General features: G+C 64.6%; 48 protein-coding genes (2 of these 48 cut by a window edge). 19 read left to right on the top strand and 29 right to left on the bottom strand.

Annotated elements, in window-relative coordinates; all coding sequences use genetic code 11:
• The 11 genes from HG800_RS08100 to HG800_RS08050 all read right to left on the bottom strand — a co-directional run.
• Positions 1–477: the 5' portion of an amidohydrolase family protein gene (locus tag HG800_RS08100; RefSeq protein ID WP_169975639.1), read on the bottom strand. 1,173 nt of this gene lie to the left of the window's left edge; the window shows 477 of its 1,650 coding nt (coding positions 1–477); the start codon lies at positions 475–477; the stop codon falls past the left edge of the window.
• Positions 464–1,729: an amidohydrolase family protein gene (locus tag HG800_RS28180; RefSeq protein WP_169975637.1), complete on the bottom strand. Its 1,266-nt coding sequence runs from the start codon at positions 1,727–1,729 to the stop codon at positions 464–466. The genes HG800_RS08100 and HG800_RS28180 overlap by 14 nt, the downstream gene beginning before the upstream one ends.
• Positions 1,730–1,783: 54 nt before the next feature.
• A complete protein-coding gene (locus tag HG800_RS08090) occupies positions 1,784–3,028 on the bottom strand; it encodes an amidohydrolase family protein (protein WP_169975635.1) in 1,245 nt (414 codons plus the stop codon).
• On the bottom strand, positions 3,028–5,784 hold the full coding sequence (locus HG800_RS08085) for an amidohydrolase family protein (RefSeq protein WP_169975633.1): 2,757 nt from the start codon (positions 5,782–5,784) through the stop codon (positions 3,028–3,030). The genes HG800_RS08090 and HG800_RS08085 overlap by 1 nt, the downstream gene beginning before the upstream one ends.
• Before the next feature lie 157 nt (positions 5,785–5,941).
• Complete coding sequence (locus HG800_RS08080) at positions 5,942–7,330, bottom strand: amidohydrolase family protein (protein ID WP_169975631.1); 1,389 nt, start codon at positions 7,328–7,330, stop codon at positions 5,942–5,944.
• Between the two features lie 7 nt (positions 7,331–7,337).
• Positions 7,338–8,579, bottom strand: a complete 1,242-nt coding sequence (locus HG800_RS08075) for an amidohydrolase family protein (RefSeq protein WP_169975629.1) — start codon at positions 8,577–8,579, stop codon at positions 7,338–7,340.
• A 110-nt stretch (positions 8,580–8,689) separates the two neighbouring features.
• On the bottom strand, positions 8,690–11,365 hold the full coding sequence (locus tag HG800_RS08070; protein ID WP_169975627.1) for an amidohydrolase family protein: 2,676 nt from the start codon (positions 11,363–11,365) through the stop codon (positions 8,690–8,692).
• A gap of 193 nt (positions 11,366–11,558) precedes the next feature.
• The gene (locus HG800_RS08065; RefSeq protein WP_169975625.1) at positions 11,559–16,322 is read right to left on the bottom strand and encodes a DUF3320 domain-containing protein; all 4,764 of its coding nucleotides are present in this window, start codon (positions 16,320–16,322) and stop codon (positions 11,559–11,561) included.
• A 133-nt stretch (positions 16,323–16,455) separates the two neighbouring features.
• Positions 16,456–16,860, bottom strand: a complete 405-nt coding sequence (locus HG800_RS08060) for a hypothetical protein (protein ID WP_169975623.1) — start codon at positions 16,858–16,860, stop codon at positions 16,456–16,458.
• Positions 16,857–17,297, bottom strand: a complete 441-nt coding sequence (locus tag HG800_RS08055) for a cytidine deaminase (RefSeq protein ID WP_169975621.1) — start codon at positions 17,295–17,297, stop codon at positions 16,857–16,859. The genes HG800_RS08060 and HG800_RS08055 overlap by 4 nt, the downstream gene beginning before the upstream one ends.
• A 144-nt stretch (positions 17,298–17,441) precedes the next feature.
• The gene (locus HG800_RS08050; RefSeq protein WP_315851994.1) at positions 17,442–19,217 is read right to left on the bottom strand and encodes an NADPH-dependent assimilatory sulfite reductase hemoprotein subunit; all 1,776 of its coding nucleotides are present in this window, start codon (positions 19,215–19,217) and stop codon (positions 17,442–17,444) included.
• Between the two features lie 287 nt (positions 19,218–19,504).
• On the opposite strand from HG800_RS08050, the gene HG800_RS08045 reads away from it, so the two are divergent.
• From HG800_RS08045 to HG800_RS08020, 6 genes are all read left to right on the top strand, one after another.
• Positions 19,505–19,996: a hypothetical protein gene (locus HG800_RS08045; RefSeq protein WP_169975617.1), complete on the top strand. Its 492-nt coding sequence runs from the start codon at positions 19,505–19,507 to the stop codon at positions 19,994–19,996.
• Positions 19,997–20,042: 46 nt separating this feature from the next.
• Positions 20,043–20,543, top strand: coding sequence for a DinB family protein (locus HG800_RS08040; RefSeq protein WP_315851993.1), 501 nt, complete (start codon positions 20,043–20,045; stop codon positions 20,541–20,543).
• A 256-nt stretch (positions 20,544–20,799) separates the two neighbouring features.
• Positions 20,800–21,159, top strand: a complete 360-nt coding sequence (locus tag HG800_RS08035; RefSeq protein WP_169975615.1) for a translation initiation factor — start codon at positions 20,800–20,802, stop codon at positions 21,157–21,159.
• Positions 21,160–21,168: 9 nt separating this feature from the next.
• Positions 21,169–21,528 carry a hypothetical protein gene (locus tag HG800_RS08030; RefSeq protein WP_169975613.1) on the top strand — a complete coding sequence of 120 codons (360 nt, stop codon included), beginning with the start codon at positions 21,169–21,171 and terminating at the stop codon, positions 21,526–21,528.
• 164 nt (positions 21,529–21,692) lie between these two features.
• On the top strand, positions 21,693–22,607 hold the full coding sequence (locus HG800_RS08025) for a hypothetical protein (RefSeq protein ID WP_169975611.1): 915 nt from the start codon (positions 21,693–21,695) through the stop codon (positions 22,605–22,607).
• A 281-nt stretch (positions 22,608–22,888) separates the two neighbouring features.
• Positions 22,889–23,851, top strand: a complete 963-nt coding sequence (locus HG800_RS08020) for a hypothetical protein (protein WP_169975609.1) — start codon at positions 22,889–22,891, stop codon at positions 23,849–23,851.
• A gap of 20 nt (positions 23,852–23,871) precedes the next feature.
• On the opposite strand, the gene HG800_RS08015 is transcribed toward HG800_RS08020, so the two are convergent.
• From HG800_RS08015 to HG800_RS07980, 8 genes are all read right to left on the bottom strand, one after another.
• Entirely contained in the window at positions 23,872–24,960 is a 1,089-nt protein-coding gene (locus tag HG800_RS08015; protein WP_169975607.1) for an alpha/beta hydrolase-fold protein, read from the bottom strand.
• A gap of 135 nt (positions 24,961–25,095) precedes the next feature.
• Positions 25,096–25,785 carry a flavoprotein gene (locus HG800_RS08010; RefSeq protein WP_169975605.1) on the bottom strand — a complete coding sequence of 230 codons (690 nt, stop codon included), beginning with the start codon at positions 25,783–25,785 and terminating at the stop codon, positions 25,096–25,098.
• Between the two features lie 82 nt (positions 25,786–25,867).
• Positions 25,868–26,110: a hypothetical protein gene (locus HG800_RS08005; protein WP_169975603.1), complete on the bottom strand. Its 243-nt coding sequence runs from the start codon at positions 26,108–26,110 to the stop codon at positions 25,868–25,870.
• A gap of 431 nt (positions 26,111–26,541) precedes the next feature.
• Positions 26,542–27,387: a restriction endonuclease gene (locus HG800_RS08000; protein WP_169975601.1), complete on the bottom strand. Its 846-nt coding sequence runs from the start codon at positions 27,385–27,387 to the stop codon at positions 26,542–26,544.
• Between the two features lie 234 nt (positions 27,388–27,621).
• Complete coding sequence (locus tag HG800_RS07995; RefSeq protein ID WP_169975599.1) at positions 27,622–29,916, bottom strand: DUF4340 domain-containing protein; 2,295 nt, start codon at positions 29,914–29,916, stop codon at positions 27,622–27,624.
• A gap of 87 nt (positions 29,917–30,003) precedes the next feature.
• The gene (locus HG800_RS07990) at positions 30,004–31,815 is read right to left on the bottom strand and encodes a GldG family protein (protein WP_169975596.1); all 1,812 of its coding nucleotides are present in this window, start codon (positions 31,813–31,815) and stop codon (positions 30,004–30,006) included.
• Between the two features lie 21 nt (positions 31,816–31,836).
• Positions 31,837–32,592, bottom strand: coding sequence for an ABC transporter permease (locus HG800_RS07985; protein ID WP_169975594.1), 756 nt, complete (start codon positions 32,590–32,592; stop codon positions 31,837–31,839).
• 296 nt (positions 32,593–32,888) lie between these two features.
• Entirely contained in the window at positions 32,889–33,866 is a 978-nt protein-coding gene (locus HG800_RS07980; protein ID WP_169975592.1) for an ABC transporter ATP-binding protein, read from the bottom strand.
• A 618-nt stretch (positions 33,867–34,484) separates the two neighbouring features.
• Between HG800_RS07980 and def the strand changes: the two genes are divergently transcribed.
• The 4 genes from def to HG800_RS07960 all read left to right on the top strand — a co-directional run bounded on the left by def (position 34,485) and on the right by HG800_RS07960 (position 38,680).
• The gene (def, locus tag HG800_RS27940) at positions 34,485–35,132 is read left to right on the top strand and encodes a peptide deformylase (RefSeq protein ID WP_169975590.1); all 648 of its coding nucleotides are present in this window, start codon (positions 34,485–34,487) and stop codon (positions 35,130–35,132) included.
• Between the two features lie 68 nt (positions 35,133–35,200).
• Positions 35,201–36,217 carry a methionyl-tRNA formyltransferase gene (gene fmt, locus HG800_RS07970; protein ID WP_169975588.1) on the top strand — a complete coding sequence of 339 codons (1,017 nt, stop codon included), beginning with the start codon at positions 35,201–35,203 and terminating at the stop codon, positions 36,215–36,217.
• A gap of 241 nt (positions 36,218–36,458) precedes the next feature.
• A complete protein-coding gene (gene miaB / locus HG800_RS07965; RefSeq protein WP_169975586.1) occupies positions 36,459–37,928 on the top strand; it encodes a tRNA (N6-isopentenyl adenosine(37)-C2)-methylthiotransferase MiaB in 1,470 nt (489 codons plus the stop codon).
• Positions 37,925–38,680, top strand: a complete 756-nt coding sequence (locus HG800_RS07960; RefSeq protein ID WP_169975584.1) for an SMI1/KNR4 family protein — start codon at positions 37,925–37,927, stop codon at positions 38,678–38,680. Before miaB ends, HG800_RS07960 begins: the two co-directional genes overlap by 4 nt.
• A 43-nt stretch (positions 38,681–38,723) precedes the next feature.
• On the opposite strand, the gene HG800_RS07955 is transcribed toward HG800_RS07960, so the two are convergent.
• A complete protein-coding gene (locus HG800_RS07955) occupies positions 38,724–40,229 on the bottom strand; it encodes an ArnT family glycosyltransferase (RefSeq protein ID WP_169975581.1) in 1,506 nt (501 codons plus the stop codon).
• Positions 40,230–40,453: 224 nt separating this feature from the next.
• Here HG800_RS07955 and HG800_RS07950 point away from each other — a divergent pair, with 224 nt between their 5' ends.
• The gene (locus HG800_RS07950; RefSeq protein WP_169975579.1) at positions 40,454–41,539 is read left to right on the top strand and encodes a lysylphosphatidylglycerol synthase transmembrane domain-containing protein; all 1,086 of its coding nucleotides are present in this window, start codon (positions 40,454–40,456) and stop codon (positions 41,537–41,539) included.
• Here the strand turns inward: HG800_RS07950 and HG800_RS07945 are convergent.
• Together HG800_RS07945 and HG800_RS07940 are read right to left on the bottom strand one after the other, a co-directional pair.
• Positions 41,502–42,560 (bottom strand): glycosyltransferase family 2 protein, encoded by a 1,059-nt coding sequence (locus HG800_RS07945; RefSeq protein WP_206352175.1) that lies wholly within the window; start codon positions 42,558–42,560, stop codon positions 41,502–41,504. The two genes, HG800_RS07950 and HG800_RS07945, sit on opposite strands and share 38 nt — an antisense overlap.
• A complete protein-coding gene (locus tag HG800_RS07940; protein WP_169975577.1) occupies positions 42,523–43,440 on the bottom strand; it encodes a sugar phosphate isomerase/epimerase family protein in 918 nt (305 codons plus the stop codon). Before HG800_RS07940 ends, HG800_RS07945 begins: the two co-directional genes overlap by 38 nt.
• A 164-nt stretch (positions 43,441–43,604) precedes the next feature.
• Between HG800_RS07940 and HG800_RS07935 the strand changes: the two genes are divergently transcribed.
• Both HG800_RS07935 and HG800_RS07930 read left to right on the top strand, forming a co-directional pair.
• The gene (locus HG800_RS07935) at positions 43,605–44,537 is read left to right on the top strand and encodes an ABC transporter ATP-binding protein (RefSeq protein ID WP_169975575.1); all 933 of its coding nucleotides are present in this window, start codon (positions 43,605–43,607) and stop codon (positions 44,535–44,537) included.
• On the top strand, positions 44,537–46,105 hold the full coding sequence (locus tag HG800_RS07930; protein WP_169975573.1) for a hypothetical protein: 1,569 nt from the start codon (positions 44,537–44,539) through the stop codon (positions 46,103–46,105). Before HG800_RS07935 ends, HG800_RS07930 begins: the two co-directional genes overlap by 1 nt.
• A gap of 27 nt (positions 46,106–46,132) precedes the next feature.
• Here HG800_RS07930 and HG800_RS07925 read toward each other — a convergent pair whose 3' ends face one another.
• Entirely contained in the window at positions 46,133–46,543 is a 411-nt protein-coding gene (locus HG800_RS07925; RefSeq protein WP_169975571.1) for a c-type cytochrome domain-containing protein, read from the bottom strand.
• Positions 46,544–46,687: 144 nt separating this feature from the next.
• Between HG800_RS07925 and HG800_RS07920 the strand changes: the two genes are divergently transcribed.
• Both HG800_RS07920 and HG800_RS07915 read left to right on the top strand, forming a co-directional pair.
• Entirely contained in the window at positions 46,688–47,350 is a 663-nt protein-coding gene (locus tag HG800_RS07920; RefSeq protein WP_169975569.1) for an RraA family protein, read from the top strand.
• A 346-nt stretch (positions 47,351–47,696) separates the two neighbouring features.
• Positions 47,697–48,314 (top strand): Uma2 family endonuclease, encoded by a 618-nt coding sequence (locus HG800_RS07915; protein WP_169975567.1) that lies wholly within the window; start codon positions 47,697–47,699, stop codon positions 48,312–48,314.
• Between the two features lie 18 nt (positions 48,315–48,332).
• On the opposite strand, the gene HG800_RS07910 is transcribed toward HG800_RS07915, so the two are convergent.
• The 5 genes from HG800_RS07910 to HG800_RS07890 form a co-directional block, all read right to left on the bottom strand.
• On the bottom strand, positions 48,333–49,136 hold the full coding sequence (locus HG800_RS07910; RefSeq protein WP_169975565.1) for a leucine-rich repeat domain-containing protein: 804 nt from the start codon (positions 49,134–49,136) through the stop codon (positions 48,333–48,335).
• A 49-nt stretch (positions 49,137–49,185) separates the two neighbouring features.
• A complete protein-coding gene (locus HG800_RS07905) occupies positions 49,186–49,584 on the bottom strand; it encodes a hypothetical protein (RefSeq protein ID WP_169975563.1) in 399 nt (132 codons plus the stop codon).
• Between the two features lie 91 nt (positions 49,585–49,675).
• Complete coding sequence (locus tag HG800_RS07900; protein WP_169975561.1) at positions 49,676–50,101, bottom strand: hypothetical protein; 426 nt, start codon at positions 50,099–50,101, stop codon at positions 49,676–49,678.
• A 48-nt stretch (positions 50,102–50,149) separates the two neighbouring features.
• The gene (locus HG800_RS07895; protein ID WP_169975559.1) at positions 50,150–50,647 is read right to left on the bottom strand and encodes a hypothetical protein; all 498 of its coding nucleotides are present in this window, start codon (positions 50,645–50,647) and stop codon (positions 50,150–50,152) included.
• A gap of 202 nt (positions 50,648–50,849) precedes the next feature.
• Positions 50,850–52,313: a M81 family metallopeptidase gene (locus HG800_RS07890; protein ID WP_169975557.1), complete on the bottom strand. Its 1,464-nt coding sequence runs from the start codon at positions 52,311–52,313 to the stop codon at positions 50,850–50,852.
• Between the two features lie 147 nt (positions 52,314–52,460).
• Between HG800_RS07890 and HG800_RS07885 the strand changes: the two genes are divergently transcribed.
• From HG800_RS07885 to HG800_RS07875, 3 genes are all read left to right on the top strand, one after another.
• Positions 52,461–52,769 carry a hypothetical protein gene (locus HG800_RS07885; protein WP_169975555.1) on the top strand — a complete coding sequence of 103 codons (309 nt, stop codon included), beginning with the start codon at positions 52,461–52,463 and terminating at the stop codon, positions 52,767–52,769.
• A 646-nt stretch (positions 52,770–53,415) separates the two neighbouring features.
• A complete protein-coding gene (locus tag HG800_RS07880; RefSeq protein ID WP_169975553.1) occupies positions 53,416–53,616 on the top strand; it encodes a hypothetical protein in 201 nt (66 codons plus the stop codon).
• A gap of 193 nt (positions 53,617–53,809) precedes the next feature.
• Positions 53,810–54,616 (top strand): alpha/beta fold hydrolase, encoded by an 807-nt coding sequence (locus tag HG800_RS07875; RefSeq protein ID WP_169975551.1) that lies wholly within the window; start codon positions 53,810–53,812, stop codon positions 54,614–54,616.
• Between the two features lie 24 nt (positions 54,617–54,640).
• Here HG800_RS07875 and HG800_RS07870 read toward each other — a convergent pair whose 3' ends face one another.
• On the bottom strand, positions 54,641–56,008 hold the full coding sequence (locus tag HG800_RS07870; protein WP_235963468.1) for a DUF1501 domain-containing protein: 1,368 nt from the start codon (positions 56,006–56,008) through the stop codon (positions 54,641–54,643).
• Between the two features lie 141 nt (positions 56,009–56,149).
• On the opposite strand from HG800_RS07870, the gene HG800_RS07865 reads away from it, so the two are divergent.
• On the top strand, positions 56,150–57,671 hold the 5' portion of the coding sequence (locus tag HG800_RS07865; protein WP_169975549.1) for a DUF1549 domain-containing protein. The gene runs 968 nt beyond the window's last position; only the first 1,522 of its 2,490 coding nucleotides appear in the window; the start codon lies at positions 56,150–56,152; its stop codon lies off the right edge, out of view.

The following is a 57,671-nucleotide window of genomic DNA, read 5'->3' as shown; positions in this document are numbered from 1 at the left end:
AAATCGGAATCCTGAGGTACTTCCCACCTGAACGGCCCCGGTCGTGATCCCGGCACCAAGACAAAACTTGATGTTTCGATCAAACGGATCGAGTGCGTCGGCCACCGTGTTGCTGCTGCCGATGGCCCGTGTCCGAACCGCCGGTCCCAGGCCCACCCCGCTCATGTCCAGCGTGACGAAGCCAGGAGTAATGACCTTGCCGGCCGCGTCGATCACCTCGGCACCCTCAGGCACCTCGACGCTCTGGCCAACCGCCAGGATTTTCCCATCCTGAACGAGGATGGTCCCCCGTCGGATCGTTCCCTGCGTGACCGTTTCGATGTCGCCTCCCACGATGGCCAGAACCGGTCCGGATGGTCCTTCCTTCTCCTCGTCATTCGGCTCGGTCGCCGACTCGGACTGAGCGAATCCAGGTCCCGCGACACACAAGACCAGGACCAGATGCGCCGTCTTGCAAAGCAATTCAATCGGTTTCATAGACGGTCTTCCCTTCGAGAATGACGGTGCGGAGGCGGCTGTACGGGTCGAATGGATCACCGTCGAAGATCAGGAGCGAGGCCGATTTTCCCGCCTCAATCCGACCGAGCGTGTCGCCCATGCCGATCACGTCGGCCGGGCGGCTCGTAAGTGCCTTCATCGCCTCGTCTCGGGGCAAGCCGGTGGCAATCAGGTAGCCGACATCGAACAACGGCGTATCCTGCCCCGACTGGAGTGCGGCCCGGCTGAAGCCTTGCGAGAAGGCGAAGTTGATCCCCCGTTCCTGAACGATCCGAGGGACGTTGATCCGATCGCGATTCTGAGGCATCGTGTCCACGGTCGGACGCAAAATCAGGGTAATCGAAGGATGATCGGCCAGTTGATCCAGGGTCAGCATCACATCGCTGCCCGAGGCGATCAACCCGATCTGGACCTTTTCATACTCCTTCGTCGCCTCAAGCAGATAAAGAATTGATGCGGCGTTGCCCGCATCGACGAGCAGCGGGGCTTTCCCCTCGACCACGGCCCGCCAGAGGTCTCGGGATGGGTCTGAGGACCCTGAAGACCCCGAACCTTGCGGCCGAGAGGCCCCTTGGTCGGAACCTGCGCTTCCTGAGCTTCCCCGGCCCGACGAGCCGGATCGGCTGGCTCCCTGAAGGCTCTTGCGAAGCAGTTCCAGGGTGGGCGTACTGTTCGACAGCGAAAGCATCAGGCGACCCTCGTGCTCTAGGATCGCGGCGTCGGGATCGTCTGGAACGATGCGGATCACGGCCGTCTGACCGTAGTCGGGCGGAAGCAGGTTGAGATACGTCAGGCCCGATCGGAGCAACGGATCGAAATTCGTGCGGTAGGGGTCGAAGAGGTCGGCAGCTCGCGAAAAAGAAGGGGTCCGGCTCGAACTGGAACGGCCGATGGTGACGACCTGGTTCCCGATGATCACCGTGCCCGAGCCGCCGCTCAGGGTCCCTCGCGCCGAGAGGGTCGGCTCGACGATACCGGGCATGATCGTGCGGCCCGAAGCGTCAATCACCTGAGCATCTTCAGGGATGTCGACCTCGTCCAGCGGCCCAACCTCCTCGATTTTCCCGTCGCGCAGAACGATCACACCTGAATCGATCCGTCCCGCCTCGCCGACCGTCTCAATGGTCGCTCCTTTCAGGGCCAGCGGACGGTCCTGGGCCTGGACTGGCAGGGGAAGAGCGACCAGCACAAGAGCCGCCCCAAAGAGCGGGGCAAGGCGGTTGGATGTCACGACTCGGGGCTCCGAAGGCGAGTGAATCGGGAAGATCGCAATCGTCGAGCGCGATCAATAGCGGCGGCGGTCCTTGGTGATGTCATAGATCACGCGACCCTCGATCATCACCTGGGTCACATAGTTGCGTGGGTCGAGGATTGAGCCGGTGCAGATCACGAGATCGGCATCTTTTCCTGGTTCGATCGAGCCGACACGATCGTCGATCATCAGGGCCTTGGCCGGTTCGATGGTGATCCCCCGAATGGCGTCTTCCTCATTCCAGCCGTAGCGAACGGCCATCGCGGCCTGGTACGCGAGGTCTTCCTGGGGAATCACCGGGGAATCGGTGTTCACACCGAGAAAACGAATACCCCGTTGGCTGTACTCGGCAACAATTCCGTGAATCTGGCCATCGTCGGGATCGAACCGAAACCCACGGGGGCCGGCCATCACGGGAATCTCCCGCTTCTGGATCTCCTCGGAGATCAAGTACCCCTCAAACGTCCCGTGACCGATCACGACCTTCAGCTCCATCGAGTCGTGCAGCATTTCCAGAGTCGCCTGGATTCCTTGATATCCCTGCGTATGAACAAGCACAGGAATCTCGCGACGAAACAGGGGCTTGAAGTTTTCGAGCCGCAAGTCGATCTCCGGGGGTTCCGCGCGCCGGCCGGCGTCATATTCGTCCCAGGCTTGAACGTACTGGCGACCTTCTTCGAGTTGGTCACGGATGATCCAGTTCATGCCCATCCGACCGGAGCCGAGGGTCCCGTCACGCCGTTCGGGATTGCCCCACTGAGCGATCTTCAAGACACCAGGAAATCGCACGAGCACCTCTTCAAGCGATCCGGGACCGGCCTTGAGAATCGCCCCGAACCCTCCCATGTTCGTGCCGCTGCCGGGAATGTAGCAGACGGTGGTCACGCCCCCCGCAATGCCGACTTTCAGGGCCTCGTTGTGGGGAATAACCTGATCGAGCGTGCGGAGGTCGGGATTCGTCTGATACACCATCTCGTTCAGGTCGCCCGAACCGCCGATGTGGCAGTGAACCTCGACCAGACCGGGCATGACGAACTTGTCGCCGCAGTCGATGACCTCGTAGCCCTCGGGCACCTCAATCTCGGACCGAGGCCCAACCGCCTCGATCTTGCCGTCGCGGACCAGAACGGTTCCATCAACAATCGGATCTCCAGCGCAGGTAATGACCTTTCCGGCAAACACCGCCAGGCCGCGCCCTTCGGGTTCCTCGGCAGCAATGGGACTGGCGGCAACGAGCAGGGCGATGACGATCGGGGCAAGTGGCACGAAGGGGATCATCAACGTTCGTCCTCCCGAGAAAAATATACCCATGAGCCGTCGATCATTACGGCAAGTACACGACTGGCGGGAGAGAACGGAGGGCCGCTCCAGACCACCAGGTCAGCATCCCGTCCGGGGGCGATCGTGCCGATGCGATCCTCCAGGCCCAGGAACACCGCTGGCGACGAGGACAGTCCCGAAAGCGCGTCTCCCGTACCCAGGCCCAACCGAACCGCGTAGCGAACGGCTCTCGGCAGGGTTGCTGACCCGCTGCCGGCCTGCGACTGGAAACCGAAGGGAACTCCCCGTGTCGCGAGCACCTGGGCAAGGTTCACCGTCTCGCGATCGACCCGGCGGATCAGGTCCGGACCAATCACGGCCGGCACCTCCGCGTCAGCCAGCACGCCAGGGTCGCGGAAGGCATCGTCAGCCCCGATCAAGACGGTTTTGAGCGAAAATTCCTCATAAAAGAGTTTCAGCGCTTCCCGAATCGTGTCAAGCGGCCCCACCTCAACCAGGGCCGGAATCGATCGGGAAAACAGCGGACGATACGGTTCAAGCGAGGCCACGGTGTTCGGTTTCTTGGGGGCTTTCGGTTCCTCGGGCAGTTCGTCTTCGGCCGTTTCGGCGGCGGTTTTCTCGTCCTTCGACTCTGGTTCGTCGGTTGACTCGGACTTCTCTCGAGATTCGCCCTTCTCCTTGTCCTCGGACTCAGCGTCGTCTTTTGAGTCGGGTGTCTCTTTCGATTCGTCCTTGGATTCGTCGTCGGATTTCTCAGAATCCTTGGATTTTGCGTCCTCCGTTTTCGTTCGAGCCTCCTCCGCCTTCTTTCGCGCTTCCTCAGCTCGTTTCTTGGCGTCGAGTCGAGCTTTGGCCTCCTCATAGTCTTTCTTCTTCGACTCGTATTCGGCAAGGTCTGCGGCGTATTTCTCCCAGGAATCGGCATACGCCTTGGCACGTCGAAGGGTCGATCGCAGGCTCGATGCAGAGGCCGTCGCGTTGCCGGAAAGACGGAAGCGAAGGGCGACGGGGTCTCGAAGCACGGCGGGGGAATCCCCCAGCTTGAACGCGACGACTGGGGCCGGTGAGAGGTCTCGGGGTCCGGTCAGGACCGTGGTGATGCCCCCTCGACGAGCCACCTCGACAGCCGGATCACCCGCGACAAGGCGATCGCCAAGCTTCGTGTCCAGTCCCACACTTGTCCGAGACGGGCCGCCCCCCTGATCGGCGGAGGAGTCGTCTTCGTCTCCACCGCCTCCGACGACCGACGACGACGGCCGAGGCGATTCCGACAACGGGCCTCCCAGGCCCAGATCGGTCGCCAGGTCGATCAGGCCGGGAGTCACCACGGCACTGCCGCCAAAGGTAATCATCTCGGCATCACTCGGAGCGGAAACATCGGGGCCGACCCCTCGGATCGTGCCGTCCTGCACGACGATCGAGGCGTCGGCAAGTTCCGACCCATCGCCTAATTGCACAGACGAGGCTCGAATGACGATCGCTTTCGGCTCAGCATCAACCGACCAGGCGCGACGGCCTGAAACGTAGACCTCGCGGACCTGGGTATGCAGGTCAAACGGGTCGGCCGACAGGACCACGAAATCGGCGTCCTTGCCCGAAGCGAGCGTCCCGATCCGGTCGCCCACGCCGAGCAACTCGGCCGGGGCTGCGGTAATCATCCGTAGGACCTGTTCGTCGCTGAAACCTCCGGCGGCGAACTGCGAGGCGAGAAAGAGCAGTTCGTTCAGATCGTCATCCGTCGATGGCACAACGGCGACCGCAACCCCGGCGTCGACCAACGCGGCGGCATCGTCCCAGGCGTCGCGGGGGGCGGGAGCATCAGGGTCGGGCAGGGGAAGCTCGGCAATCCGGCCGGGACGGGAACGCGGGTCAAGCACGACGGCATCCACGGTCTCGCCCCAGGAGTCGAGGCGATCGAGCCAGGGGCGCAGATCGGTCGGCCCCACGAGCACAAGCTTCAGGTCAAACGTTCCAGCCAGACTGAGCGCCGCTCGAACTTCGGCCGCTCCGGGGGCCGTCACCCGCACGCGAGCCGTGTCGGCCAGGGCTTCGGCCAGCGGATCGAGCAGGGGGTCGGTCCCCGCTTCGGGGCGATCGGCCCGCGCGGCTTCGATCAGCGATCGCAGCCCCGCGACCGCTCCGGCCAGGCTGGAGGCAAGCTGCGGCTGCGTCGGATCAACTGGCCGGTCCCGCGCGACGAGCCGAGGAGGAGGCTCATAAATCCGAGGCGGATTCAAGGCGTCGGGGGCGAGGACGATCCGAAGATCCCCCTCGGCCTCCAACGTCCGTGCCGCGGGGTCAATCCCGGCCAGCTTGACCACGGCCCCTCGACCGGGCATCAATCGATTGCGGCCGGGGCTGAGATGAACGGTCGTCACACCTCCCGAGAGGGGGCCGTTGAAGTCCGCGAACGGGTCGAAGCCGTCAATCGCCCTCACGCCGGGGGTGAGGGCGCGTTCGTCGTCGGCCGAAACCACCCCCAGCCCCGACTCGGCCGCGACGAGCCCCGGAATCACGACCGCCGACGGACCGAGATTCACCCGCCGAGCCGTTTCAGGCACCTCCACGTCGGAGCGAGACCCAACCTCAATGATCCGGCCGTCGGCAACCAAGAGCACCGCGTCGACGATCGGCGGGCCATCTCCGGTCCAGAGCCTCGCCGCTCGGTACGCCACGACCTCGGTGGTCGAGGCCGTGGCCGGCAGCCCGGACAGCAGGAGCATCGGGGCCAGAAGCAGAAGACGTGCGCGCATGGTGCGTTGACTCGGAAGCGATGATGGTTTGTTTTGATTCGAGAACATCAACCAGAATGGATCAAACGCGTCCGGGACCGAGAAGGGCAGGAGAGGCCGTACGTCTGATCGCGGTTCAACCGGCCAGAGTGCGCGTTGAACCGCTCCCTCGACCCGTTTACGGCTTCTCTGATGAATTCTCGTTCGGCTGGAGCAGGGCTCGCATCCGGGAATCATCCTCGCGACGGTAAACGATCTTGCCGTCGATGATCGTGGTCTCAACCCAGGTGCCCAGCTTCAGGGGTTCACCGCTGAAGATCACCAGATCGGCATCCTTGCCCGGTTCGATGGAACCGACGAACGAATCGACACCGATCAGTCGGGCCGGCCGCAGGGTGAGGGCTTCGAGCGCCTCCTCCACAGGCATTCCGTACTTGACCGCCGTGGCCGCCTGGTACCAGAGCAGGCTCGGGCCGAGGGTCGTCGCCGAGGACAACGACGAACCCGACGTCTGAAAGGTGATCGGCACCCCCACCTCGCGGTACAGCCGAGGCAAAATGATCTGCTCATCCTCGTCGGTCCTCGGGTCGGTTTCCCAGAAGACCAATTCCGGGTCGAGGATCACCGGATCGTCTCGTCCGGCAAGCAGGCCGACGGCCTTGTGACAGTCGCGCCCCAGGATGAGGGTGGCGTTCAAGCCGTAGTCGTCGATGAGCTTCAGGGCGTGAGGGACGTCCATTGCCTGCTCACAGTAGAGAAATGCGGGCAACTCCCCTTTAAGCAGGCGGACCATCGCCTCGCGCTGGGCGTCGGGGGCAGTGTCGTCAGAGCTCGATTCGTCGGCCTTCTCCTCATCGGCCTTCTCCTCGTCCTCCTCCTGAGCCGCCTGAGGTTCGTCCTTCTCCTCATCGGCCTTGGCATCATCAGACACTTCGTCATTGGTCTTCCCGGCCTTCTCATCGAGAGAGGCCATGTAGCGCTTCGTCTCATCCAGCTCGCGGCGAAGCCGGGCCAGGTGGCTCATCCGGCTGGTGCTGCCCGAGGGTCGAAGCGAGAGCTTCAAGCCCGCGTCGCGCTTCAAGACCATGTCTTCGGCAAACGTGCCGGAGGTCTTCACCACGGCCGATTTCCCGCCGAACATGGTGCTGTTACCGGGAATCGCGTGGACAGAGGTCACGCCGTTGCGACGGGCTTCCTCAAAGTAGATCGCGTTCGGATCGACCGCGTCGACCACCGTCACAAACGGCACGTTCGGGTTCACCTCATTCGGCTGCACGAGCGGTTCGGGGCTATGCGGCTCAACGAAGCCGGGTAAGATCACCATTCCCGTTGCGTCGATCACCCGAGCTTCGATCGGGATATCCAGATCCGTGCCGATCTGCTGGATCGTGCCGTCCCGGATCAGGATCACGCCGTCGTCGATCGGCTCGCCGACAATCGGCACAATGCGCCCGCCCTTGATCGCCAGTTGCTCCTGGGCCGAGGCTCCCATGACCGGGAGCAAGGCCATCACCAGAGCCAGCGCCAAACCACATCGGACCACTTCGATTCGCTGCATCGTCACCATGATCGGCTCAGTCCTCCTGCGAGGGCTCGGGGCGAGGGAAGTGGACGACGCCGTCGACCATCACCCAGCGCACGGGGGTCGTGAATTCCAAAGGGTCGCCCTCCAGAGCGACAAGATCGGCCGCCTTTCCCACCGCGATCGACCCGAGGCGATCGTCGACGCCGAGCACCTTTGCCGGCTCGATCGTGATCGCCTTCAGGGCCTCGTCCTTCGGCAAGCCGAACCGCGAGGCGAACCGGGCCTGCTCCAGCAGATCGCCCCCGGACAGGGCCACCGCCACTCCGGCATCGTGCAGGACTCCGGCCGTATTCCAGGCCAGCTCGGTCCGCTCGGGGCCATACGCTCCATTGATCCGCAGCGGGCCGAGCACCACCGGCACACCACTCGCCGCCAGTGGCTCGGCCACCTTGTAGGCTTCGTGCCCGCCGAGAATCGTCGGTGCGAAACCAAACTCACCAGCCAGGCGAAGTGCCGTCAAGATGTCATAATCTGTGCGACTGATCGCCAGCACCGGTCGCCGACCGCGGATCACCTCGCGAAGCGGTTCGTATGGGTCGGCCTCAATCGGCAACGTCGTGTCCGGGTCGGGGTCAGCGCCTCGGGAAGCCCGGTTCAGGGCTTCGCGAAGCATGGCGACCACCCCCATCCGGTTCGTCGGCTGACGAACGTAAATCGAGTCGGGCCGGGTCCGCGATCGGTTCCGCGAGGCCGGATCGGAGGCAACCGTCATCACCAGCCCTGCCTCGGCCTCGACGACCCGAGCCGAGCCGGCCGTCTTGATCACCGGAGCCATTCCCGGCACGACGTTCTCGCTCAACGGAATCAAGGCCCCCGCGGTCGTGCCGCCGGCCAGGGCTTCGACGAACGATCGCGACGACCAGTCGATCGCCGGCAGGGGGTTGAATCTCGGCGTAATCTCCCGAGTCACCTCAACCGAAGGCCCGGTCACTCCTCCCGGCAAATCCACATCCACGAAGCCGGGAAGGAGGGTCGTGCCAGCTCCCAGATCGACGACCTCGGCTCCTTCGGGAGCCTCAAGCGACGCCCCGACCGCAGCAATCACCCCGTCCGAGACGAGCACCGCGCCGGGCTCGAAGGTGTCTCCCTCGACGGTCACCACCGTGCCCGCCCGGATAAGAATGGCTCCCTCCGCACCATCCGCAGACGTTGAGAGGACCGGGACGAGTACCAGCATCAGGACCGTGACGACCCGTGTTCGAAGAATACTCTTGCGAGGCGATCGGCTCATGGTGCGGCTCGACTCGGGGTAGGGCAGGCTCTGGCCTGTCGTCCGACGATGCAGGCGTTGGCCTGCCCGAATGTGTTGAAGACGATCAAACATGGTTTTTCTTCATCGTGTCATGGAGCGATCCGCCCATCGACCACAACCATCATTGGACGGCTTGACAGGTCGACCGGCGAGTCATCCCAGATCACGAAATCGGCCGGACTGCCCTCGTCCCAGCACGAACCGGGTTGGTCGAGCGCCGTCGGATCAGTAACCACGAGGGCACGAAGCACAGCGTCTCTCGACAGACCAGCGGCCACGGCCGAGGCGGCCAGCAGGCGAAGCTCCTCCGGACTCTCGGCCGAGAAGGCGAGCCCGGCCCCAGCCTCCACCGCCTTGCGAACGCTCGCCCAACGTCGCAACTGCTCCGGGCCGGGAGGAATCGGCCGCACGATCAGCACCAGACCCGGCCCTTCGCTCGCCAGTCGAGCAATCCGATCGGCCTGATCCTCAAGGGCACCAGGCCCAACCAGGGCCACGCAGCGTCCCAGTTCCTCAGCCAGATCGAGCGCCGAGGCCACCTCTGTCCCCTCGTCTACCTCGATGAACGCACCGCACTGACCATCTCGAAGCATAGCGGCCTGCGCGCGTCTTACGGCATCAAGGCGCTCGATGGCCGGCTCGGTCAGGTAATAATCAAGCGAGCGGCGGACCTCCTGATCGGTCTTCTCCCGAACGCCGAGAAACTGCCGGATGAGCGCGAGCTGACCGGGCAAACTGACCGGGAACCGATCGAGGTTTCTCGACGCCGAGGAGAGCACGAGATTCATCCCGATGACGGGCTCGACGACCGGCTCATCCGCTCCGAGGCGAACCGCCCCCACGGCCCCGCCGATCACATTCGCCGATGCCGGGGCGAAGCCGGCCCGCAACACTCCACCACGCACCATCTCCCGAACGGTCCGGCCGGTCGGATCGAACGCATCGATCGCCCTCAGGAACCCGGCATCGGCCCCGGCCGACTCAGCAACCGCGCGCCCCTGGCCGAGCGTGCTGTGCGCCGTCAGCAAGCCGGGAGAAACAACAGCGTCTCCCACGTCGAAGACCGGAACCCCATCCTCGGCCTCGACCGTCTCGCCACTGGCCTTGATTTGCCCCTCGACGACCAGCAACGCTCCCGGCTTCGTCGATCCGTCGGCACCGAGCAGCCGACGTGATTGCAAGACAAACCGGCTGGGCAGGCGATCGGGCAGGTCGAGATCGACCACCGTGGCCAGGTCATCGTCCCTTGGCGTCACCTGATCATTGCGATACACCACCTCACCCCGGGAAAGGACGAGGGCGACGGCGGTGGAGGGGTCAATTGGATCGCCCGCGAAGGCAACGAGATCCGCGCGTTTCCCCTTGGCGATCGTTCCCAACTCCTCGGTCAGGCCGAGCACCTCGGCCGCTCCGGTAGTCAAGGCCCGCAAGACCTGATCGCGCGGCACCCCTCGGGCAACGGCCGCAGCGGCATGGGCGCGAAGCAAGGCGGAATCGCTCGGCCGATCACTGTAGGTGCCAATCGCCCATCGACTGTCCTCCGCCGGAACCCCGGCCGGCCAGGAACGGTCTCGGCCTCGGCGATAGGTCGGCCGGCTCCCCGATTCGAGGATCGGCCCGAGCACCATCGGCGTACGCTTCTTGACCAACTCGTCTCGGGTCGATTGCGGCTCGCTCAAGCCCTCAACGATCAGCTTCAGCCCGAACGCTTCGGCCAGCGCCAGTGCGTTTTTCAGATCATCTTCGCGGTGAACCTCGATCCGAAGCGGCACGCCCCCCGTGAGCAGGCCAACGAGAAATTCCTTCGTCTCATCGCGTTCTGGCTTCTTGGGGGGGCCTTTGTCCTTGGCTTCAGAGTCGGCATCCTTTGATTCGCCCTCCTCCTTGGCAGGAGGCTTCTCACCTTCGTCCTCGTCTTCGTCCTCGTCCTCCTCACCGTCTTCGGGTCGAGGACGCGAGTCCTCGTCCGAGTCGTCGGACTCATCCTCCTCGGACTCATCGTCGTCCTTCGACTCGTCGCCCTTCGATTCCTTCGTCTCGCCGTCGTTCTTGGCCTGGTCGTTCTCCGCCTTCGCGGCCTTTTCCTTGGCCTCGTTGTACTTGGCAAGGGCCTTCTCGTACGATTCCCACTCCTCTTTGTAACGCTTCACACTGTCGAGAGTTCGCTTGAGCTGCTCGAATTGCTGATAACGGAGCACCGAGTTCCCCGACGCGCTGCTCACCCCGAGCGTCGCCTGCACATAAGCATCGGCCTTGATCGTCAGCTCCTCGACCGTTCCACCAGGGCCGACGCGAAGCACCGCCCCGCGGCCTCCGAGCCGTCCCCCGTTGCTCGGCTGAACGGCCACCGCCGTAACCCCCGATCGGGCCACGTCGAGCCAGTCGTCGGCAAACGGGTCGACACCGTCAAGGATGTTCAGCGCCCCGTCGTTTCCCCCGTCTCGCTGCGTGCTTGACGGCAACCAGAGCACGCTGCGCGCGTCGATAAGTCCCGGCGTGACGGTCAGACCCGACACATCAATCCGCTCGGCCCCCTCGGGAATCTCGACCCCCTCGCCAACGGCCTCGATCCGTCCATCGCGCACGAGGATGGTGCCCTCGATCGCCCCTGACTCGGTCTGGGTCAACAATCGCCCCCCGACCAGGGCCATCACCCCCGATCGGCCGGCGTCGTCGTCTTGATTCGCGCGGGCATCGCGAAACCAGGGAATCGTCAAGGACACGAGAACCAGTGGAAGCGCCCAGCGCAGAATCATCATCGGCATCGTGTGAAACCGGGTCCGCGATGTCGGAAATCAGCGGTGCATTTGGGAAGGAGAGGAGCAACTCGAACGCACCGATCGTGAACATCTCCCCCTAATCATAGCGATCCGGCGAGGCAGGATGGGAGGTTTTTTCTACCCAGTTTCGTCAAAATACCTGATCGGCCAATGAGAATTCCCGTTTCCGATCCTCCGGTTACTGGGGCGATGGGGGGTCTGACACCTTGGATTCCCCATCCTCCCGGTCCGTTCCGGTCGCAATCATGAGCCGATCTCCGTGCCGAACCAGCCGGCCGGATTCAATCAGCGCATCGACGACCAAGGCCACCCGGGCGCGCATCTCGTCGGTGGTCCGAGGGAACCCGAGCAATCGGCAGACGGCGCCGGGAAGGTCGTCGGGAGCCACCCGGATCGCGTCGGCCACCACCTGCTCGGCAGCGGCAGCAACTTCCTCGGGAGCGACCCATTCGAGCCGGCGCGAGGCAGTCGGCAGGGCCGATCGGTCGCGCGGCGTGGGTCGATCGAGCTCGGCGGGCCAAAGGAACGCCCCTCGCCGTCGAATCCCTCCCCCGTCCCGGAACGGTGCCGAGGCGGCCTGTTCGATTGCCTCCTTCGGCTTGCCCGCCAGCCGCTTCAGGCCAATGGCATCCGCCAGACGACGGACCACTTCGGCCTCGTGCACCGGACCCTCGACCCGGACGACCTCCGCTACCCATGCCGCCAGGCGATCGCTCGACAGGGCCATCGGATCCACCGGCTCGGGGCCGAGGTCGAGTGATGCAACCTGATAGGGGGGCATCGCGGGCACGTCCACGCCATCGTCCCCCAGCTCCTCCCGAGTAATCGACGCCGGTCGGGGGCCCGAGGGCCGCTCGACGGGATCGGACGGATCGGCCTCGATCGTCGCGACCAGCCCGGCCAGCGTACCCGACGGGTCGTGCCACCAGTCAGCCGACCAGGCATGCTCCAGTCGCCACCCGAGGCCCCGAAGCACCGCCGGACGAATCCGGTCGCGGTCCCTCGCCGATCGCGGCGCGGCATACGACGGCCCATCGCAGAGAATCCCCAGCCGATAGCGCCCCGGATTATCCCGGTCAACCACCGCCAGATCCACTCGCGATTCGGCCGAGCCGAGCCCCCGAGCCACGGCGTACCCTTCCTCTTCGATGGCCCTGGCAAGCACCTCCTCAAACGTCGATTGCACGTTCGACGAGGCAGGCGTGCCATCCATTCCGTCAAAGCTCCCTCGCTCAGCGAAATGAAGAAACGTCCGGAGCGAGGAAACCCCTCGGGCCGTCGATCGCCCTCGGTCCAGGTCGGTCGCCCGTAAATTGGTGAACACCTCGCAGCGCAAGCGAGCCCTGGTAATGAGCACATTGAGCCGACGCTCCCCCCCCTCGCCATTCAAGGGGCCGAAGTTCATCGACACGCGACCGTCGGCATCGCGGCCGTAACCCACACTAATGAACATGGCATCGCGTTCGTCTCCTTGCACGCTTTCCAGGTTCTTGACGAAGAACGGCTCGAATCCCCCTTCGGCGAAAAACTCCTCGCACGATGGGTCATCACGCCGCAAGCGTTCGAGCCGCCGAGTAATGGCTTCCGCCTGCGCGGCGCTGAACGCGGCAACACCGAGCGTCAGGCGGCGATCGTCCGGCTCCGCCAGTTGGGCCCGGGCGAAGTCCATCACGGCCAGGGCCACGGCCAAGGCTTCCTCCGGATTGGTCCGCGAACCGCCCCGGTCGTAGACAGTCTCGGGCAGGTGCCGCAACACCAGGCCCCGAGCCGATCGATCTCCCTCGGGACCCGGAAAAACGATCAGGCGGCCGTCATAAAACTCCCGGTTCGAGACGGCGATCAACGATTCGTGCCGACTCCGGTAATGCCAGCGAAGCATCCGCCTCGCCGATCCTTGCGCGAGAAACAGGCCCAGCACACTCTCAAGCGCGTCGGAGGCCGACGCCAGCCGCTCCTCGTCCTCGTCAATCCCCTCGTCACCGGCCGTCAATCGGTCGAAGAAGGTCGTGGGAGGCAACTGGCGATCATCCCCCACGACAATCGCTTGCCGACCTCGCAGCAAGGCCCCCATCGCGTCAACCGGCCGCACCTGGCTCGCTTCGTCGAAGACAACCAGGTCGAACCCAAGCTGCCCCGGCTCCAGGTACGCGGCGACCGAGAGCGGGCTCATCAAGAAGACCGGCTTGACCGCCTGCACCGCCCTTCCGGCTTGCGAGAGCAAGACCCGCAAGGGCAGATGCCTCGTTTTCTTCTCCAGTTCTCGTCGCAGGACCGCCAGGTCGCCCGCCAGGGCCTGACGCCTCGGCAACCGCGTCCAGTGCTCGGCCGCCGCCCAGGCTCGGTTGTGACCGAGCACGGCCACATCGACCGCCGCGAACCGCTCCGCAATCGTCTCGTGATCGTCTCCCGAGAACCCGGCCAGCGATGGCCGTTCGCGAGCCGCGCGATCAATCAAGGTCTCGGCCCATCGCACCCGAAACGCCGTTGCCAGCAATCGCGGGGCCTCCGACCAGGACTTCGCCGCCTCGACCACCGCCCCGAGCCCTTCCTCGCGGCACGACGCCGCTCGCTGATTCATCAAGGCCAGGGCATGCAATCGCTCAGCCTGATGACCGGCCAGATCGATCTGATCGCGCACGTCCTGAAACGAATGCTCATCCCAATCGATTCGATTCAGGCCCGCGAAATCGGCCAGCCGATCCAGAGCAAGCCGGTGTTCATCCAGTGCGATCCGAACCCGAGCCGACAGACCCGACGCCCGCCGGACTGCCTCGTCATCCCTCAGCGCGGCGATCGTTCCTTCCGGAAGACGATCCACGCGAACATCCTCCCGCACGCGGCGGGCGAAGCGCGTCACCTCGGCCAATTCCGCGAAGTCCGACGCCTCTCTCCTCCATCGACGACCGAACACATGAGCCGCAAGACACGCGTGTTCCAGGATGGTTTCCCGTGCCCGTTGCGCATCGAGCACGGCATCCACCAACTCCAGCGTCTCCGAATTCGACCGCGGCGGCTCCCCTCGGCAGAGCGTCGCCAGACGGAACCGGGCTCGCCGGAATGCCCCTGAGAACCACCGCCACCAGCGACGGCCGATGGTGTTGAACGTCGCCCGCGTCTCGATGAGGTCACGATCCCACGCCTCGGGCATTACGAGCGCATCGAACCGTTGATGCAAGTCGGCAAGGGTCGATCCGGCATCGAGCAAGGCGTCCAGCTCGGCACGCCGCTCCTCCCAGCTCGGATCATCCAGCGGAAACAACGTTGGATCACATCCGACGGCGGGAGACCTTACGGCCTCGGCCAGGGCCAGGGCCCTGGCACGTGAGGTCGGGACCGCTACGCCCAGCGCCTCGGCCAGGTCCACTGCGGCCGCTTCCAGAGCGTCGGTCGCCTCTCGCCCGGCAACCGCCAGCCGGGCCAGTTCCGACTGGTCAGACGGCGTCCAGAGCGTGCGAGACGACCAGTTCACCGCCTGAATCGCTTCGGAACCACTGACTGCGGCCAGCCTCGCCTGAAGCTGTTCGACGAGCAACTCCTTTGCCTGGAATTCCGGCCCCGACCAGTCAGCCATCCCCGGCACGTCGATCGGCGGCGGCACGGCGTCGCCCAGCACCGCCCGCTCTCGCAGCAAAATGCCCGCCGCATCGTGCGGACTGATCCCGCTGGCTCCGATCGGCCTGTTCACCGCCTCGGCCACGGTGTTCAGCCGGTTGCGAAGATCCGCCAGCACCTTCGCATCGTCCTCGGCCGCCCCCACTTTCGGGCGGCCCAGTTGCAACGTCCTCCGCAAGTCATCGAGCACGTCTCGCTTGCGCGTGCGATTGCTGTGCAGTTCCAGGCAGGCCGCTCCCAGGCCCACCGCATCGAGCCGACGATGCACGACCTCCAGCGCCGCCGCCTTCTCGGCCACAAACAGGACGGTTCGACCCCGACCCACGGCATCAGCAATCACATTCGCAATCGTTTGGCTTTTTCCCGTCCCCGGAGGCCCCTGAATCACCAGGTTCCTCCCCTGGCTCGCATCGACCAGCGCGAGCATCTGCGATCCGTCCGCATCGAGCACCGGACGCACGTCAAGCGGTCCGAGCCGAGCGTCGAGCGGTTCGTCATCGTCAATTGTCGCCTCAGCCGCGACGATCCCCTCTCCGAGCAATCCCGAGACCACCGGATGCCCCGACGGTCCCGAGTCCTCGGGCCATCGGGTCGCGTCCAGATCCCGATACATCAGCAACCGACTGAACGAGAAGAACCCCAGCGCCACTGCGTCCCGATCGACTGTCCAGCCTTTTTCTCGGATCACGGCCGCATCCACCGCGTCGAAATAGGCGATCGGGTCGAGGTCGTCGGCCCCCGGAATCTCAGGGAGTTCGATGCCGAACCCCGCTCGCAAGCGTTCGGCCAACGACAAATTTGTGCCGAAGTCTTCACCCGTGAATCGGACCCGGAACCGGTCCCGAGCATTCGCCCGGCTCAGGGCCACGGGCAAGAGGATCAAAGGCGCTCGCACCTTCCGGCCGTTCTGCTCCTCCGACCAGTTGAGCATCCCGAGCGCGAGGAAGAGTGTATTGACACCCATCTCCTCGACCGACGTTCGCGCTGCCGCGTCGATCGCCAGCAAGCGATCCTGAAGCTGGTCTTCCGGCACATCGGTCTGAAGCGTCAGGTCGGTCGGGTCGATCGGCGGCAACTCCAGCACGCCGTTCCCCTCGACCGGTTCCCCGTCCGCCACCGGCTCCTCCGACCGTTCCAGCGCCGGCTCGAAGGTCATCCGCTTGCCGTCGCGCAGAAGAATCCGCACGATCTCCGCGGGCGATTCCCCGACGATCGTCAAGCCGCGCCGCCTTGTTCGATAATTCAACAGCGGATTGCGCAAGCTCAAATCAAGCAAGGCACGCCGGTCGGTGTCGAGCCGCTCGGCAATCAGGGCAGGGGACACACTCATGCGTCATCTCGGTCGCTTGCAGTCATTCGAGCGTCAATCACGCCGACCAGGGAAGGGGGCCGGATCCGATGCCACGGGCCCGAGGCCCCCTGATTGTAACGACCGCCCGGCCCCTCGTCCGACCCCACGAGCCTCAGAACATGACAGCCGCCTTCTCGTACAGGATCAGGCTCATCAGAGTCCCGACCGTGGCCACGATCATCCCCAGGCCGAACAGGAGCGGCCCGAGCATCTCGCCCTTCACCCCGAGCCACCGCAGGTACGCTTCCACCACCGGGCCGGCACAGAAGCACAGGTTCGCTCCCAGGGCGCCGAAGACCAGCAACTCCCAGAACTCGGCCTCCGTCATCCATTGCCACCTGTCCATCCCGATGACAATCCCCATCACCTCGACCACCAGGACGAGATTGTAGAGCACCCGCCACCGCTCCCAGCGGGCCATGAATGCCAGGTCGGGCTCACTCCCAGGGTCGGGGGAGTCTCTCCTGGCAGGCGTCCCGGGCGCCGCATAAACATTTTCTTTTCCAGAGATGTTCATGAAAGCGTTCGTTTTGGTTCGTCGACAGGGTCGAGTGCCCTCGGCCCGAATGCCACCGGCAAAAGCTCGGCAAGCCTTGCCCGCAATCGATCCGGCCCGTCGCACACGCTGATGATCTCAGCCCCCGGCCCGAATTCATGGATCACCTGCCGACACGCCCCGCAGGGGGCCGTCGGGGTCTCGGTCGGCGTGAACACGACCACCACGCGGATCGTCGTCAATCCCTTCGCCACTGCCGCGAAGATCGCGTTCCGCTCGGCGCAGACCGTCAGGCCATACGACGCATTCTCAACATTGCACCCGCCGACGATCGCCCCGTCTTCCCCCAGCACCGCTGCGCCCACGGGGAACCGGCTGTACGGACAATACGCCGCTTCGCTCGCCCGGCGAGCCGTTTCGATCAAGGTCTGAAGCGTCTCGTCATCGACGGTCATCATGGGGCCTTCCCTCCCGTTCGGCCCCCATCTTATCCTGAGCGATCGTTGGGCGAGAAGATCTCACGCAGAGTCGCGAAGACGCAGTGAGAAAACCGAGCCCTCTTCTCCGCGTCTCTGCGCGAGCTTCTCCGAACTCATTCCGTCTCACGCCTTCGCCGCTTCTTCTTCGGCTGCCAGCGTCTCAACCCCGACCCGATGACAGAAGTCACCGAACGCCTCGCCCGGCTGGCGATCGGCCTTGAAGCGGGAGAAAACAGGAACCAGTTCGTCGACGATCTTCTCCAGTGGCACGTAGTCCTTGAAGACCGAGTTGAGCCGGTCCCCTTGCACTCGACCGCCGAGGAAAATCGTGTACGTCCCCGGTCCGGGAGAGCCGTCGGGGTTCTTTGAGGCCCCGCGACCCACCAGGCCGATGTCGCAGTTATAAGGCCGGGCGCACCCGTTCGGGCAGCCGGTCATGTGGACGGCGTAGCGTTCCCCTTCCAGGCCGAGGCGGGCCATCGCCTCCTCGAACTGGTCCATAACCGACGGCAAGACCCGCTCCGACTCCGTCACCGCCAGGCCGCACGTGGGCAGGGCAGGGCAGGCCATCGACCAGCGGCGCACGGTCGACGTCGTTTCGACCGAGGCGATCCCGTACTCCTGCAGCCAGGCGTTGATCTCGTCCTTGCGTTCGGTGGGGATGTCGATGAGCAGGATCGACTGCAAGCAGGTCAGGCGCGCCGGGGTGCCGTACGTCTCGAAGTAGGCCCGCAGGCCGCTGGCCAGCCGCATGGTCCCCTCGTCCTTGATCCGGCCGTTCTCGACCGGAATCCCGAGGAACCAGCGCCCGTCTCCTTGCTCGTGCCAGCCCATGTGGTCGTCCACCTCGTTCACCGTGATCGGCTTCGGAGGGGTCAGCGGTTCGCCGAGGTACTCCTCGACCTTCGCCTTGAAGGCGTCGATCCCCCAGTCGTAGATGACATACTTCAGGCGGGCCCGCTTGCGGTCGCCCCGGTCGCCGAAGTCGCGCTGAACCTTCACCACGGCCTCGCCGATCCGAAGCACCTCCGACCGAGGGACGTAGCACAAATCCACCGCCACGGCCGGGAATGTCTTCTTCGCGCTCGGCGTTGTGCCCATGCCGCCGCCGACGACGATGTTGTAGCCGATCAGCTCGCCGTTCTCGACCACGGCGATGTAGCCAAGGTCGTTGGCGTACACATCCGTGCAATTATCCTCGGGCAGGGCAAACGCTGTCTTGAACTTCCGGGGCATGTAGAACTTGCCGTAAATCGGCTCGACTGCGTCGTCACCGGGGGTCGGAACAAGCGCCGGCTGGGGCTTCGGGGCGTCGGGGTTCTCGATCTTCTCGCCGTCGAGCCAGATGTCCCAGTAGCTCGTCGCCCGGGGGCTTAGGTGCGCGGCCAGCTCGAGCAGGTCCTCTTGCATCTGGTCGCGAACCGTGCCGTGGAACGGCGCTGGGCAACTCAGGATGTTCCGCTCCACGTCTCCGCAAGCGGCCAGGGTGTCGAGCAGGGTCTCGTTCACCTTGCGGACGGTCGCCTTGAGGTCCTGCTTCAGGATGCCGTGAAGCTGGAACTCCTGCCGGGTCGTGATCCGCAGTGTTTCATTGCCGACCGTGCGCGACAGCTCATCGCAGGCCAGGTACTGCCGGGCATTGATTCGACCCCCGGGAATCCGCACCCGAACCATGAACGAATACGCCGGTTCGTGCCCCTCGCGGCGCAGTTGCACCCGGACGTCGCGGTTATCTTGCTGATACGAGCCGTGAAACTTCAACACCTGCATCGCCGGCTCGCTGATCGAGGTGCCTCCGGCATTCACCTCGTCAATCAGCGGGAGCTTCAGGTACTGGCTCTCCAGCTTCAAGGTCTCCGCCTTGCTCTGCTTCGGTGCGCCGTTGCCGCCGGTACTCACGAGGCCCTCCATCCCGCTTCAGTGCGAACACTCTCCGAGATCGCCGCCTTCGAGCATCGAACGACGCCAATCTTCAGTAGTTTCATGAACAACGTAAACAATGCCCATTCTAGTGCGATCGGTCCGTCGGATCAATCGCACTTGCCCCCCCTCGTGATTTCGCGTCCCGATCCCGATCCGATCCCCTCGATTGCTGGGAACCTCGCGGCCCGGTCGGTACACTGGGCAGGAGATGATGGCGGCGGACCCTCCCCGGCCTCGGGGTCGATTCGGCAAAGGATGATACGATGGGAGCCTACCGGCTCGAAGGCCCCAAGCCTGCCCGGATGTACGAGGTGATCTTGCCGAAGAAACTCGGCTACTTCGGCAAGATCGAGGAAGTGCTCGAAGACCTCTTCAACGAAGACGCGATCCGGTCCGTCCCCTACGTCCGCAGCCTGATCGCCGAGGCCCGCCGGCGCGACCCCGACTTCGACGAGCACCAGTGGATCCGCACCCTCTGCCAGGCCTCTCGCGGCTATTCGATCTACGAGATGGACGGCCGCTTTCTCTCGGCCGACGGCCCGATTGACGAGCGTGTCCTCGTTTTCCGCTTCATCTTCCACAACCCGATCGACACCCTCGACCCCCGCACCGATTTCCTTGCCGCCTCGCTCGAGGTGGTCAACTACCTCGTCGCCCACCGCTTCGCCGAGGAGCTGGGCGTCGAGGAGGAGATCTGGTTCCTCGAATACAACGAGCCCCGCCTTGCCATCTGGCGCAAAGAGATCGCCCCCTAAACCTCGCCCCGTTGCCGACCTGATTTCCCTGGACGGAGCCCGCATCGTGACCCTCAGCAGCCTGATCGACCACTATGAGAAGGGTGGCCCCTTGCTCGCCTACGCCACCTCCAGCCTCGACCGCGAGCAGGAGACCGCCCGGCCCGGCCCCGGGGCCTGGAGCCTCGCCGAGCTGACGATTCACCTGCTCGACAGCGACCTCGTCTCCGCCGACCGCATCAAGCGCGTCATTGCCGAGGACTCGCCAACGCTTTTGGCCTACGACGAAAACGCCTGGTGCGCCCGGCTCGACTACCAGTCCCTCCCCGTCGAGGAAGCCGTCAGCATGTTCGTCGCCAACCGCCGCTGGATCGCCCACATCCTCCGATCGCTCCCCGAATCCGACTTCGCCCGCTCCGGCAACCACACCGAACGCGGCCGCATCACCCTCGCCGACCTCGTCCGCAGCGCCGTCGGCCACCTCGACCACCACCTCGCCTTCCTCTACGCCAAGCGAGGCAACCTCGGCATCTCCATCTACCCGCGCTATCGCATGGTTCCCGAGTGATCTCCACACACTCTCCCCCGTGGCGATCCAGCCCCAGATCTCCAGAGATCAAAGACGGAGAGCAGAAGAGAACCTTGAGCCACGGATGAAACACGGAAGAAACACGGATCAATTGAAGAAATCCATTCGTTCATCAAATTGGCTGACCCTCTCCGGCGCTCGCTGCTCTCTTCTCACTCGTGATCTGTCTTTCCATCCGTGTTTCATCCGTGGCTTATTTCTCCCCTCGTTCCCTCCTCCTCCGGGAGCCTCCCTCATGGGCCGCCTCTTCGCCGGAACGCAATGGGACCGTCCCCCGCGCTGCGACCGCTGCGGGGCTTTGGAATCGGAATGCACCTGCCCTCCCGCTGAGCCCCCCGCCCCGGATCGCATCGACCCGAGTCGCCAGACCGCCCGCATTCGGGTCGAGAAGCGACCGAAGGGGAAATCCGTCACCACCGTTCGCGGCCTTGATCCGCTTGGCAACGACCTGCCCGCCCTGGCCGCCCAGCTCAAGACCGCAATCGGCGGCGGCGGCACGGTCAAGGACGACGGCTCGATCGAGATCCAGGGGAGCCACCCCGACCGTGTCGAGTCCCTCCTCGCCTCGATCGGTTACAAGACCAAACGCGGCTGAATCCTCCCCATGCCCAAGCCCCTCACGCTCGCCCGACTCACCGCCGCCGTCCTTGCCCTCGTCGTCCTCGCCTGGCAGGCCGGCAACGCCGCGGCCGGCCGCTTCGTCCACCCGTTCCTGATCGCCGACCTGATCCTCTCCGCCTGGCTCCTGCTCGGCGCGTTCTGGCCAAACGATCGCCCCGCTTCCCTCGCGCTCCTTTCCGGCTTCGGCGCGATGCTCGGCGTCTTCCTCTCCGCCGTCACCGCCCGCATGCTCGCCGGCCACCTCGATCCCGGCACCATCGCCGCGGGCCTCGGCATCCTTCCCTGCCTGGCGGGCATCATCCTGACCGGCCGATCCCTCTCCACGACGACGCCGTCGCCTTGACACCTCATGGAATCCCGAGTGCTTGCACTTTCCATTCCTCACGTGCACAATCAATCGCTTGAGTTCCTCCTCTTGAGCCGACAGTCTGAATGGTGGCTCCGGCTCTGGAACACGTTCATTGTGTAGAGGTGTCAATGAGTCAGCGAATTCGAATACGACCCTTTGTGATCTCTCTAATCGTTGGCCTCTTCCTGGTATTCACCGTGAAGGTCGTGATCTATCCAGATCCATACCTCTCCTCGGCACGGGCCATCCTTTCCTCCTTCAACAGTCCAGCCCCCCCTACTGCGGTCCTTCTCTACACAGAAAAAAGTGATCCGTTCGAGGAATCTCCCCCCGACTGGGAATCGACCCAACGCAATTTCCAGAACACGGTCCAGCTCATCACCAGTGCACGAACGGTGTCACAAGTCCTTCTCTCTAGCGAAATCGTGTCCATCACACGCATCAGAAACGCCAAGAATCCCGAGCAGTTGCTCCGCAATCATATCGAAGTTCGCCGACCCAACGAGAATGCCTTGCTCATCGAAATTTCCGCCCCCGGATTCCCACGGGCCGAGAGCGTGGCCATCGTTAACAAACTCGCCGAGGCATTTATCGAGCTGCAGGATGAGCTTGCAAACGCCAGAACGACAAGCACGATCAACGAACTCGAAAGAAGCAATGCAAACCTGGAATCACAGCTTCAGGAACACCTCGAGCGTCTCGCCGAACTGGATCAGATCCCCCTCGAACCGGACGGCCCCACCTTGAGCAGGCCCGAGATTGAGGCGGAGTTCCGCACCTGTCTCGAACACTTGCGACGCGTCCAGCTCGATCGGGCCGCGCTCCCGCCCAATGCCGAGGAAGACGCCCTGGCACCGCTCGACCGTCAAATGGCCAAGCTCCTCGCCGAGCGTGACCGCCTGGCTGCCGCGATCGCCCGTGCCAAAGCCTCCGAACCCGAACGTCTGCTGCAACAACACTCCATCGACAACCTGCTCGAATTTCGAACTCAGATCCAGAAATCGTTGATGCGAGCAAATTTCCTTTCGAATTCATCCGGTTCTCGATGGATTGTCGTCTCGAAAGCTCAATAAGCCCAACTTGCCAAACACCGCCCCTTACTGCCCCGGAGCCAGCATCCAGGGGCCTGCGCACAATCAATGGGTTCGCCACCGTCGCTCTGACGCCACGCGGCCGACCGAGATGCTTGGATTTCCACCTCGCCATGATCACACTTGAACACCCGACTGTTCTCGTGTCGACGGTCCACGGAGGCTCACTCAGGTCTGATGAAGCCGCCCCCTCTCTCGGCTTCGTTGAGCGCAGAAAGATTGCTTTGTCTGTGCGTGTTGATGCTCGATAACGGAGGTGATTGATGAGGCCGAACGCTCAACTCTCGAAGTTCCTGGTGTCTCGAGCGTCGATAATTTCCTTGATGCTCGCTGCTGTGATGGTCCTGAACCTTGGGGCGGCGTTCGCCGCTCCGAACGGAGGTTCCGGGCAGGACGATCGGCCTACGGCTGCGATCCAGATGCCGAAACCCGGCCCGATTGTCATCAGAGACGGGGAAGATCGTAAGGCGACCGCCCAGTTGGAGCTGACCAACCTCGTAGCCCGATTGCAGGGTCGGGTAGCTCTCCTCGAGATCGCCAAGGACCCCGAGGTTACCATGCTCCCCTTCGTCGAGGAATCGGAGGACGTGGTCTCAACCCTGGCCGAAGACCTCAACTTTCAGATCGACCGGGATGCCTCGATCATCACGATTTCCTCACGCGGTCTCCCACCATCACAGGGTGCGATCGTCGTCAATACCGTGGTCCGTTACGCTTGCCAGACACTCCCTGAACAACAGCGCAAAGAACGAGAAAAGCGTCTCCAGTCACTCCAGCGCATCCTCGCCGAGTACAACACACGATTTGATAGGAAGAATCAATCGATCGCACAGCTGCCTCGCCTCGTCCTCGCACCCGGCGGGCACGAGGTCGACCGGCTCGTCCTCGAGGCGGAACTCCTCGACTGTCTCCGACGGCTTCGTCAGGTCCGACTTGACCGCATCGCCATCGAGACCCGCCTGGAGGATGCGGAACAGTCAGACCCGGCACGCTCCAGCCTGGAAACCGAGGCGAAGCTCCACGATCGCCAGGAGGCCATGCTTGCTTTGGAGCGGGATCACCTGGTCGACCAACTCACCAAGTCCAAAACCGCCGAAGCACTCGAAGGCGAGCGTCAGAAGATAATGGAAGCCAGGGATAAGGTCGGTACCGAAATCGAAAGTCTTCGGATCGAACAGTCGGCGAGAGGTCCCGTCCCTACTGTGATCTACACAGCCCAACCCTAAACTCGCCCGTCAACCACCCCTCACGGCCCCGGAGCCAGCATCCAGGGGCCGGTGGGAGGTAAGAGATACTGGCCGAGGAATCGGTAGGCGTCTTCCTGGTTCTCGCGAAAGTATTGAATGTTGTGCGCCGCCAGGGGGTCGGTCACCAGCTCGACATGCACGCCTTGCGAGGCCGCCAGCCAGGCGAACGACATGGCGTGAGCGTCGAAGTTCCAGTTGTCCCGGCCGCCGAAGTGGCAGAAGATCGCCAACTTGCCCGGCTGAAGGCCGCTCGTGAACAGGAGATCAGCCGGATTCAACGCGCGGAGGTAATCATTCACCTCCGGGCCGTCGCCGAACAGCGGCCCGATATACTTCGACGCTCGCGTGCGCCGCAACCCGAACGAGAAGACGCCGTAGACCTCATCCGGGTCGTAAGATTCCTTCCAGCGGTACGTCTCGGGGTTGAAGTTCGAGCGCGGTCCGCTTGGCCGGATGTCGTCGTACCGCACATTGATCGGCGAGGCCAGCGTGGCCACCGCGCCGAACAGGTCGCGGCGTCGAATCGCAATGCTCATCCCGCCGAACCCACCGCCTGAGAGGCCAAGAATCCCGTGCGCTTCCCGTTCCGGTCGGATCGAATAGTGCGCCATCACAAACGGGAGGACCTCGTGGACCAGGTGGTCCTCGAAGCGTCCCACGCGGCTGTTCACGAACAATGAGTGAACCGCCGTGGTCCGGTTCTCACCGTCGGCCGTGGCGTCGGGGGCGGCAATCACCACCGGCGGCATCTCCCCGCGCTGAATCATCCGGTCAAGCCGCCGCAGGGCCGGGGTGCCGACGAACACGTGTTCATCCACATACCCCATGTGCAGCCAGAGGATCACCGGATACTGCCGCCTCGGGTCGTAACCAGGAGGCGTGTAGACGTACAGGTCGCGCGACCGGCCGAGAATCGGAGAAAAAATGCGCCGGTCTTCGCCGTGGTTCTGGGTGTAATCGTCGACGTGGCCGGCAAGCCGGTGGTTGAGCCACTTGAGGTTCGTGAGGTTGAAATACTGTCCCTCAGCCGGTGCCGAGCCCATCAGCAACAGCAGGAGTGCCGCAATCGGGCCTCGCCAGCCTCGCATGGTGAACCTCGCCCTTCCCTTCAAGGAGCCGTCCGTGCTCGCCGTTCGATGGGGTTCGATCCGATCCTCGAATCTCCCGGCCCATCGCACCCCCGACAGAGGGGCTTGATCGACGAATCGGCGGGCAGCCTTCACTCAATCGGGCAAAGGCACCCCAGGATCGGCAGCACGTTCGTTACGAACCAGCGCCATCCGAACCGCGGCGACGACCTCAGACACCTCGGCCATGCCGCCGCGTCCCTGGTCGCCACAGGCCAGGCGTTTGACGATCGGCCCGACGAGCCGGAGCCCCGGCGCGTGCTCCTCGAAAATCGCCTGAGCCTCGTCGAGCGTCCAGGCCCGATCGGGGCCGCCGTCCCCCCAGTCTTCCAGCAAGAGCCGCAGATGACGGCGGGTGACGGGGCTTTCCCACATCAAGGTATTCATCGCTGGGGCGAGCACCACCGGGCGGGCAAAATCCCAGGCCCGGAACAGGCAACTCAGGCACGAATCGCTCAATCCCAGAGCAAACTTGCCCAGCGTATTGGCATCCAGCGGCGCCACCACCAGCAATTCGGCCCAGCGCCGCAACTCGATGTGCAGCACCGGATCGTCTCGCCTCCAGCGATCGAAGGCCCACTCATCCGCATCGCGATAGAGCGGGCCGCCCATCCTCAAGGCGTCATCCGGGTCGGGTGGACCCAGCTCGGCCGGGTCGAAAAACTTCAAGGCCGGTTCCGTGGCAACCACCCGGACCGCATGACCCTCGGCCCTCAGGGCGGCCCGGAGCATCGGCGATCGAATCGCCGCGACCGAGCCGGTCACGCCAAGGATGATCCGCGCCATTGGGGTTTACCCTCCCTGTCCGAACACCCCAAAGCCACCCATTCGGCGCGATCATCCTGATCCGCACTGACGACCCAGGTGCTCAGCGGCACTCGGCGGTCAGCGGGGCCATCGTCTCGTTGACAGCTTCGGAGAGGCGGCTGAGCAGTTCGCGGTGCAGGTCGCGATACTCGCGGCGGGTCAGCAAGAGACGCTCGTGGGCGCGTCGGGTGAGCATGGTGGCGACCGCCTTGAGATCGGCCTCGATCAGGCCGCTCAGGTCCTCGAACTCCGCAGGCAGGTTCAACTCGGTCGCAGGGGCGGACGTTTGGCTCGGGCAGGACATCAAAAACCCTCCTTGGCTGGGACCTTCGCGGTGGCACAGACTCCCTGTGCCCAGACGTTTCCTCTGACACGAATAGCCGCGAGGCAGTCACCAGTCAAGACTCTTGAGAACCGTTCGATTCGGTCGTGTGCGAGATGCCGAACGGTGCAATGCATGTGCCGACCGTCAATGCGACCGGCAAAATAAACTCAGATGAACATCCAACGCTTCAGGCCGTCACAGTTCTGTTCGCGATCGATCGGGCCATTGCTTGGGTTTCGGTTCGACCCGGTCGTGCCTGCGGCGGGTGCCTCAAGGCGGCCGACCAGGGGGGAGAACACGAACTCGGCTCGCGAGTCCGTACAGGCGACATTGTATGCTACGTCGTCAAGACCGCCACGGGACACTCAACCAGAAAATTTTTCGAGACCCTCCCGATCGACGATCGTGCCTCAGAACCAGACCGGCTCGGGCTCCTTGACGGCTCCCGGACCCATCGCCTCGCGCACCAGCTCAACGAGCCTCGGCCCGTCCACCAGTTCAATCGGATGGTCGCCGGCAAACCGTTCCGCGGCGAGCGAGAACGTCCTCGTGGTCACGAAAAACCCTTTATGACTGGACGTGTGGTGGATCGTCCCCAGAAACTTCTGAAGCTCAGGAGAGCCGACCACACCTTTTTTATGATATTTGCACTGTACGACACCACGAAGCCCTTTGCGCTCGACTCGCAAATCGACCCCTTCGTCTCCCGTGCCTCCCACGCGATCGACCGTGTAGCCGATCGCCTCGAACAGCTCGGCCACGAACTCCTCGAACCCTTCGGGCGAAAGATTCGCCAGTTGAGCCAGCTTCAGGTCGGCCCGACGCGCCTGCAACCGCAACCGCTCGGCCTTCTCCCGAGCCTCGACCACCATCTCCTCGATCACCCGGCGGCGACGCTCCACCACCGAGCCCACCTCGCCCGACAGTCGAGCCGCATACCGCTCAATCTTGAACAGGACATTGCGGATCGTGTTGTCCAGCCGTGCTCGTTCGGCCCGCGTCAGTTGATTCTCGAAGCGGCGGAAGACGGCGTACTCCAGGTGCTCGAACGCCCCTTCCAGCTCCGCCTCCGAGCGGATCGCAGGCGCGTCGTCATCGTACGGCAAACTCGACCACAGCACGCCTTGCACCGGCTTCGACGCACCTCCGGCCGACGCATTCTCCGACGACGAACCGCCTTCCTCCGACGTCGCTTCGGCTCGTGCGCGGAGCCACTCCAGTAACATGCTTGCGCACTGTGGTCCCAGACACTCCATCGATCGATCCGACTCCTCGTGCCCGCACGGTTCCGGTCGACGCTCGAAGGAAACGTCTCCCACGCCTCGCCGGAGCCCACTCCCTCAGCCCCGGTCGAGCCCCATCATAATCGAACCCAATGCCCGGTCCACTGCCTACCGCTCGATTCCTGAAAACACTTCCACCAAGCACCTCGCGCACTCGCGTAACGATTTCAGCAATTGCATTGCGTCATCATCGAAACAACCCCGTGCTCACGGCTGCTCGTCCGTCCGATCCCCCGATCGAGGCACCGGCAGATCGAACGGCTCGGCCTTGATCAGGAACACCGCGCCGGGGCCTTCAGCCTTCATCGCCGCGAATCGGAGCCCGTTGACCACCGATCCGAGCCGAACCGTGGCCACCCCTTCCGGCTCCTTCAGCCGCACCTCGATCATCAACTCTGGATCGGTCAGGCCGCGCCCTTCGGGCATCGACCCGTCATCCTGCACGATCTGATCGGCCGTCAGCTCCGCCAGGCTCGCGGCAAGAGCCGCCACGCGATCGGCGTCGTATCCCTCCGGCCAGGCGTCCGCTCCCGCCTCAGGTTCCCATGTCCCCGAGTTTCCCCGGACGAAGACCACCTCCGCGTCCGAGCCCTGCACCGCAATTCGAATCGCCTGCTCAACCGGAAACGCCAGTAAGCGCCGATCGCGGAATTCAGCCGTCAAGACCGCCAGCAGTTTCGGGCCGATTGTGAAGACACCCGACTCGCGGTCGAGCCTCGCGAAGGCTTCCTCGGGGCGATCCGGCACCACGGCCCCCACCTCCAGGGTCCGTGTCATCGGCTCGCCCGACTCCCCTTCCCACGTGACCCGAAGGTTTGGTTCCTCAAGCCCGAAGCTCGCCAACGGCTCGTCCGAATCCTCAACCCACCGTTCGGCCCGAAGCCGCGAAAGCCCCTCGATCAGCATCATCGTCGCCAGGCGATCCGCCGGCGCGAGCGTCGGCTCAATCACCTCCCAGGTCCCCTGCGCCCCTCCGACGCCGGAGCTTGCCGACCGCTCCAGGGTCAGCGACCGCTCCCCTCGGGTCAGCTCGATCCGCCGGACCGTCCTCGGGTCCTGTCGCACCAGGGTTCGATCGCGTAACGCGAGCCGACCATCGGGAACAATCGTAAGCACCGTTCCCGGCAGGGCGAGCACGGTCTCCTCATCCCGTTCCAACTGCCCGTACACCAGCTTGCGACCAGCGTCGAATCGACCGATTTTCAACGACGCATTGGCCGATCGCTCGAACAGCGGGCCGTCGTCGTCTCCCGGCTCAGGCCGATCGAGCCAGACCGACACCGTCGCCGCCGGCGCATCTAGTCCTGACCGCTCGGCCCCCACCTCGTCCGCTCGGAAGAACTCAGCCGATTCCAAAGCGACGAGCGTTTCCAGCAAGGTCGCCACATCGAGCGCATCGGCCAACCCTTCGCTCGGCGATTGCACTCGCCAGCCGTCCGACCCCTTGGCAAGTTGATAGGTCTGGCCTCTGGCTTCAATCTGAATGCCCTGCACCTCGCTCGGTCGGAAATCGACGACCTTCCGGCTTCGCACCGCTTGCGGGTCCAGGCCGAGTTCGGCCACCTTGCGAGGCCGGACCACCAGCACATCATCCTGCCCCGCTCGCCTGGCAAAGCGCAGGTCGTCCTGGCCTTCCGGGGCGCTTCCCAGGTACGCCATCTGCGGCTCGGGGGAGCCGGTCAGCCCCGCCGGCAGAAGGGTGATGATGGTGGCGTTCTCCGGGTCGAGGCCAAAGGGGGCCAGATCCTCCACATCCTCGGCCGCGAACCCCTCAGCCCCGGCAATCGCCTCCAGTTCAGCCAGATCGGCGAGCAACCCGTTGATCGCTTCCGCATTGGCCGGCGCTCGGAACGGATGGACAATCCGCCACCGACCCCCATCGAAGACTACGTTGAGCCGCCTTCCGGGGCCAACCACGTTGATCGCCTTCACATCATACGTGTAAATCTCGAACAGCCCCCGCTCGCGCCAGCTCTGGGGGTCCACCGCGTTCGGCTCGACCCGAAGGGAATCGGTCAGGGTGATCGGCCCCCCCTCGGCCCTCACGTAGCGCAGGCGTTCCAGCTCGTCTCCCAGGGCGAGCGTGGCGATCGGTTCTTGATCCCCCGATCGAAACACCCGAATCACCCGATCCGCCGGCTCCAGCCCGAACCGCGCCGGGTCGCCTGCCAGGGTGCCCGCCTCAGGAGACGCCTGAAGCGACTTCAGGTTGTTCAGCAACCCCTCTGCCTGTCGGCGATCGGCGAGGGCGTTGATCGGCGAAACGATCTGCCAGGCATCGTCCCGTCGTTCCAGGGCGATCTGATCGCCCGTGCTCGGATCGTCAATTTCGATCCGGGTAATCTGCTCCGTCTCCACCTTGAGCAACTGCGGCAGGACCCGGCCTTGCATCGCCCTGCGTTCGTCGGCCGTCGGCACGCCTGCCGTCCTCGCCCACCAGAGCGCACCCAGGCCTCCGAAAAAAAGGACGAGGAGAACCACCGTTGCTCGCTTGCCCATCATCCCGCCACCTCGGCACCTGACGATTTTCGCCGGCAGTTTCCCATCCGACGCGGATTGGCCCGCCTCCCGATCAATCCGATCCGATCCTCACTCCCTTCGTGCCAGGTACGTGGCCATCCCCAGGCCCACCAGTACCGAAACGGCCAGCAAGGTCGGCAGCAAGACCAGCTTCGCCCTCAGGTTCGGCCCGGCCTTCAACACGCGGGCCACGTAGGTTCGAGGCGCGAGCCCGACCAGATCGGGTCGATCTTGCAACCCGCTGATCGCGTTGACGATCAGATCAAGATTCGCCACACCCACGGCCGCGACCGTCTGGTTGTCGGCTGCCGTTGGGCTGGAGATCAAGACAAGCCTCAACGTCAGTTCCGGCGAGCGCTCGGTCGGGCTCGGCCGATCAGTCACGGACGCCGCCACCACCACCGGCCCCGGTCGGTCCTCGTCCGCATCGCGCTGCGGGGGACCGGCCTCAGGCGTTGATTCGACGAACGACGTCCGCCCCGTCCGCAAGAGCGGCGTCACCAGAAACGCGGACACCGCGTCGGCTCCGGCCTTCACCTCGATCGGCGCCGCCTGAGGCATCAGAATCATCCGCCCCTCAATCGGCGCGACGATCGGCGGATTCTGCGCTCCCGGCTCGATCGGCACCAGGGGTAAATCCGCCCGCCCTCGGAAGGCCAAACCCGGATCAACCACCCGTCCCGGCCCGATCCCAACCCCCCACTCGTCCAGCCACGGTTCCAGACCACTGGGCGTCGCGTTGCCGACCATCACCAGAACGCGCCCGCCGGTGTCGGCAAATCCCCTCAACCGGGCGACCACGTCCGGCCCGATCGTCTCCTCGGGAGCGGCCACGACCACCACCGTCGCCCCTTCCGGCACCTGTCCGGCCGGGTTGAACGACACCGCCTTCATGCCGATGGATTCGAGCCTTGCCCGCAACTGCCCCAGCCCCGGGCGCCTCGGGTCCATCGCGTCGATCGACGGCTCACCGTGGCCGGTCGTGAAGGCAACGATCGGCTGTTCCCCCTGTTTCAAGCGGATCAGGGCCGTCGTCAGGGCCGCCTCTCCCAGAAACGAGGTCTCGGCCACGACGCTCGACCCCGGATCGTTCGGCACCTCGGCCGCGAACATGTCCGAATTGCGAACGATGATCCGTCTCGCCTCGTCCCCTTCGCCGTAGGTGACGAGCACGCCGCCCCCTTCGGTCAGGGCCAGGCCCGGGACCTGCTCGGCCAGCTCTCGGGCTCGCTCGGGGTCATCAAACGGGTTGAGCGTGTCGACCGTGATGCGGTCGGGCGCCTCGTTCTGATAAAGCCGCAAGAGCTGCCGGATGCGATCCACCTGCCCGAACACCCGCTCGCCCGACCCGAAAAAGAGGGTGAACGTCACCGGCTCGTCCAGGTCCTGGAGCTGGTTGATCGTCAACGATTCGAGCGAGTACGACCGATCAAGCGACAGGTCGATCGGCCTGCCGCCGTACGTGAACGCCAGCACGTTGCCCACGATCAGCACCCCGGCCAGCAACGCCCCGGTCATGCTCGCGTCGGTCACGCGGGCCATCCGCCGCAGGCTCGGGCTGGCGTGCCGATACTTCCGGTTCGACCACAAGGTCAGGAGCAACACGCCGAAGGCCATCGCAAACACCGCGATCGACTGCGGCACGCCGAAGCGCACCGCCACATACGCCCCCAGCAGAATCCCGAGCAGGCCGAACGTCGTGGCCGCGGCGATCAGGTCCCTGTAACGCGGCGGCGGCGCCTCGCCGGCACGTTCCGCCTCGGCCGCCTGGCCCAGCGGGGCCCCTCGCAGGAACCAGTAAAGCGCCATCGCCCCGACGACCACCAGGGCCACCACCACCGCCACTTCCCGCCCGAGCAGGTCGAAAACCCGATCACCCATGCCCATGTTCATCGCCTTCTGTTAGCTCTCCCTGCGGGCTTCAAGCACCTTCACCGCCAGGAACAACGCGAAGACGGTCACCGACAGGTGCAGCGCCACCACGCGCAGGTCGAGCCGCCCTGCGGCGAACTCCGAGAGCTGCACGTACACCGACAGGAACGACACCGCCTCGGCCCACTCCGGGACCACCTGATTGAGCACCGTGATCAACAGCATCGCCAGGAGGACCACGAACGTCCCAACCGCCGCTTCCACCTGGTTCCGCGTCGCGGCGCTGAAGGCCACGCCAATGCTCATGAACATCATCCCCATCGTCGTCAGTCCGACCGCCAGCGAGATCAACGGCTCCGGGTCCAGCTCATAGCCGCCCACTTGCTTGAGAAAGGGCAGGTAAATCGCAAACGGCACGAGCAAGGCCAGGTACATCACCACCCCGGCGATCCACTTGCCCAGCACCACCTCGGTTTCCGTCACCGGCACGGTCATCAGGCCCTCGATCGTGCCCGTCCGGCGTTCCTCGGCGATCAATCGCATCGTCAGGGCCGGCACCGCGATCAGGAGCGCCACCCAGAACATCCACGACCCCGCCACATAATAATTCATCGGGTTCAACTGCCCCGAGAACGACAGCACCGCCCTTGGCTCGCTCAAGAGCTCGACGAGCTGGAAGTAATCCAGCATCGCGATCACCTGAAACCCAAGTAACACAAAGTACGCCATCGGCCTCAGGAAATAGCTCGACAGCTCGCGTTTCACCAGTGCCGGGACGTGTCGCATAAGCCTTTTCAGCCGCCTTCAGGTTCGTTCGATCGTTCTGCGTTCTGGTGCTCGATTGGTCATCGAGCTCGCAACCAGGAGCTGGTTCCGTTGCGTTGCCTCCCTCTCCCCACGGGTGGGGAGAGGGCCGGGGTGAGGGGTCTTTGCCTCGCAGTCCGGGCTTCTCGATCCGACCGCAGCCCCTTACGCGGCCTGCGGCCACCCGCTCCCCCGCGAGCGGGGGCGAGGGTTGACGTCTACCCCCCGCTCCCCGCGTGCGGGGAGCGGGGTCCGTGTCCAGAACGCTGCCCGATCGCTCACGCCGCCTCCCCCTCATGATCGACGACCACCGCATCCCGGACCGCCCTCACGAACCGTTCTTCGAGCGTCGACCGCGACAGGTCCAACCGCCGCACCGCCCAACCGTTTTGGACGATCCGCCGGGCGATCAGTTCCCGGAGTTCCTCGATCCCCCCGTCATGCTTCGGCCGGATCTCAAAGGCACAAACCCCCGCATCCCCCTTGACCGCCTCCTCGACCGCGATCGGCCTCACCCCGGCAGCGCCCGGAGCCGTTTCCAATGCCCCTCGCACCGAATCCTTCGGCCCCCGCACTTCCACCTCGACCGACCGGCCCGACCGCAACCGCTCCAGCGGCTCATCCAGCGCAATCCGGCCCGAGGCAATAATAATGACCCGCCCGCAGACCATCTCCACCTCAGGCAAGATGTGCGTGCTCAACAAGATCGTGTGCCGTTTGCCCAGCTCCCGGATCAAGTCCCGAACTTCGCCAATCTGGATCGGGTCAAGCCCCGCTGTCGGCTCGTCGAGGATCAGGATGTCCGGGTCGCTCAGCAGGGCATCGGCCAATCCCACCCGCTGGCGATACCCCTTCGACAGGTTCCCGACCACCCGATGCGACACCGTACTCAGGCCGGTCATCTCAATCGCGTCGTCGATCGCCCCTCGACGCTTCGACCGCGGCACATCTTTGATTGAAGCCCGAAATCGGAGGAACTCCCGGACCCTCATCTCCGGGTACAACGGGACACTCTCCGGCAAGTACCCGATCTTCCGACGCACCTGAAGCGGCTCATCGAGCACGTCGTGACCGGCCAGCCGCGCCCGGCCGCTCGTGGGCATCAAGAACGTCGTCAACATCCTCATCGTTGTCGACTTCCCCGCCCCGTTCGGGCCAAGTAAGCCGACAATCTCCCCCCGGCCGATCGAGAAGCTCAGACCCTCGACCGCCCGCACCGAGCCGTACCGCTTCGACAGTTGCTCGACTTCGATCATGCGCCCGTTCGACTTCCGTCGCTCCCATCCCTGCCGCGCTTGCCGCTGATCCCCATTATTCCCCCTCCCTCGGCCCCCCTCAAGCACCCTCGCCCCGCGTTCCCGCTCAATCGCACTCACACCTTGCCAAACCTTTCTCGATCCCAAGTGACTACAACTGCCAATTTTCCCGATCATATCGTCGTCTGATCGTCACGCATTCCCATCCTCTTTCCCGCAAAGACAACCACCCATACAGTCAAGCTCCTGCCCGAGTCTCACCCTCCCGATTCCCCGCTCATGTGCCAAACGAACCCAAATTCTCGGCACCAATACACACCCAATACCTCGAACCCAACACCACCCATCGCTCGTACGAAACAAAGCCAAATTCCCCGCGCCAAACCAACCCAATCGGCTGCTTCGAAAAACGGAGCGAACCCATTTCTTGACGCAACCCCTTTACTCCCAACACCATCAAGAACTGGCAATCAGCGCACCGATCCCGAATTCAGGCCGAACCTCCCCTCGTTGAGACGCCGTGGCCACCGTACCGGTCTGGTGCGTATAATCGATCGATTCCTCCAGCCGTGCTCTGACCGCTGCCCACCTCGCCACGCCAAGCTCGGGAGTCCCGTCGTGCTTCGGATCGTGACCTTCCCCCATCCGGCCCTCCGCTACAAGAGTCAGCCGCTGCGCCGGATCGACGATGAATTCCGGGCCACCGTGCGCCGCATGTTCGACTTGATGTACGAGGCCAAGGGGATCGGACTGGCCGCCAATCAGGTCGCCTTGCCCCTGCGGTTCTTCATCCTCAACCTGACCGCCGACCCCGAGCAACCCGAGCAGGAACAGGTCTTCATCAACCCCGAGATCCTCAAGCGCGAGTCGGTTGTTGAGGAAGAAGAAGGCTGCCTCAGCCTCCCCACCCTTTACGGTAAGGTCCGTCGCTCAAAGAAGATCCGCGTTCGGGCCTTCGATCTGCACGGCCGTCAGATCGAGGCCGATGTCGACGGCTTGCTCTCTCGGGCCATCCAGCACGAGAACGACCACCTCGACGGCACCCTCATCACCGACCGCTTCGATGCCCCCGTCCGCGCTGCCACCGCAGCCAAACTCCGCGAGATCGAGGTCGCGTTCCGCAAGTCCCAGACGGACGGGGTCTTTGACGACGACACGGCGATCCAGGGCCGCCTCGCCGCGCTCGCCCAGCACGGCGGCATCCTGCCCGATGTCCTCTCCGACGCCGATCGCCAGCCCACCACCCCGACCCCCCAGAACGCCTGATCCATACCAAAGTCAAGTGACGTAACTTCTTCCTCAAAAGCGTGTTGCACCCTATTGGATTGCCCCTCATGCCCGCCCCCGCTGTCCGGATCGTGATGCTCGGCACGAAGGATTTCGCCCTGCCGACCTTTCAGGCCCTGCTCAAGACCGGGCACGAGGTCGTCGCCCTCATCACGCAGCCCGACCGCCCCCAGGGTCGCAAGCAGGAGTTGATCCCAAGCCGGATCAAGGAGGAGGCGATCCGCCAGGGCATCCGGGTCGAACAGCCGGAAGACGTCAACGCCGCCGAAGGGGTCGAGCTGGTCCGGTCGATGCGGCCCGACCTGCTCGTCACGGCCGCTTACGGGCAGATCCTCTCAGCCGAACTGCTCGGCGTGCCGCCGATGGGAGGGATCAACCTCCACGGCTCAATCCTCCCGAAGTACCGCGGCGCCGCCCCCGTCGCCCGAGCCATCCAGCACGGCGAAACGGAAACCGGCGTGACCGTCATCCGAATGTCTCCCCGCGTCGACGCCGGCGGCATGATCGCCGTCGCCCGCACCCCGATCGCCCGCGACGAAACCGCCGGAGAGCTGGAGGATCGACTCGCCCGCCTCGGCGCTCCCTTGATCGTCGAGGCAATCGACGCCCTCGCCGCCGGCACTGCCAAGGTCATTCCCCAGGAGAACACCCAGGCCACGAAGGCCCCGAAGCTGCGCAAGGAGGACGGGATCATCGACTGGTCCCGCCCCGCGCAGGAGATCCACAACCTCGTCCGGGCCATGCAACCCTGGCCGACCGCCTCGACCTTCTGGCACCCGTCCGATCCCGACAAGACGCCCGTCCGCCTGATCGTCCACCGCTCCAGCGTCGTCGAAGGGCTGGGGGAGCCCGGCCGGGCGATCGCGGCCGACGCCTCGGCATCGGGTCCGGGATTGGTGGTCGCCGCCGGCGAGGGGGCCGTCCGGCTCTGGTTCGTCCAGGTCCCGGGGAAGAAGCCCATGCCGGTCGATGCGTTTCTCCGAGGCCACTCGGTCCGCCCCGGCGACCACTTCGGACCGGAATCCTCGGAAGAACCGGTTGTCAGGAATCCAGGCATCTCGTAAAGTAATCTACCTACCTGTAAGGCCGATGAATGGCCTCACCCTTCAGGATGATCCCGCCTCAAGACGCGTTTCCCGCCCCTTTATTCCGGCCCGGACGGCTTCGAGGACCGCGGACCCACGTTTTCAAACCTCGTCACTCTTCGTTAGAATGGGAAAACTGCCGACGTTGATGACGATCGGTAGCCCTTTGGCCCTTCGCAACGCCGCCGGGTGGTCGTGCCCGTCGGACCGGAGCCTGACAATGTCGGACCCGGCGACTCCTCGGAAATCGCTCTATATCGAGACCGTTGGCTGCCAGATGAATGTGCTGGACAGCGAACTGATCGTTGCCCAGCTCCGCCGCGACGGCTACGAGCTGACCGACGACCTGCGCCAGGCCGATACGATCCTCTACAACACCTGCTCCGTCCGCCAGCACGCCGAGGACAAGGTCTATAGCGCCCTGGGCCGGATCAAGCACCTCAAGAACGCTCGGCCCGACCTCCAGATCGGCGTCATCGGCTGCATGGCCCAGAAGGACCAGAAGCAGATCCTCCAGCGCGCCCCTCACGTCGACCTTGTTGTCGGCCCCGGTCAGATCGGCCGCGTCTCCGAGTTGCTCCAGACGGCCCAGAACGAGCAGAAACCCCAGATGGCCATCAGCCTGGCCCGCAACGCCGGCAAGACGCTCGAAGTCCTCGACACCTTCCCCACCTACGACCCCGACCGCGCTCCCGAACCCACCCCCCAGGGAGCCACCCCGCATCAGGCCTTTGTCCGCATCCAGATGGGGTGCGACAAGTTCTGCACCTACTGCATCGTTCCCTCCGTCCGAGGCCCCGAACAGGGCCGACCGCCCGAGTTGATCGTCGAGGAAGCCCGACGCCTCGTCGATCAGGGGGTCAAGGAGATCACCCTGCTCGGCCAAACGGTCAACAGCTATAAATTCCGCCACGGCGACGGCCGGACCACCCGCCTGTCCGACCTGCTCGTCGCCCTCCACGACCTCGACGGCCTGCTCCGCCTGAAGTTCGTCACCAACTTCCCGCTCGACATGACCGACGACCTGCTTCAGGCGGTCCGGGATTTGCCGAGAGCCAGCCGCTACCTTCACGTCCCGGCTCAGAGTGGTTGCGACGAGGTCCTCAAGCGCATGAAGCGGCTTTACACCGTGGCCCAGTATGACGAGATGATGGCCCGTATCCGGGAAACGATCCCCGATTGCGCCGTCTCCAGCGACTTCATCGTCGGCTTCTGCGGCGAGACCGAGGAAAGTTTCCAGAAGACCGTCGCGCTGGTCGAACGCTCCCGGTTCAAGAACAGCTTCATCTTCAAGTACAGCCCTCGGGCCGGTACCAAGGCCGACGATCGCTTTGCCGACGACGTGCCCGAAGCGATCAAGAAGCGCCGGAACAACGAACTGCTCGCCATTCAGAACGCCATCAGTCTGGAAGACAATCGCCCCCTGATCGGCCAGACCGTCGAGGTCCTGGTCGAAGGCCCCAGCAGGGCCGCGAGCAAGCAGGGTGAACGTGATTCCAACAGCAGCGGCGTCACCCAGATGACCGGTCGGACCTCCTGCGACCGCATCGTCGTCTTCACCGGCAATCGTCGGCAGGCAGGTCATCTGCTGCCGGTGGTGGTCGAGAACGTCAGTGCGGTCACGCTCCTGGGTCGGGTCGTTACTTCGGAACGGCAATCGGTTCCGGTCACGGAGGCCGCCCTGTCATGAGCCCCATCACGGCAACACAAGACCGGTTGGAGGAGGCGGTCGGCACCTGGGCCCAGGCCTCGGGAGTGCCGTCCTCCTGGCTGCCGACTTCAAAAGCCCTGGCCGCGATCGGCGGCGGAGCCTCCGCCCTGCGTCCCCCCGTGCCCGAGGCCACGCTCAACGACTGGGAATACCGCCACGGCTTCGCCTTGCCTCGGGCGCTGCGTGCCTGGCTGCGGCTCTCCGACGGCTTCTATCCCGAGTCCGGTCCGGCGATTCACCCCATCGCCGCCATCGGCCCGATGGTCCCGTTCGCCCGAGTGCCTGGCCTGATCGTCCAGCCCGAGAGCTGGTTCGAACTGGGCAACCCGAACGAGGCCGAAACCATTTGCATGGACCTGGCCTATCGCTGGCTCCCCTGCGGCGATGCCCCCATCTTCGCCTCCGGAGACGACCTGACCGGCCTCCCACCCCGGATCATCGCCCCGAGCTTCGAGGCCTGGTTCGCCCGATTGCTCCGCGAAGGGGGCCGCGCGTACTGGCTCGACCCGGGCTTCGTCGGCCTCGGCGACCCCTGGGCCGAGCATCGCCGCCGCTCCCCCGCGCCTCCGCTGCCCGATCGGCTCCGTCGCCTCTTGCCCCGCGTGAACCTGCCCGTCGATTCCGGACTCGACGACTTCGCCCTCGCCAACACCCTCGGCATCTCCCGCTTCGACGCCGAAGCGTTGCTGCGCCACCTTCAGCACGATCTACTGGACGACCCCTCACACTGAGCAAACCATCGGCCGGTTCGCTAGGGCACGGTCCGCCCCGAGATCAGAACGCCGACCGGCTTCCCGAATCCGTCCGAACCCGCCGGTAGAGTTCCGCGTAATGGCCGAATGGATCAGACGGATCGCCGTAAGTCTCGACCAGTTCCAGCCCCTCAATTTCCGGCCGAATCTGCTCCAGTCCAACCGGTCCGAAGACCGCATACTCGAACGGCTCCAGCCGTACATTGAAGTAGAACGGATCGACGATCGCCTCGACCACGGGACGATCTCGCAGGAAGAACTCCAGCACATACGACCCGTCGGCGGCCACGAGGGCCCCGGGAGGCAGGTCGGCAACGATCCGGTCCACAAAGGGACCGACCCGGTAGTTGGGGTCGGTCCAGTGCTGGAGATGAGCCCCCAGCACCCGCAGCCCTGACCCTGGAACCATCGCCAGCACCAGCATTGCCGCCACGATCGCCTTCGCCCATCCTGTGCCAACCAAGGCCCCGAGCCTCGACGCCGCCCGGTCGAGCAACAAGCCGACCGGCACACTGAGCAGGGCGGCCGGATACCCGTAGTAATTTCGGATATGGTGACTCCCCATGAGCAGGACGAGCAACACCACCGCCGCCACCACATGAAACAGCACCCGTCGCGATTGCCCTTGATCTGCCTTCCGGGTCACCTCGGCCATCAGCCACAGCGTGCCGAGGCCGTACAGCCCCGCCTGAATGGGGCCGACGTGGTCGAAGGCATTCCAGGCCTGAAATGCCAGCACACCTGGCAATCCCACAATCGTCTCTCCCAGGCCCGGACCCGCGCGATCGAGCACATTCCCGCCGAACTGGATCCGGAACAGCTCCGGGTGCATCGCGATCATCGGCAGCCAGAGCCCGAAGACCGCCAGGGCCACGGCCGAGTAAACCGACGCCTCGCCGATCCTCCGTCGCCAGGGCCGACCGCCGACAAGCAAGGCCAGCCCGACCTGCGCCGTCGGCACCAGGCCGAGCGGGTGGCAGAGCATGCTCAGGCCCGCCATGACTCCGCCGAGTGCCACGTCTCGCCAGCGTCGGTCGTCTCGGGAAACCCACCAGACGGCCCCCAGCCCGAAGGCGATCGCCGCCATGTCGGGTCGGGCGGTCGTGGCGGGAAAGAGGAAGGCCCGCGAGAACAGGAAACTCGCCGCCGCCAGCAAGGCCGCTCGGCTCGACCCCGAGCAGCGCCGGGTCAGGTCGCAGACGATCGCGACCGCCACCAGGCCGGCGATCATCGACGCCAATCGGGCCGGGGCAAGGCCGTCTCCCAGAACCAGGTGAACGGCCGCCTCCAGGTAGAAGCCGAGCGGCGGCAGGGTGTAGAGAATCTCGTCGGCATGGTAGTAGATCGTCTCCGGGTCCCGAGACGGAATGTAAGGGATCTGGGGCAGGCCGCTCCGCAAGATCATCATGCCCGGAACGCCGTAGAAGCTCTCGTCCTGGCCGGCTCGGGTGCGGCCGAACAACGGAATCTGCCAGACCAGAACGACGGCCATCATCAGAACCAGAGAACGTCGATCGGACCAGGTCATGAACGATGTTCCTCGGGGGTCTTCGTCGGGGCCGCCTTGCCGTCAGAATTGCGGCAACGGCCCAAACGGCCGCGTCACCGATGCGACCATCCAGGTCCTTGGCCAGCATCAGACGTCGGCCGACCTGTCCAGGTCTGGTTGACACACTTGCCAGGCTTCACTACGTTTGCTCAAGCGTCGTTCGACGCCCGGTCGTCCCTTTCTTGCCGCCGACGAGAAGCCGTATGACGCCTCCCAAGCGCACCGTCCGTCTGATCATCGGCTACCTGGTCCGCCTCGCGGTCGGGTTGGGACTGCTCGGCCTGGCCATCTGGACCAATCGTGATCAGATCGCCGAAGTCCTGGATCAAAAGATCAACTACGGGCTGTTTGCCATCGGCTTCGTGCTCTATTTTAGCGGGGCCGTGCTGGCATTCCTGCGCTGGTATGTCCTTGTTCGTGCCCTCGGCTTGCCGTTCCGGGTACGCGACGCGTTGCGGCTGGGATTCATCGGGCTTCTGTTCAACATGGTCATTCCGGGAGCCGTTGGCGGAGACTTCGTCAAGGCGGCCTACCTGATGCGCGAGCAGTCGCGCAAGACGCAAGCGGCGGCCTCGGTGGCGATCGACCGCATGATTGGCCTGCTCGGGATGTTCCTGCTGGCGATGATCGTCGGGGCCTTCGCCTGGAACGGGGTCGAGGCCCCCGTGCGTCGTCTAATCGGGGCTGCGGTGTTCATGTCGGCCGCGGTCATCGGCGTGATGGCGGTGGCCTTTGCCCCCCCCTTGTATCGCCCCCTGGCCGAGCGCTTTGCCCACCGCCGGAAATTTGCGGCCGCGCTGCACGAACTGGCCGTCATGGGCTCATCCTACCGACGCCGGATGGACGTGGTGGTCGGAACGGTAGTGATGTCCTCTTTAACCCATGTTTTGAACATTTTTGCATTCATTTTCATCGGCCGGGCCCTCTTCCCCGAGGTGCCGGGGCTGGCGCAGCACTTCCTGATTGTTCCCCTGGTTTTGTTCAGCACGGCCATTCCGTTGCCGTTCGGCGCGCTGGGCGTCTCGGAACAGATCAGCGGAGTCTTGTTCAAGCTGGCCAACTACGACGGTGGTGCGGTCACGATGATGGCCTTCCGCGTCGCCCAGTTCCTTGGAGCCCTCATCGCTCTGTTTGTTTACCTGGCCAACGCGGGTCAAGTTCGGGAGCTGACCCAGTCTCAGAGGAGCGACGAGAACGAACCGGCGACGGCCGGCGAACCAGCCGCCGCGATCCCTCCCGGCTCGGGGCCCGTCACGAGGGCTCCGCAGGCAACCCCGGCGGATCACTGACCTTGGCTTCCTGAAGCACCTCGCCCAGCAGATACGTCGGCTTGCCCTGCGATTCGTAATAGGTCCGCATCACCATCTCGGCCACGACCCCTGTCACAATCAACTGGACCCCGGCCAGAAAGAAGGTGATCGCCACCTGGGGCAGGGGAGTCTCGACAAAGTCCTTCTTCGGAAAACCCATTGCCGGATAGCCATACTTGTAGAACAGCATGAACCCGAACGCCGCGACGCTTAGGGCCAACGCATACAGCCCGACCCGGCCGAAGAAGTGGATCGGCCGCTGGGCATAACTCTGATAGAACCGAATCAAGATCAGATCAAGCACGACGTTGAACGTCCGACCCAGTCCGTACTTGGTCCGACCGGCCTGCCGAGGCCGATGGTTGACGACCAGCTCAGCCACCTTCGCCCCTTGCCACGAGGCGAAGACAGGGATGAACCGGTGCATCTCGCCATAGAGCCGGACCCCCCGCAGGACCCTCCGGCGATAGGCCTTGAGCGTGCAGCCGAAGTCGTGCAAGGGGACCCGCGAGAGCCGCGCGACCAGGCGGTTGGCGATCTGAGACGGCACCCTTCGAGTCAGCCACTTGTCCTTGCGGTCGCGACGCCAGCCGGAGACGACGTCGAACCCCTCGTCCAGCTTCTCCAGGAGTCTCGGGATGTCGTTCGGGTCGTTCTGGCCGTCGCCGTCCATCGGCACGAGGACCTCGCCCCGGGCCAGGTCCATCGCGGCCGAGAGCGCGGCGGTTTGCCCGCAGTTGGTCCGCAGGAAGGCGATCCGGACGTGATCCGGGTCCGTTTCCTGGATCTCCCGAAGCTGGGACGCGGTGCCGTCGGTCGAGCCGTCATCGACGAAGATGACCTCGAAGCGCAAGGGAAGCTGCCCGAGCGCTCCGGTAATCTCCGCGTGGAGCGGCCGAACGTTCTCGACTTCGTCCTTCACGGGAATCAGGATCGACAGGTCGATCGGAGGGCCGTTCGGCTCAGCCCCCGAGGTACTGGATGAGGTGGCGGCGGGCAATGATCAACGACTCCTTACGCTTTTCGAGCGAGCCTTCGAAGGCGCGGTCCTCAATCTCGATGGCGACCGGACCTGTGTAGCCGACGTCGGAGAGGGCACCGAAGTATCGGCCCCAGTTCACGTCTCCCAGGCCGGGGATCTTGGGCGTATGCCAGAGGTTCGGATAGCCCATGATCCCGTGCTCATCGAGCTTCTCGCGGTCGATCCGAGCGTCCTTGGCGTGGACGTGGTGCAGTCGGTCCTTGAACTCATAGATCGGGGCGATGTAGTCGACCATCTGCCAGATGAAGTGCGACGGGTCGTAATTCAGGCCGAAGTTCGGGCTGGGAATGTCCTCGAACATCCGTCGCCAGATGCTCGGGGTGGTGGCCAGGTTCTTGCCCCCCGGCCACTCGTCTCGGGTGAAGATCATCGGGCAGTTCTCGATGCCGACCTTCACCCCGTTCTCCTCGGCCAGGGCGATCAAGGGCCGCCAGACGTCGAGGAACCGGGGCCAGTTCTCATCGACCGACAATCCGGGATCGCGGCCCACGAAGGTTGTGACCACGTTGACCCCGAGGGCGGCTGACGCCTCGATCACCCGTCTCAGGTGGGCGATCTCTCGCTCGGCCTGCTCGCGGTCGGGTTGCAGGACGTTCGGATAATATCCGAGCGACGAGAGCGAAACCCCCTTCGAGGAACAGAGGACGTGGATGCGCTGGATGTCGTCGGCATCGAGGCTTTCCACGTCAATGTGCGTGACCCCCGCATAGCGGCGCTCGGCCTTGCCGGGAGGCCAGCAGCAAGCTTCGATGCACGAGAACCCCTGTTCGTGGGCGAGGTCGAGCACCTGTTCGAGCGACAGGTCGGGCACGATGGCCGTATTGAAGCCAAGCTTCATCGCAAAAGGCTCCGGGGGATCGACGGCAAGGCCCTGGCATCCTGCCGTCCTGAAGATGCGGGAATCGAATGAAGGATGCTCGTCATCCTATGGACAGTCTCTGCCGGTGGCCATACCGTAGCGTCGAGGATCGAGATGAGGAAGCGATTCGGAGTACATCGGGGATGATTCACGTCAAGGACCTTCGGGTCGATTACGACACGGTCTGTGCGGTGCACGACCTGTCCTTGGAAGTCGGACCGGGAGAGGTCTGCGGCCTGATCGGCCCCAACGGCGCGGGCAAGACCACGACCATGCGGGCGATCCTCGGCCTGATCGAGCCGACCTACGGCGAGATCAACCTGGCCGGGGTCGACATGCGCGAGCGACCGCGAGACGCATGCCGCGTGGTCGCCTTCATGCCCGACTTTCCCCCCATGTACGACGACCTGAAGGTCTGGGAATTCCTCGACCTGTTCGCCTCCAGCTATGGCATTCCCCGGCACGACCGGAACGCGATGATCGACCGGTCGCTCGATCTGGTCAGCCTGCCCGAAAAGAAGAACGAGATGGTCGCGACCCTCTCCCGAGGCATGCGGCAGCGGGTGATGCTGGCGAAGACCTTGATCTCCGACCCGAAGGTCTTGCTGCTCGACGAGCCGGCCAGCGGGGTCGACCCTCGCGGGCGGATCGATCTCAAGAATGTGTTGAAGCGCCTGTCGAGCGAGGGGAAGACGGTCCTGATCTCCTCGCACATTCTGGCCGAGATGACCGAGTTCTGCACGTCGGTCGCCATCATGGAACGCGGCCGGATGGTCGTGAGCGGCACGGTCGACGAGGTGCGCAACCGGGTCATGGGCGGCGGCATGCTGGTGATTGAGGTGATCGGAGGCCATGCCGACGACCTCCGCCGGATTGCAGATGCTGACCCGGCCGCCTCGGGGGTCGAGCAGACTGGGGCGAACGTTTTTGAGGTACCGTACCAGGGAGACGCCGAGCAGGCGGCCGGATTGCTGGCCGCCCTGGTCGGGGGAGGGGTGCGGGTCGCGTCGTTCAGCCGTCGCAAGGAAGGGCTGGAAGAACTGTTCCTGAAGGTCGGCGCCAAGGAGCTTTCGTAATGGCCAGCCGGTTCGACATCATCTTCGACAACCCGATCCTGACGAAGCACGCCCGATCTCGATTGCGCCGAAACCGGGTGATCCCCTGGTCGATCGTGGTGGTGACGCTTTGTGCAATCGTCTGCTGGTCATACTATCAAATCAACCAACTCAGCGGAACGACACCGCTGACCCTGGTGATCATGCTCCAGGTGGTGACGCTCGTGTTCGCCGGGGCGGGAGAGATTGGCAGTTCGGTCGGGGGGGCGAGGGAAAGCGGGATTCTCGACTTCCACCGGGTCTCGCCAGTTCCTCCGCACTGGCTGGCGGTCGGGTTCGTGCTGGGTGCCCCCCTGCTGCAGTACTGGCTAACGTTGCTGACCTTGCCCTTTGCCATCTTCCTGGCGGTCGTCGGGCCGGCGGGTTGGCAGGGGTTGCTCGCGTTCGAGTTCCCGTTGCTGCTCGCGGCAGGACTTGTGCATACCTTGACCTTGCTAGGAGCGATGATCAGCAAGAAGCCGAAGGCCGGGAGCCGAGGCTTGATCGGCCTGGTTGTGCTCGGTCTGTTTCTGGGCCAGGGGCTGTTCTTCGGCGTTCAATATATGCTGTTCGACCTCTCAGGCCGAATGGCCCGGATTGACTTCTTCGGTCAGTCGGTGCCCTGGATGCTGTTGGTGGTGGCGTACGAGGCGATCCTGATCGGCTTTCTGTTTGTGCCTTCGGTGCGTCGGATGCGGTCGGACCGGGCTCACCTTTACACCAAGCGGCAAGCCGTGGCGTTTCTGAGCACCCTGATGGTGCTGGTGCTCGGTGTGACCTGGAACCTGAGGGGCGTGGACGGTGTCGTTCTGGTGATGCTTTATGTGATGATCTTCATCGCCATGCTGCTGGCGGCGACCCTGACTCCGGATCGGAGCGAGTACATCAAGGGCGTGCGGCGTGCCTTGCGGATGGGACGGCGAAGGCCGAACCCGTGGTCCGACTCGGGAGTCAACCGCCTGGCGCTGGCGGTGCTCTGCGGCATCGTCCTGATCGGGACGACGATCGCCTGGGAGGTGATCGAGGGGCGGGAAGTCAACGGGGCGGCGGCCTACTCGCAGACGATCGCGATTGGAGTGCTGACTGTTGCCTATGTGGGGCTGGGGCTTCAGGCCGCGCAGCTGTTCATGCGCAAGCATGGACAAACGCTGTTCGTTCTGTTCCTGTTCTTCGCGTGGCTCGTCCCGCTGGTGGTTGGGGCGGGGCTGGGAGGGGCGGGATATCAGAACGCTGCAATGACCACGATGGCGTTCAGTCCGCTTGCCGGAATCCTGCTCTCGACGGGAATCATTGAGGACGCCATGTTCGGTGTTTCGGTTCAAACGGTTCGGATTGCGGCCTTGATGCCGGCGGTTGGCTTCACCTTTCTGTTCCAGTTTCTGCTGGAAATGATTCAGCGGCGTCTCGACCTGGCGGTCCAAGGCACCTCGGCCCGCCGATCACCCGATCCGTTCGACGACATCTTCGGCGTTCCCGACAAGGATCATGACCCCGAGCTGGCCGACCCGATCGACGGCGCCATCGCTTCAGCGTCGAAGCGGAACGCATGATTGGCTTCGGCGTTCCGGGGCAGGGGATCAGCGGGGTGGGTCATCCGGCCTGGGATCGGGTGCCCCACGCTCGATCCAGGCGCGGAAGTCGTCGAGCACCGCGTCGGGCAATCGGCGGTCGGGGGGCATCATGGCGATTTCGCTCGTATGTTCAAGCACCCGGATGAGGAGGCTGTCGTCCGGTCGTCCCGGCTCGATGGCCGAGCCGGAGTTTCCCCCTCGGCGAAGGCCCGATCGGGTATCGACGCGGAAGCCGGCCTTTGGCGGATTCGCCTGTGAGGAGTGGCAGGCATAACAGTGCTCGATGAGTACGGGCCGAATCTTGGCCTGGAAAAACGCGTTCCCCTCGGGATCGTCAGCAGCAAGGCCCGGAGCGGCGAGCGCAGCGACGAGGGGCAAGACGAGGTTGCAGGTCAACGAGTTGTGGTATCGCATCATCTGCGTTCCTGAGTCCAGGGAGGAGGACTATCCTGTGATTGCCTTGCCACCATCTCGCCTTCGTCGCCCTGGTCTGCCATGCTACGAGGATGATCAGGCCGGAACAACCGGCCGACTCGTTTTGAAACCACGGAGCCTGTTCTCGTGAGTGCCTCGAACGCTGATTCGATTGCCCTGGCCGATCGCCTGGCAGCCCTGTATACGCCTGTGGTCGCTGATGTCCTCGACCGGCTCAATTTCCGCAACCAGTGCCCGAGGGCTGATATTCGCCCCCTGGCCCCCGCCTTCCGCTGCGCCGGGGTAGTCCGGCCGGTGAAGACGATCATCGCCCCGACCCTCGACCCGGCCGAACCGTACAAGGGGGAAATGGCCGCCGTCGATGCGTTGACGAACGGCGATGTGATGGTCGTCTCCTCCTGCGAGTGGAGCTTCTGGGGAGAACTCCTCTCGACTGCCGCCCGGTACCGAGGCTGCCGCGGTGTTCTCATCGACGGATTCACGCGCGACACGCAGGCGATTATCGAAATGGGATTCCCCGTCTTCTGCCGGGGCATCCATCCGGCCGACAGCCTGGGCCGGATTGATGTTGAGGCTCACGACGTGCCGATCGACTTCGGCGGTGTGGCTGTTGCTCCCGGCGACCTCGTCCTTGCCGACCACGACGGCATCGTCTTTGTTCCCTCCGCCGCCGCCGAGGAGGCCATCGCGAAGGCCGAGGAGAAGGTCCGCGGCGAGAACCTCGTCCGCGACAAGCTGGCCGAGGGGATGACCGTCACCGAGGCCTTCCGGCGCTACGGGGTCCTCTGATCGGAGCCCTTTCCCATCCCGCCCGCCGAAATCACGAAGTTGGTCGTACCGCGTTCACCCTCAACTGAGGCGATGCTTCGTTTTCTGGGTGGCCCGGTTACTCGCCAATCGGGGTTGCGGAGCGACGAGCGGTTTCGGTGCGGCCTCCCGGGGCCTCTTGCGGCGGGCCGCCTCGGTTGCTCGCCAACCGAGGCCACCCAGGACGCATCCATTGGGGGTGGAAGCGGTACGTCCAGTCACCGGAGGCAAGCCGCGTCGACGGGTGACGCCATGGCGGGGTAGCATGGACCACACACGAGATGTTGCGGGTTCTGTTCCAGAGAGTCCCGATCATGGGAGCCTCCGCATGAGCGTCGCATCCAGCAGCCCGCCGGCCGGGGCCAGGGGAGGCCGACCGTACCTCATCACGGCCGAGGACTACGCCCGGATGATCGAATGCGGGGCAATCCCTGAGGGGCGTCGGGTGGAACTCTGGGAGGGGCAGCTCGTCGAGAAGATGACCAAGAAGCCGCCGCACGTCATCGCACAGGGGAAACTTGCCGACGCCCTGTTTCGAATCGTGCCCGAGGGTTGGCACGTCCAGGTCGAGTGCCCGCTCGGCCTGGGGCCGCTCCACGTCCCGGAGCCGGACCTCATGATCGTCCGGGGCGCCCGGGACGATTACGCGTCCGGGCACCCGACGCCCGCCGACGTCTCCCTGGTGGTCGAGGTGGCCGATACGAGCGTGGCGAAGGACCTCGGCCGGATGCAATCGGCCTATGCCGCCGGCGGCGTCGTGGCCTACTGGGTGGTGAACCTCCGGACGCGCACCATCGAGGCCCACGCCGACCCGATCGGCGGTGAGACGCCGGAATACCGCTCGATCCGCTCCTTCGGCGAGGGAGAGTCCATCCCCCTGACCCTCGACGGTCGATTCATCGCCGAGCTGCCCGTGGCCTCGCTGCTGCCGGCCGTGGCGGGTTGATCACGTCCCGTCGCGTCGTCAGGCCGGCGGCTCCTCGCGCGTGGCGATTGCCTTCAAGATGGCTTGACTCCCCTTCTCGGAGGCTTTGGCGAGGGGAGGAGGGAGAGGGTTGTCGCTGAGATCCAGTTCCTTCAGTGTGGTGAATGTCGAGAAATAAGCCGGGACGTCGGTCAACTGATTGCGTCGCAGGTCGAGCGATCGGAGCCGGACGAGCTTCGAGAACGAATCCGGCAGGGTGGTGAGGCGATTGCCCCGGAGGTCGAGGTCCTTCAGGTTGGCCAGGTCTCCGAAGTCCGCCGGCAACGCGGTCAGCCGCGATCCCGTCGAGAGGGAGAGCGATTCGAGCTTCGCCAGGCGGCAAATCGAGTCGGGCAGCTCGGTCAACTGGTTCATGTCCAGGTCGAGTTCTTCGAGCTCCGTCAGCTCGCCGATCCAGTCCGGAAGCGTCGTGAGGTCACACCCGGAGAGGCCCAGGATGCGGAGCCGGCGCAGGTTGTGGATTGATTCTGGCACCCGACAGAAGGGGTTGTTCGTGAGAACCAGGCAGGTCAGGGACGTGAGCTTGCCGATCGCGTCGGGCAAGCGTTCCAATTGACAGGTGAACAACGATAAATCTTCGAGACTCGTCAGCTCGCCGATCCAGTCCGGCAGTTCCTTCAACGGGTTGATCCCCAGCATCAGGCAGCGCAACCAGTGACAGCCCCGGATCTCTTCTGGGAGGGTCGTCACGACGTTGAATGCGTCGAGGTTGAGGGTGTCGCCTCCCGCCTGGACGGCGGCGATTTGCTCGGCGATCTGAACGGCCTTCGACTTCCTCGGCATGCTCGCCCCACCGGTTCGTCCTTGAAATCCTACGAGTGGCCGATCCACCTCAGAGGCCCGTGCAAGACTCAGCGGCGACGTGGCCGATGACCCGTCCGTCCGGGTCGATCATGAAGTAGATCGCCATGTCGCATTCCATGAGGAAACCACGCCCGGTCCCCTTGATCCAGGCGAAGTAATACCTGCGCAATCGCTCCGTATCCCAGCCGCGTTGTTTGAGCCTCGAATCGGGACCCGCGTTCTCGTCGTAATGCCAATCGAGGCCCTGGTCGTTCAGCCAGGCCTCGCAATCCTCCCGGGTCGAGCCGACCGGGACCGCTTCGCGAATCAGCCGGAGGGCCTGCTCCTCGGTCATCGAATCCACGAAAGAGAAGCATCCACGAAGGCCGAGCGCCAAGGCGATCATTCCGGTGAGACGATACCATGTTTTGATCGGGAATCGGTTCATGCCGCCTCTCTCGCTGAAGCCAGGGATGACCGAGTCGCGAAGCGAAAGGAGTCTCGTCGTTGAGGAAGTCCGCGCAGCGGACTCTCCCAGGCTATGGCCTGGGATACGAGTCCAGCAACGGAAGTTCATGCCAGTAGCACCAGGACACACGCGGCGATGGTTCTCGATGTGAGAGAAACCAGGAGACAACCTCGACCGTTTGATCGGCGTCGATCAGGCAAGCTCTCGGGATCCAGAACGGATCTCCTCCTCGCTCGTCCTCGACCAGTGACGCGCACGATCCGCCGTCATAGGGCACCAGCCAGTCGGCCGGGGGCTTCGAGTAGGTCACGAAGAAACGATCCGGTTCGGGCTGCTTGATCCAGAGGGATGCCTCGCGGGAATCGTCGTCGAGAATCGCCTCCCCGTTCCCGCCCTGCTGCCAGTAACCATGAGGGCTTGTGCGAATCAGCCGCTCCAGTTGCTCAGGCGTCGGGTTCGTGAGGACAACTCGGTCATCGGGAGCGCAGAACCGCATCGCAGTCTCTCCACCGATTGAAGACCAAGACGAGCCGATTGTACGACGCTAGAGCCCAATGTGGTGCTCATCAACCCAGCGGCCCAGCAGGCGGCTCTCGGCGTCGAAGAACAGGTAGGCCATGACTTCCGTGTTGCTGACGATGGAGCGGTTCGCGTCGTAGTACCAGAGGCGGATGATGGAATGGACCTCCTGCGGGTCGAGGCCGGCCAGGTCGGCCACCGTCTGGTCACCTTGCCCGTCCATCCACTCGCCATCAGCGCCCTCCGCGTCCCACTCGTCGCGGAGCAGGATGTCGCACAGCGGGCGGCCCGGCCGATGCTCGGGGGTGATGTCCCGGCCTGCCAGCCGAGCCTGGACGTCCTCCCAGGTCTCTCCAAGAGAGGCCACCTGGCCGATGAGATGCTCCGCATCGGCGACGTTCATCGGTGTCTTTGGTCGGCCGACGACGAGATAAGTGATCGGCGGGAAGTGCAGGGCGACGCATCCACACAAAACAAGGGCCGTCACCCAGAGCCCAGGCCGATGTCGCCATCGAGTCGCCATGAACCACACTCCCCCGGCCGGGCCTCACGACAGGCACTCTAGTGGAATCGTAGCAGCGTGACCGGTGAGGCTCAACACGACGACAGAAGGCTCTCCGACGGCCCTGACGTGAGGCGTATCCCCACGTGACAGTCCGGCACGAGAGAACGCCCATCATCCCATCGGAGATCAGGGAGCCTGAGAAAGAATGATCGACCACCGTTCACGGATCGATCGGGAACAACGGCCTTCGAATGTTCCGATACGCAAATCGCCCCGGGTCGATGGCGGTGAGGCCGGGGGTATCGACCTCGATGATGCGGCCGGCGATGGGGGCGTAGGCGGCCTTGTAGGCGACGGCGGCCTTGGCGACGAGGAGGGAGGAGGAGGAGGGGTCGAGGCCGAGGCTGGTGAGCTGGCCGAGGCTGAAGGGGGGGGTGCGGAGGGTGTTGAGGACGAGGGTGATGGGGCCGGGGAGGTCGATGACGGCGGTGGGCCCCTGGTCGTTGTGGCGGCGGCCGCCGTGGCGGGGGGCGTCCTCGATCCAGGTGCCGTCGTGCAGCGATCGGACGACGCCGCGAACCGGGACGGGGCCGCCGTAATCGGGGTGGCTCCGGCCGCCGACGGGGCACTCGAAGGTCGCGCCGGGGCCGAGTCGGGCGGCCTCGGCGACGGCGTCGGGGTCGTGGATCACGACGACGGCGCCGCGGGCCTGCTGGCGAATCAGTTCGGAGAGGATCACGGTGCCGTCGCCGGGGGTGCCGCCGCCGATGTTGTCGCCGAGGTCGACGAGGACGACGGGGGAGCGGTCGGAGGCGATCGCCTGGCGGACGGCCTCGGCGGCGTCGGGGCGGCGGGCGTCGAGGTCGTGGCGGATCGACCAGAGGCGAGCGGCCAGGTCATCGGCGGCGGCTTGCGCAAGCGATCGGTCGCCGTCGGCCACGGCGATGACCGAGGAACCCATCTCGGGCACGTCGGCGTAGGGGAAGCCACCCATTAGGCTGATCGAGAGGAGGCCGGGGCGTTGTTCGAGGGATCGGGCCTCGTTCATCAGAGAGCGCATCGGCTCGGCGCTGGTGTCCTGGCCGAGCAGGTTGACGATCATCGGCGGCTGGGCGAGGGCGGTGACGGGCCGGATTTCGCCGCGAACGGTTCGGGCGATGAGGTCGGCGGCGAGGAGTCCGCGCTCGCGCTGATCGACGTGGGGATAGGTCTGATAACCGACCAGAGCATCGGCGTGTTCCGCCATGAGCGGGGAGACGTTGGCGTGGAAGTCGAGCGAGCAGACGAGGGGGCGGTCGGGGCCGAGGGCGGCGCGGAGGCGGCGGAGGACCTCGCCGTCGGCGTCGAGGTGGTGGGGCGTGACCATCGCGCCGTGGAGCGCCACCAGCAGCCCATCGACGGGGAGGCGGGCGAGGGCGTCGGCGATCCGGGAGGTCACCTCGTCGAGCACCGCGTCATCGACCGGTCCGCCGGGGGTGGCCCAGGCCATCGTGGTGGGCACGGCCTCGAACCCGAAGCGCTCGGCCCCTTCGAGGAAGCCGCCGACCTCGTGGTGGGCCTCTCGCCAGACGGGGATCAGGGCGGGGCCGTCGGCGAGGCTCCCCTCGCGGAACTGATCGAGGCCGGTCCGGTCGGGGCTGAAGGTGTTCGACTCGTGCATCAGGCCGGCGATGGCGATGCGCATGGGGGGAGGCTCCGAGGCTGGATGGAGGGGGGGAATTCCGGTATGATCGAGCGCGGTTCTTGCGTGCTTGCAAAGGCCCCCTCACCCCGGCCCTCTCCCCCGAAACAGGGAGAGGGAGACAGATAGAAGCCGTGAAGGAGTAGCATCATGTCCATCAACTACGATCCCGACGGCGTGCCGGACGTGTCAAGTGAGGTTTGGGATCAGGCGGATCGGATGGGCTTAAAGCCCATTCACGTGATCTGCGACGAACCCGGTGCCAGGGTGGGAGACCCGGAAGGCGTCTCCTTCATTGCCTTCGGGGAACACCTCCCCCGAACCGGGGAGCGGATCATCCTGGAGGACGGATCGAGGCTGGAGGTGAGGGGGGTCATCCACAAAGCCACTATGGGCGAGAATGGGATGATTTCAATGGTAGCGAACGTGGTCGCCTACCGGATTTCTCCCCAGGCATGAGCGGTGAGTGGCGACCGGCGGAGTCTGGGGTGAGAGAAGGTGGCCGGGAGCCTGCTCCCGGCCACCGTGGAACCGCTCAACTTCTGTGGTCGATCGAACGATCTATAGGGTGACCGGTGCAAGCGGGACACGCCGCCTTGTGATCTTCCCGATGCATCTCCTCCTCGATCGAACGCTGGTGCCCACCCGGCACTTTGACGCTCAACTCGAAGCCCTGGTTATTCAGCACGCAAGACGCTGAAACGACCAAGAGGCAGAAGAATCTCCAGCGACCGATCCGGTCCAGCAAGCCCGGATTGATTCCGTTTTTGGCGTGATCCGTGACCTGGTTGCCTGCGTCGGGCGGGTCGAGTTTGCCGGTCGCACGGGTCCGGCTGGCCTTTGCGCCAGACGGAGACTTGCTAACATTTGCCAAGATTCGTCTCTCCCGAAGGGGGATCGGATCAGGCGAAAGAGATCGGGGGAGGCGTGTCGTTAGCTACTTCCGCCTCCCCCGACTCCTTTGCCTAATTTGTCATTGCAAGTGGACGGACAATATCATCGTCGGCCGCCGCTCGGATCTTTAGGGGCGGATCGAGACTGAAAGTCTTGTCGCCCAAGGATTAACTTCTGGGAACTGCCGTTTCCACCGGGAATCGGGGTTCCCATGACCTCGATCTCGTCGTTGCCGATCGCCTGTCCACCCCCCTCTATCGGGCCACGTTCACGCCGGACCTTTAACTATTTCCCGCACCCGCAACCGGATTTCTTCGGGATCAGGCCGAGCTTCTGCGCCTCCAACCTGGACATGGTGACCCGCTTCGACTTCTTCGGCTCGGGCTTCCCGGTCGTCAACCCGATCAGGTAATCGGACCAGTTGCGGGCAAATTGATCAACCCACGCCCCCTTTGGGGGAGAGGGTGGCCGAGGGCCGGGTGAGGGGGTCGATCCGCAACGGCGACTCGAAACGCGTACGCAAAGAACGGCGCTCGTCGGTTCGACGGACGATCGCCCGAGTTTTCCCCGTTCGCCCGATCCCCGTCGAGGGGGAGCCGCCGACGATGCCCCGCATGGTGCTCAACGAGACGAAACTGCATTACGAGGACGAAGGGGGGGGAGCGCCCGTGCTGTTCGTCCCCGGCCTGGGGGGGACGCACCGGATGTTCGATCCGCAGGCGGAGGCGTTTCGAAGGACGCACCGGGTGATCCGGCCCGACCTGCGCGGCAATGGCGGGTCGGGGAGGCTCGACGGGCCGATCGGGACGGTGATCGACCGCCAGTGCGACGACCTGGCGGCGTTGATGGATACGATCGGCGAGCAAGCGGTGGTGATGGTCGGCGTCTCGTACGGCGGCGCTGTCGCCTTGCAGTTCGCCCAGAGGCACCCGGAGCGGCTCGCGGGCCTGGTCGTAGTCGATGCGTTCGGCGAGTTGCGGGCGAGTCGCCCGATGGAGGGGCTGCTCTTGCTCGGCTCGTACCTGACGCTGGGGATGTATTATCTGCCCCGGCCGGTGTTGAAGGGGATGGCCGGGCTGTTCTTCCGGCGCTGGCCGACGGCGCACGCGGCGATCCCCGACCTGGTCGATGGCTTCCGGCCGACCGAGGCGGTCTTGCAGAGCATCGCCATGTGTCGAATCGACGCGGTTCGCCGGGCCGATCGAATCGCCTGCCCGACGCTCGGGATCGTCGGCGGGTGGAGCAAGACGGCCATCACGCTCATGGAACGAGCGATCAGACCGATTCCCGGGGCACGGCTCGAAGTCATTCCTGATGCGATCGACCCGAGCAACCTCTGTCAGCCGGAAGCGTTCAACCGTTTGCTCGGCGCATTCCTGGCGGAGTTGAGGATGCCGGGGACCAGGGGATGACCTGTCCCCGGCATCTTCGGCCGATCAGGCGAGGATCGGGGCAATCGGCGATCCGTAAGACACAGGGATCGGCCGATTGAGCTGGTCGCGCAGCTCAGTCGAGGGGTCAATGCCGAGGCAGTGGAACATGGTGGCGGAGATGTCGTCGGGCGTGCAGGGGTCGGACTTGGGATAGGCCCCCGAGGCATCCGACGCGCCGTGGACATAGCCGCGCTTCAGCCCGCCGCCGGCCATGAGGATCGTGTAGCACTGCGGCCAGTGGTCGCGGCCGGCGTCCTTGTTGATGCGGGGGGTCCGGCCGAACTCGCCGGTCCAGACGACCATCGTGTCATCGAGTAGGCCACGCTCGTCGAGGTCTTCGAGCAGGGTGGGCAGGGTCTGATCGGTGATCGGCAGGCGCGAATTGCGGAGCGTGTTGAAGTTGTCCTTGTGCGTGTCCCAACCGCCGATGTTGGGGGAGTAGTAGACAGTGACGAATCGCACGCCGGCCTCGACCAGGCGGCGGGCCATCAACACGCTCTGGCCGTAGGTGGTGCGGCCGTAGCGTTCCCGGACAGAATCCGGCTCGGAGTGAATATCGAACGCCCGCTGGGTTTCGGGAGAGGTGAGCAGGTCGAAGGCACGCTGCTGGTAGGCGTTCATCCCCTTCACGGCGGCGAGCTGGTCGCCGAGCCGGGCGAACTGGGTCAGCTCCGAGAGCATCGCCCGACGGTCGCCGGCGCGGTCGGTGGGGACTTCGAGCGGCAGGCTCAGTTCCTCGACCGAGAACTCCGGCTTGTTCGGATCTTTCAGAATGAACAGCGGGTCGTGCTGCTTGCCAAGAAAGCCGGCGAACTCGCCCGGGGTGCGGAAGGGGCCGTCGGCGATCATTGTGGGAAGGGAGACGGCGGTGGGGATTGTCGGCGGGCTGGGAGCGAGCTTATCGACGATCGACCCGTAGGCAGGGAAGTCGGTCGCGGTGGCGTTGGCCGTCACAATATCAATGAGCGGCTTGTGGCCGGTCAAGGAATAGTAGGTGGCCGAATTGTGCGCCCCGGTCCGGTGATTGACGGATCGGACGAGGCAGACCTTGTCCATCACGGTCGCCATCTTCGGGAGCAATTCGCACACCTGAACGCCGGGGAGGTTCGAGGCGATCGGGTTGAACTCGCCTCGGATCTCGGCCGGGGCGTCGGGCTTCATATCGAAGGTGTCGTGATGGCTCGCGCCGCCGAACTGGTGCAGGAAGATGACCGACTTCGCCTTCACCGGCAAAGCGAGGCCCGAACCCTCGGCCCTGAGCACGTCGGAGAGGCCCAAACCAAGCCATCCCAGAGCCCCAATCTGAAGGATCTGGCGGCGCGACGTGCGTGTTTCGAAGAACTCCCGGCATCCCATCGGCTCGTGGCGCATTGCCTTGCTCCTCCCTCTATTGGGGAATCGGCCTCGCGTTTCGGGCCCTCTCGCGTTTAATATCTTATAAACAGTCAAGGCTCGGGAAACCACCCCGATCTGATCTGACCCGCCCGACCGACCGATCGTGAGGAGGTCATCATGACCGACCGGCCGATCCCGCCCACTCATCAATGGCTGCAGGTTGCGCTCGCCATTCTGCTGCTGATGCTCGCCTCATCTTCCGTCATCGCCGATGAGCAAGAAGCACCGCTTCGCCTGTCGATCGAGCCAGCCTCCCTCCACCTGGACGGAGCCCGGAGCGAGGCGCAACTGATTGTCAGTGGGCACTTTGCCGATGGCTCGGTGCGCGACCTGACCGCCAAGGCCGCGCTCGAACCGACCGAGCGCTCGGTGGTGGGGGTTGATCGAGCGGGACTGCTGCGACCCCGGAGCGATGGCCGGTCGGAGATCATTGCTCGGGTGGGAGGGGTGGAAGCCTCGGCGGTTGTGACGGTCGATCGGGCGGAGGTGGCCGACCCTCGACGGTTCGAGCATGAGGTCTTGCCCGCTCTGACAAAGGCCGGCTGCAACGCAGGGGCCTGCCACGGTACCCCGACCGGCAAGGACGGCTTTCGCCTCAGCCTTCGGGGGTACGATCCGGTGCTCGATTACACGACCCTGGCCCGAGAGGTCGGCAACCGGCGGGTCAACCCGTTCGACCCGGAGCAGAGCCTGGTGCTCTTGAAGGGTTCGGGAGCCGTCCCGCATGAAGGGGGTGTCCGATTCACACCGGATGACCCGACCTACCAGATCGTCCGCGACTGGATCGCCGAGGGGCTTGATCCCGAACCGGAGGGCTTGCCCGAGCCGATCCGCCTGGAGGTCTCGCCCGGTGATCGGGTGCTCGACCTGCCAAGCACGTCGCAACAGCTGTCGGCCCGATTGATCTACGATGACGGATCGATCCGCGATGTCACGCGGTTGGCGCGGTACGAGTCGTCGGACGAGACCATCGCCACGATTGAGCCGAGGGGCCTGGTCCGCAAGGTCGGGACCGGAGAGACGACCATCCTGGTCAATTTCGAGACCCTTGTTACCACCGTTCGCCTGATCTTCCGAGAGCCGGTGGACGGGCTTGCCTGGTCTGATCCCCCCGCGAACAACTTCATTGATGAGCACCTGGCCGCGAAGTGGGAGCTGCTCAGGCTGCCCCCTTCGGAACTCTGCGACGACATGACGTTTTTGAGGCGCGTGTCGATCGGGGTGATCGGCCTGCCGCCGACACCGGAGGAAATCCGGGCCTTCGTGAACGACCCATCGCCCAACAAGCGGGAGCGGGTGGTTGACGACCTGTTGAACCGCACCGAATATGTCGACTTCTGGACGATGAAGTGGGCCGACCGTCTCGGGTGCAATCAGCGTTACACGGGGCACAAAGGGGCGTTCAGCTATTACCGCTGGATTCGGGATCAGGTCGCCGAGAACACCCCGTTTGATGAGTTCGTCCGCGCCATTGTGACCGCAAAGGGGCCGAACTACTCGAACCCGCCCGCCAGCTTCTACCGGCGGATCCGGAACCCGGAAGAGCGGGTCGAGACGGTCAGCCAGCTCTTCCTCGGCCTCCGGCTCCAGTGCGCCAAGTGCCACAACCACGTGGCCGACCGCTGGACCCAGGACGACT

It is taken from the genome of Tautonia rosea (assembly GCF_012958305.1).
GTDB lineage: Bacteria > Planctomycetota > Planctomycetia > Isosphaerales > Isosphaeraceae > Tautonia > Tautonia rosea.
The sequence above is the reverse complement of the archived record's forward strand: the minus strand, read 5'-3'. Positions and strand labels throughout refer to the sequence as shown.

Bases quoted from the DNA above. Each gene is read 5' to 3' on its own strand.
- HG800_RS08090 (WP_169975635.1), bottom strand. From the start codon at position 3,028: ATGATCCCCTTCGTGCCACTTGCCCCGATCGTCATCGCCCTGCTCGTT.
- HG800_RS08085 (WP_169975633.1), bottom strand. From the start codon at position 5,784: ATGCGCGCACGTCTTCTGCTTCTGGCCCCGATGCTCCTGCTGTCCGGG.
- HG800_RS08080 (WP_169975631.1), bottom strand. From the start codon at position 7,330: ATGGTGACGATGCAGCGAATCGAAGTGGTCCGATGTGGTTTGGCGCTG.
- HG800_RS08075 (WP_169975629.1), bottom strand. From the start codon at position 8,579: ATGAGCCGATCGCCTCGCAAGAGTATTCTTCGAACACGGGTCGTCACG.
- HG800_RS08070 (WP_169975627.1), bottom strand. From the start codon at position 11,365: ATGCCGATGATGATTCTGCGCTGGGCGCTTCCACTGGTTCTCGTGTCC.
- HG800_RS08065 (WP_169975625.1), bottom strand. From the start codon at position 16,322: ATGAGTGTGTCCCCTGCCCTGATTGCCGAGCGGCTCGACACCGACCGG.
- HG800_RS08060 (WP_169975623.1), bottom strand. From the start codon at position 16,860: ATGAACATCTCTGGAAAAGAAAATGTTTATGCGGCGCCCGGGACGCCT.
- HG800_RS08055 (WP_169975621.1), bottom strand. From the start codon at position 17,297: ATGATGACCGTCGATGACGAGACGCTTCAGACCTTGATCGAAACGGCT.
- HG800_RS08045 (WP_169975617.1), top strand. From the start codon at position 19,505: ATGGGAGCCTACCGGCTCGAAGGCCCCAAGCCTGCCCGGATGTACGAG.
- HG800_RS08035 (WP_169975615.1), top strand. From the start codon at position 20,800: ATGGGCCGCCTCTTCGCCGGAACGCAATGGGACCGTCCCCCGCGCTGC.
- HG800_RS08030 (WP_169975613.1), top strand. From the start codon at position 21,169: ATGCCCAAGCCCCTCACGCTCGCCCGACTCACCGCCGCCGTCCTTGCC.
- HG800_RS08020 (WP_169975609.1), top strand. From the start codon at position 22,889: ATGAGGCCGAACGCTCAACTCTCGAAGTTCCTGGTGTCTCGAGCGTCG.
- HG800_RS08015 (WP_169975607.1), bottom strand. From the start codon at position 24,960: ATGCGAGGCTGGCGAGGCCCGATTGCGGCACTCCTGCTGTTGCTGATG.
- HG800_RS08010 (WP_169975605.1), bottom strand. From the start codon at position 25,785: ATGGCGCGGATCATCCTTGGCGTGACCGGCTCGGTCGCGGCGATTCGA.
- HG800_RS08005 (WP_169975603.1), bottom strand. From the start codon at position 26,110: ATGTCCTGCCCGAGCCAAACGTCCGCCCCTGCGACCGAGTTGAACCTG.
- HG800_RS08000 (WP_169975601.1), bottom strand. From the start codon at position 27,387: ATGGAGTGTCTGGGACCACAGTGCGCAAGCATGTTACTGGAGTGGCTC.
- HG800_RS07995 (WP_169975599.1), bottom strand. From the start codon at position 29,916: ATGATGGGCAAGCGAGCAACGGTGGTTCTCCTCGTCCTTTTTTTCGGA.
- HG800_RS07990 (WP_169975596.1), bottom strand. From the start codon at position 31,815: ATGGGTGATCGGGTTTTCGACCTGCTCGGGCGGGAAGTGGCGGTGGTG.
- HG800_RS07985 (WP_169975594.1), bottom strand. From the start codon at position 32,592: ATGCGACACGTCCCGGCACTGGTGAAACGCGAGCTGTCGAGCTATTTC.
- HG800_RS07980 (WP_169975592.1), bottom strand. From the start codon at position 33,866: ATGATCGAAGTCGAGCAACTGTCGAAGCGGTACGGCTCGGTGCGGGCG.
- fmt (WP_169975588.1), top strand. From the start codon at position 35,201: ATGCCCGCCCCCGCTGTCCGGATCGTGATGCTCGGCACGAAGGATTTC.
- miaB (WP_169975586.1), top strand. From the start codon at position 36,459: ATGTCGGACCCGGCGACTCCTCGGAAATCGCTCTATATCGAGACCGTT.
- HG800_RS07960 (WP_169975584.1), top strand. From the start codon at position 37,925: ATGAGCCCCATCACGGCAACACAAGACCGGTTGGAGGAGGCGGTCGGC.
- HG800_RS07955 (WP_169975581.1), bottom strand. From the start codon at position 40,229: ATGACCTGGTCCGATCGACGTTCTCTGGTTCTGATGATGGCCGTCGTT.
- HG800_RS07950 (WP_169975579.1), top strand. From the start codon at position 40,454: ATGACGCCTCCCAAGCGCACCGTCCGTCTGATCATCGGCTACCTGGTC.
- HG800_RS07940 (WP_169975577.1), bottom strand. From the start codon at position 43,440: ATGAAGCTTGGCTTCAATACGGCCATCGTGCCCGACCTGTCGCTCGAA.
- HG800_RS07935 (WP_169975575.1), top strand. From the start codon at position 43,605: ATGATTCACGTCAAGGACCTTCGGGTCGATTACGACACGGTCTGTGCG.
- HG800_RS07930 (WP_169975573.1), top strand. From the start codon at position 44,537: ATGGCCAGCCGGTTCGACATCATCTTCGACAACCCGATCCTGACGAAG.
- HG800_RS07925 (WP_169975571.1), bottom strand. From the start codon at position 46,543: ATGATGCGATACCACAACTCGTTGACCTGCAACCTCGTCTTGCCCCTC.
- HG800_RS07915 (WP_169975567.1), top strand. From the start codon at position 47,697: ATGAGCGTCGCATCCAGCAGCCCGCCGGCCGGGGCCAGGGGAGGCCGA.
- HG800_RS07910 (WP_169975565.1), bottom strand. From the start codon at position 49,136: ATGCCGAGGAAGTCGAAGGCCGTTCAGATCGCCGAGCAAATCGCCGCC.
- HG800_RS07905 (WP_169975563.1), bottom strand. From the start codon at position 49,584: ATGAACCGATTCCCGATCAAAACATGGTATCGTCTCACCGGAATGATC.
- HG800_RS07900 (WP_169975561.1), bottom strand. From the start codon at position 50,101: ATGCGGTTCTGCGCTCCCGATGACCGAGTTGTCCTCACGAACCCGACG.
- HG800_RS07895 (WP_169975559.1), bottom strand. From the start codon at position 50,647: ATGGCGACTCGATGGCGACATCGGCCTGGGCTCTGGGTGACGGCCCTT.
- HG800_RS07890 (WP_169975557.1), bottom strand. From the start codon at position 52,313: ATGCGCATCGCCATCGCCGGCCTGATGCACGAGTCGAACACCTTCAGC.
- HG800_RS07885 (WP_169975555.1), top strand. From the start codon at position 52,461: ATGTCCATCAACTACGATCCCGACGGCGTGCCGGACGTGTCAAGTGAG.
- HG800_RS07880 (WP_169975553.1), top strand. From the start codon at position 53,416: ATGACCTCGATCTCGTCGTTGCCGATCGCCTGTCCACCCCCCTCTATC.
- HG800_RS07875 (WP_169975551.1), top strand. From the start codon at position 53,810: ATGCCCCGCATGGTGCTCAACGAGACGAAACTGCATTACGAGGACGAA.
- HG800_RS07870 (WP_235963468.1), bottom strand. From the start codon at position 56,008: ATGCGCCACGAGCCGATGGGATGCCGGGAGTTCTTCGAAACACGCACG.